Raw genomic sequence first — 57,671 nt, 5'->3', positions numbered from 1 at the left:
GAAGGGGATGAGTGGGAATAATCTGAATGAGATTGATGGCATTTTAGATTTTTATCATGAAAGGGGGATACCAGCCAACTTTGAAATCACTCCTGCTCATTGTTCTGCTGAGCTATTTAAGTTGCTTTCAGAGAGGGGCTATTTTCAACGTGGGTTCCGTACGGCACTTTATGGTTCATTGTCAGATGATTTCACTTTGAGCGAGGCGCAGGACATTTCGATCCGCGAATTCGAGTATGATGAATTTGCCATTTTCGGGCAGATTTATACGAAAGGATTTAACATGCCAGCTTCATTAAGCGAATTTGTGGCGCAAAATAATCAAGTATTACATCAAAATAAGCAATGGACCTTTTATCTAGCAAGTGTGAAAGGGGAGCCTGCCGGTATAGGTGTTTTGTTTGAAAAGGACGGTATAGCGACACTTGCTGCATCTGCAACCATTCCGGAATATAGAAATAAAGGCGTGCACAGTGCATTGATAGCTAAACGTTTACAACATGCCCTACAAAACCACTGTAACATGATTGTCGGGCAAACAGCCTATGGCAGCGGTAGTCTTAGAAATATGGAAAGGGCCGGAATGAAAATTGCCTACACAAAGGCGATTTGGACGAAACTCTGATACATAAAAAGAATGCTTCTTATATGGAGGTTACAATGCAAGGATATAATGTTCTAATGATTTATAGAAACGATATGAAATCTTTATTAATGTGCAAGCGATTACGGGAGCCGTACAAAGGCTTGAGTAATTTTGTTGGTGGGAAAATCGAGGACGGAGAAACTGGTATGGAAGCTGCGTATCGGGAATTGTTTGAAGAAACGAGTATTTCAAAAGCAGATGTGACATTGCATCATGTCATGGATTTTACCTACTATGTTCATGATTGCTATGTGGAAGTTTATGTTGGCAGATTGAAGGAGGAACTCCAGGTTTCAGGGGATGAAAATGAATTATATTGGTCTGATTTGAATCAAGATTTTTTTGATATGAGCAAATATGCAGGTGAAGGCAATATTGGCCATATGGTTGAGCAAGTAAATATGATAAAGGATGAAATTTTATCGGATTGAATGGGGTGCGACATGAAGATTAGACAGGCGAAGCAAACGGATGCGAAAGGCATCGCAAAAGTACAGGTTGATAGTTGGAAAACGACCTATAAGGATATTGTGCCGGATGAGTATTTAAGCAATATGACGTATGAGGCCAGAGAAGAAAAATGGAAAGATATCATTCCCCAAACGACTGTATTCATTGCCGAAACAAATGATGGCGAAGTTGTTGGTTTTGCAGGTGGAGGGAAGGAAAGGACGGGCAAGTACCCTGATTACGAAGGGGAGTTATATGCCATTTATATCCTAGAAGAGTACCAGGGAAAAGGGATAGGGAGACTGCTAGTGGAGGCTGTTGTCGAAGATTTAAAACAGAAAAATATTTTCTCTATGACTGTGCAAGTGTTAGCAGAAAATAATTCCCGACTCTTCTACGAGTCTCTCGGGGCGGAAAAGATTGGCACAGATGAGTTGGAAATTTCCGGGAAACAGCTGGATTCACTCATTTATGGTTGGAAAAATATAAACACAATTTAATCTTTGTATGTTGAAAGTATGGACGATGGAGGGAATTTCAAGTGAATCTCGATATTATAAAGCGCTTAAATGCAATTCAAGATGAAAGTCATTTTTCTGGGGCGGTGCTTGTTCAACAAAACAGTGAAGCTTTGGCGGAGACAAGTTATGGATTCGCAAACCGTTCCGAACAAATTGAAAATCAGCCAAGTACACGTTTTGGCATTGCTTCTGGATGTAAACTTTTTACGGCTATTGCCATTTGTCAGCTCGTTGAAGCTGGCAAACTATCTTTTGATACAAGATTAAAAGAGTGTCTAAGCTTTTCCTTTCCTCATTTTTCTGAAGAGGTCACTGTCCATCATCTTTTAACACACACATCGGGCATCCCAGACTACTTCGATGAGGAAGTGATGGATGATTTTGAAGAGTTATGGATTCAGACTCCAATGTATCAAATAAGGAGTTTACAAGACTTTCTTCCGCTGTTTCAAAATCAGCCTATGAAATTAAAGGTAGGGGAAAGATTTCATTATAACAATGCCGGATATATTTTGTTAGGGTTGATCGTCGAACAGGTCAGTGAGCAAAAATTTGCCGATTATATCGAGCAAAATATTTTTAAGAAAGCTGGTATGGTTGATTCGGGTTATTTTGAATTTGATTCTCTCCCTTCAAGGACAGCACTTGGATATCTAGATTTTTCTGATGGTACGTGGAAAACAAATATTTACTCATTGCCGGTAAAAGGTGGGTCTGATGGGGGAGCATTTGTGACTGTCAGGGATATGGCAAATTTATGGAAGGCACTTTTCAATCATCAACTGTTAAGTGAAGACTATACGTGTAAATTGCTTACTCCCCATATTTACAGTGACGATGAGAATAGCTTTTATGGCTATGGAGTCTGGATAGAGAAAAAGGGAGATTCCATATTGAAATATCATATAATGGGCTATGATCCGGGCGTTAGTTTTCATTCTGCATATTATCCTGAAAACGATATTCAATCGGTTATATGCTCGAACAAGTCGGAGGGAGCTTATGATATGTTTAAAGGGATTGAGGAAGAGGTCTTAAAAATTCCCTATAAGGAGAAAACTGATGAAAGAAAAAAGAACTGAAACCATTTTTAGAATCGATTATGGAGATATTTATCTTCAAGAGTTCCGAATTGAAGATGGAGAAAGTATATACAGAATATCCAATCAGCCTGAAATATCTCAATTCTTGCCAGACTGGAAATCAACAAAAGAACAGAGAGTTGAGTGGATGACCCAATATGAAATACCAGCGAATCAAGCATTTCTTCAGGCGGCAAAAACAGCAAACATAGAAGGGCAATTTTTAAAACTTGGCGTATTTATGAAAGAAACAGATGAATGTATTGGTTGGTGCTGTACGGGGATAAAAGATGAGCTGCCTTCACCGAATCGAGAAATTATGTATGCCGTTTCAAGTCAACATCAAAAGAAAGGATATGCTACGAAAGCGGCAAAAGGATTAATTGATTATTTGTTTACACATACAAATGTAGAAAACCTTAATGCAATTGCATTGATTCACAATCGATCATCCAATAAAGTGATTCAAAAATGTGGTTTTACTTATCTGTCTCAATGGACGATTGATAAGGAACGATACAATCACTACATGCTATGTAAATCAGATTGGAAGAAAAACATGAAAGGAAGCCCTTTACAGAAAAGTAGGCTTTTATCCAGGGCCTAGATTTGCCAATATGAGCAAAGAAATATAGGCTGTGAACCAGAATAGAATGAGAGGAGGAATGTAAAATGGGGATTGATTTTCATAGCGAGAAAAATAGTAGAACTTATACAACCCGAAAAGCTGATCATTCATGGGTTGAAGCAATAAATAACCTTGTACCGATCAAAAATATATCTAGGGCTATAGATATTGGCTGTGGTGGAGGCATTTATTCGAAGGCGTTATCAGATATGGGAGTGACTTCAGTTACTGGAGTTGATTTTTCCAAGACCATTCTTGCAGGGGCAAAAGAAAACTGTAAAGAATATAAGAACATCTCGTTCCAGCTTGGGAGTGCTTTTGATACTGGCTTAGATAGTAGTAGTTTTCATTTATTGCTTGAAAGGGCTTTGATCCATCATTTTGAGGATTTAGAAGCTTGTTTTAAAGAAGCATATAGAGTGTTGGAAGATGGAGGTTTTTATATTGTTCAAGATCGTACCCCCGAGGATTGTTTATTAGCAGGCAACGAAAGCCATATCAGAGGGTATTTCTTTGAACTTTTTCCAAGATTAGTTGAAAAAGAGACAAATCGCAGACATCATAGTCAAATTGTCATTGAAACGCTTAAAGAAACTGGATTTAAAAACATCGAAGAAGTTAAGTTATGGGAAATCAGAAAAGTGTATGATACGAAAAAACAATTACTAAATGATCTAAGGGAACGAACAGGAAGAAGCATTTTGCATGAATTAGATGATAAAGAATTGCAGGAATTAATCAATCATATAGATGCCTCACTGGCAACAACCGATAACATCATAGAAAAAGATCGATGGACGATTTGGAAGGCAGTGAAATAATCAGCTTGAGAAATGGGATGTAGGTTTACAATGGCCATTCATGATGGTTAATAAAGCTGCTGATTACAGAAGAACTAGCCATGACTAAATACTATACAGATCCGATAACTCCTACTATAAAAGGACGGTTTTGAACTTCCTTGTTGGGAAGCCCAAAAACCGTCCTTTTTAATAAACTACAACAGGGTCGTATGTGTTGAGGTTATCATACACTTTTTTCATTATGCTCGGAGGCGTATTGACGCAGCCACCTGAACCATCATTGAGATAGGCTGTTTTAGCCCAGTTATTCCTCCAACTGGCATCGTGAAAACCTTGCCCGCTGTTTGTAAAGGGAGCCCAGTATTTCACATCAATTTCGTAATCGGGCTTACCTACCGCACTGCCTTTTAGTGTGTACGGGGTTCGCTTAAAGAGAATATACCAAACTCCAGGAGATGTATCTTCACCGGTACTATGTTTGCCGGTCACTACATCCGTTGTGACGACTAATTTTCCATTTCTGTAAATCCATATCCGCTGTTCTGCAATGGAAACTTCAGCATATGTGTCGCCAATCCCGTTATTCTTGGTCGTTTCATAGCCAATTCCTTCATTTGTCCAGCCATGTCCGTAAATATTAGCGGCCGAAATGGATTTTTCTCCTTTTTCAAAAGCTTTCTGAACGGTAGCTAACTCTTTTTCAACATCTAATGCCCATCCATAGCCTTCTGCTTTTACGGAAATAACCTTGCCTGAATGCGTCTTAAAATCTATATTTTTATTTAAAGTGGATTGTGCTTGATTAATTTCATCGATCTTGTCCTTAATAGTACTTGCGGTGATTGTCACCTTATCATCATTCGAAATAGTAGCATCTTTAATTAATTCACTTGCTTTTAAGGTATACACTTTATCCTGTACCTTATAATCGACTGTTCGCTCCAGAAAAGCCTGATACTTTCTTTCCAATTCCTTAACTATTGGATTGTCCGATTCGATAGGCTTTAAGAATGCTGGCTTCAGATGGATATCGCTCGTATATTTCTGTTTCTCAAAATCTTGTAAGATAGCTGGAATATCATATTGTTCTCCATCGATACTATTGGAGATGACAATTTTACCGTTTTCCAATTTAACCTCTGCATCTTGGGGAGCCTTCAAGTCCTCATTTATGGATAGGAGTTTCTCTTCTAATTGTTTGCTCATTGTTTTGCTTCGAAACTCATCCGTTTTTTTCGGCATTAACCAATAATTTTGTTCCTTTGAGGAAGGAAAAAACGTCCACTGTTTTTTTAACAATTTCTTTACTGCAGGCATATCTTGATCCGAAAATGCCATTTGCGTATCCTTTTCATCTAAAATAAGTTCGTCACCTACATAGACTTTGTTTGTTAATGTAGATGTTTTTAGTTTATTTATTGCCTTTTCAATTGTCAGCCCACCTACTTTTACATCATTAATGGCAATTTTCGAGTTGAAACGGGTTGCCTGATAATAGCTTAGCCCTGCAAGTATGAGGGCAGCGACAATTATAATAACTCCTATTACAATGAAATAAGGATTTTTGAATCGGTTCCGCCCTGCATTTTCTACAACTGGTTTGTGTAACACACTCATTAACATTCCCTCCGCTACTTGGTTTTCACCGAAGAATTAAGTTTATTTTACTATAGTATTAAAAATATTACTATCATATTACAAAAATATAAATGGAAAGGGTGTCATAATTTGTGGTATTTATAAACTTCTTTTGTTTACAGAAATGGGGAGATTATGTTTCGCAACAAAGGTTCCACTGAATATATGCTTAGGCACATAAGGGCGAGTGCAAGTAAGCATGCACAGGCCGAGAAAACTTGCGTTACGTTCGATAATCATGTCGAGGAGCTTTATAGAATAAATTTTACCCTGATACTAAACTTGCCAATATGAGCAAAGGAATATAGGTTGAAAAACATATTTTCTTAAAGACTAACACGTTTTTTAAAATGTGGGCAGGATAGTTAAATGAATAAGTCGAATGAAGTAAATATGACTGCCTATAGAAAAAAATAAATATTTGAGGGGAAATAACCACAAATGAGTAACCAAATTTATGTGAATTGGGGTGGCCATAATGTTAAACTTACATGGCTCCCAATGAAAAAAATTAACGATTACAATAAAATTACAAGCGTACATGGATATTGTTTTCATAAAGGTCACATTTTGTTAGTAAATGTAATTGATAGAGGCTTTAATATTCCAGGTGGTCATCTGGAAAAAGGGGAAACTCCGGAAGAGGCTTTTCATAGAGAGGCATATGAAGAGGGCTATGTAAAAGGCGAAATTGAATATATAGGAGCAATTGAAGTAAGTCATGAAGATAATCCATTGTTTGTTCCTAATGGAAAGTATCCACTAATTGGTTATCAAGTATTTTACAAAATGAATATAGAAGAATGTCTGCCTTTTCTTCATGAAAATGAAACCACAACTCGAATTTGGATCAAACCTGAAGAGGTACCAAATATAATGAATGACCACGAACTTTCCTTATTAGTGTTAAAAGAGGCGTTAAAAATAAAGTAATCTTTCGCAATTAACAAGTAGTTGAAAAAGAAACGAATCACAGACGCAATGTCAATTTGTAATCGAAATGCTTAAAAAAGCTGGATATAAAGAAATAGAAGATTTATCACTTGTTTGAGAAAACATAGAATATCAGTTGGTGTACATGCATTACGAGTCACCGTCATGATTAAAAGGACTAATTTTGCCATTTGGAAATACCTTTACAAGTTTTGGTCGACAGCTTGTTCCAGTACTATTGAATCGTGTTTATGCTGTTTTTCTGCATTGACGGGTAAGTAATGTACGCACAGAGAAAACATAAGCAATGCGAATAGAAGTAACTTTTTCATCTAATCAACTCCTTTTTCGAATAGTATTTCGAAAAGGAGATGGATCCCATCTTAGTCAATTGCAAAATAGTAGCGTTGATTAATATAAGTTTTCTTTCAGTCAAATAACGGACCATCTCTTTACCTATCTGCTAGATTTTTTAACGTGTCATCGTAATTTTCAAACAGATCTTGTAACCCATCTAAGAAATCTTGATCAATGTCTTTTAAAACGTCTACATTTAAAGGAGCAAATTTCTGTACAGATACTCGACCGTCATCTTCTAATTTAAATTTAAGTTCGTCACCTTGTTTTACCTTTAAATGATGTAATACATCTTGCGGAAGTGTTACTCCAAGACTTTTTCCAATTCTTGTTATTTTTCTTTCCACTTTTTTCACCGCCATTTCTTTATCTTTCGATTTTATCAAAAATGGGCAAAGTTATAATATCAATGAGTTAATTTACTGTTATAGCGATGTGTATATTATAACGTGGGAGTGAAAGAAGTGCGAATTAAAAAAAGGTCTGAATATCTTATTTTTGTCCCTTGTTTCTAGGTTATCGAACCATTCAGTCTTGAATTAAAACCGGTGCAGAAAATTCTAACTGGTTTACATAAATTCAAGATCACCAAATGTTCAGAATACTGACAAAGTGACAAACTATCTTTTACAGTTATTCAGATAAAATATATATAAAGGGGAGGATTTGATGAAGCGCATTGGATTGTCCTTTGTTGTTGTATTATTGATTTTGGCCGGGTGTTCTTTAAAAACGTCTATGGAGACGCTTACGGATGAATATACAACAGCTGATATCGCTACAATTGAAACCATAAGCTAAGAAATGTTCCTATACCACCATAATTACGATAATATGGACAGAGGAAATCACGATTATACTGAAAAGCCACTAGTCATTGAACCTCTAGTTGAAGGATTTAAAATCTCTAGGGGAGATGTAATTTTCTACCATAATGAAAATGGAGAAAAGGATATCTCAAGAATCATTGCCCTTCCGGGTGAAAAGATCAAAATAACGGGAGGTCAAGTGTATATTAATAGTCAAAAGTTGGATGCCTTTTACGGATTCGCTCATCGATTAGGTTTAGATAAGGATCGTTATTTTGAGATGATGGATGAAGCTGGGAATCAATACAATAAAAATGGAATGAGAGAGTATTTTGAAACGAATATGGAGCAAATAAAATTAGCGAGTGATGAGTATTATTTGATTGATGATGATTGGATGCGTGGAAAAATGAGGGTGATAAAAGAACAAGATATTGTTGGATTTGTATTAGGTTATACAGAATAACTCTCTTAGTTGATTACTTGTTTTGCCATAAAATATAATATGGATCGAGGCTACAATAAGAGGCCTCATTTTAAAATACTATTGAACTATATCAATTAACTTATTGGTCATTTCTTCTGATATAGTATATATAGTGTGTGTATCATCAATATTCATTAGGGTGCTTATTTGCTCTTTTTCTCCTAGCCACAAATGATAACCGTGATTAGAGCCATCTGCACAACCGACTTCTAAGTCGAACTCAGGTTCAATCATATTTACTATACCTTCTTCTTTAACAGCATTTGAAATGACATTTTTGAATAAATCGAGGATTCCTTCATCTTCAAATTCCGCATAAAAATCTGTATTCACTTTACCGAAACCACTTGATTTAGAAATACTTACTTTTGCTATTTTTCCATCAGCTATTCCGTTATTACAGCCTAACAGAGTGGCAGTCATAAATGTCAATGATAAAACCAGCATAATAATTATTCTCATTTATTATAACCTCCAAGCGTATTACTTAAATTAGACGAGGTAACCCTTATAAAGTTTCACTTCTGCTTAAAAAAACAAACTTTACACTGCATCTTCAGCTTCTGCATGGGGAATGCCTTTTTTTAGTAGGTATCGAAAAACGATTTAAGTTCCCTATTTATCTCATTATTTTTGGTTCGATCCTCCATTATTCTTCCCTACCTCTAGAAAAGTTTACAACATGAGAATGAAAAATTTACTTTTATAGAGACCATTTCATTTAACAGTAGGATTGCTTTATACATTAATGTATAATAATACGTAATTATAATTTTTTATACAAAGAGGAGGTGAAGCTAATGAATTTAATCTGTGAGTCCGAACGGTTAGATGATTATGTACAGGAAACAGATGAAGTAGATTTTTCTCATGCACTTATTCGCGCAAAGGTGAACGAGCTTTTCCACTCTTCACAAACAGAAATAGAAAAAGCAAAAATCGCATTTGCGTTTGTTCGGGACGAAATCGCTCATTCCTGGGATATTCAGAGTGAAAAAGTGACGTGCAAAGCATCAGAGGTTTTGGCTGAGAAAGAGGGGATTTGCTATGCAAAATCACACTTATTAGCGTCCTTATTACGTTCCCAAGGAATTCCTACTGGCTTTTGTTATCAACGATTGACATTATTGGATACACCTGAAGCTGGATATTGTATTCACGCTTTGAATGCCGTTTACTTTCGGTCACTGAATAAATGGGTGAGATTGGATGCGCGTGGAAATAAAAAGGGGGTTCAGGCTCAGTTTTCAATTGCAGAAGAGAAATTAGCTTTTCCCACACGAAAAGAGTTTGGGGAAAAGGATTATCCAATTATTTATACAAAGCCCCGTCCCAAAACTATTGCTGTATTAAAGAAATATACTGATCCACTCGAAATGTATAAATATCATTTGCCCGAAAGCTTATAGTGATTTTGTTAGAAAGTAAGTCTATAATGACTAGATTAATACTAAGAACATTTGAGGGAGAAATCATCAGTTGAATTTTGAGTTTTGCTAAAGAGGAAGGGAGAATGGCTATTGATGGCAAACAAATTACCGTTGAAAGGTGACCATGTAGGGAGTTTTTTAAGAACGGAATCTATTAAACAAGCAAGGGCAGCTTATGCAAAAGGGGAAATTGATAAAGCCTCCTTAAAAGAAGTAGAAGATCGTGAAATTGAAAAACTTGTACAAAAACAAATCGAGGCAGGCTTAAAAACGATCACTGATGGCGAGTTCAGACGTATTATTTGGCATCATGATTTCTTTTCCGGCTTTGAAGGGATTGAATTGATCAAAAATGAGAGAAAGGCAACATTTGGTGGTGGTCATAAACCAAAACCAATTACGATTGTTATTACGGACAAGATTAAAAATCATCACCATTATATGATCGAACACTTCAAATTCTTGAAGAAAGCTGTAGATAAGTATGGCGATGGAACACAGGTTGCGAAATTCGCCATTCCGGCACCAAGTGTGATTATGTATCGTTCCATTAATGAAAAAGAGAAAGAAATCTATCCAAACGCAATCGATATGTTTCATGACTTAGGTGTGGCGTATAGAGAAGTAGTGAATGCTTTATATGAAGCTGGTTGCCGGTATATACAATTTGATGACACGACTTTTACTGGATTTAATGATCCGACTTTTACCAAACGTATGATGGATTCAACGGGATTAAGTAAGGACAAGATCTTAGATCTAATCATTAAAACAACGAATGATGCTTTACAGGATAAACCAGAAGATTTAATCACAACAGTCCATATGTGCCGTGGAAACTTCCGGTCAAATCACCTGCATACGGATGGCGATTACGCGTATGTCGCACCTATTTTTGACCAATTACATTACGATGCATTCTTTTTAGAATATGATGATGAACGTAGTGGCGGCTTCGGGCCATTAAAATATATCCAACGCCGTGATGTGGAAATTGTCCTTGGGTTAATAACTTCTAAATTTCCGGAATTGGAAGATCCTTTCGTCATAAAAGAAAGGATTAAAGAAGCAAGTCAATTCATTCCTTTGGAAAATTTAGCGATAAGCCCGCAATGTGGATTTGCTAGTTCGGAGGAGGGAAATGTTTTAACAGAAGAGGAACAATGGAAGAAGATCAAACATATGATTCAAATTGCTGATCGTGTATGGAGAAAAGTATCTGTCAATAAATGAAATCAAGATCAGCGTCATTAGAAAATAACGACAATCTCCAAACACGGAGAGGAGGTATAAGACAGTGGATAAATTGTGGAACAACTCTTCAAATTAGATGAAATTTGAGGAGGAAGCATGAATGAATTTACATTTTAAACATGAGAAAAACATCCAGATCGAACAATTAGAAAAATTGTATAATGATGTACAATGGTACGCGTATACACAAGATTTAGACTTGTTGCAAAACGCGGTATTACAGTCATTGGACGTGTTATCGGCTTGGGATGGGGATGAATTAGTTGGGCTCATCCGTGTGGTAGGGGACGGGTTAACCATTCTCTATATTCAGGACATCCTAATATTGAATACTTATCAAAATCAAGGAATCGCAACTCAACTTATGCAACGGATTTTACAAAAGTATCGGCATGTTCGGCAAAAAGTTTTATTAACGGAAGAGGCGGCGGATGTAAGGCATTTTTATGAAAAGAATGGCTTTGAATCGTGTGATCAAGGTTTATTAGTTGCTTTTACTCAGGTAAGGTAAAGAGCATCAAAAAGTTGTATCTGAAATTCAGATGCAACTTTTTGCATGAACCTTAAGAAAACAATTCAAGAACTGTTTGACTTTTATAATTTAGTTCGTTATGATTGACAATAATTTCATAATCAATTTGATGACGAGACAGAGTAGTTATGTTTATCTTATCTACAGAGAGTTGACGAGGTGCTGAAAGTCAACGGTAAGACCATAATGAAAATCCTCTCCGAGAAGCAAAGTTGAAAGCTTACTTAAACTTTGACGGCATTCTACCGATACCCAGGACGCGTATGATGGTACGTAGTGTATGGACAGATGAAAAACCACTACTATGGTTTTTTTATTTTGTTTATGGAGGCTTATATATTTGTATATAAACTCGATCTCTGCGTATAGGGGTCGAGTTTTTTGTTTAATATTTATTGCTTTTTAAATAAAAATGAGGTGAACAAATTGAAAGAGGCCAATGTCGAAATGGAAGAACGCATTCGGAAACAATGGGAACAAGAGAGAACATTCGAGCGTTCCATCGCGAATCGTGAAGGGAAAGAGACGTTTGTTTTTTATGAAGGTCCGCCAACAGCTAATGGCTTACCACACGCAGGGCATGCGCTTGGTCGTACGATCAAGGACTTTGTCGCAAGATACAAAACTATGACTGGTTATCAAGTATTGAGAAAAGCGGGTTGGGATACGCATGGTTTACCTGTGGAATTAGAGGTTGAAAAGCAGTTAAATATTCGTGGGAAGGAGCAAATTGAGCAGTACGGGGTAGAGAATTTCATTCAAAAATGTAAAGAAAGTGTTTTTGCCTATGAAAATGAATGGAAACAATTTACGAAAGCTCTTGGGTATTGGGTCGATATGGAGGATCCGTATATCACGTTAAATAATGATTATATTGAATCTGTCTGGAACATATTGTCCACGATCCATGAAAAAGGCCATTTGTATAAAGGGCATCGAGTTGTGCCGTATTGCCCTCAATGTGAGACGTCTTTGAGTTCCCATGAAGTGGCCCAAGGGTATAAAGATGTCTCGGATTTATCGGTTACCGCTAAATTTCGTTTGAAGGGAACCGAGAATGAATATTTGTTAGGATGGACGACAACACCTTGGACATTGCCAGGGAATGTGGCCTTAGCTGTTAATCCAGAGATGAATTATGTACGAGTGAGACAGGGAAGGGAACAATTTATTCTCGCAGAGTCTCTGGCTCCAGTAGTAATGAAAGAGGATTATGAAATCCTCAATGTGATGAAGGGAAAAGATTTAATCGGTCTTGCTTACGAGCCGCCATTCCACTATGTGACAATCACGAATGGCCATAAAATTATTGGCGCTGATTTTGTGACAGAGACAAGTGGAACAGGCATTGTTCATATCGCTCCAGCCCATGGGGAAGATGATTACAAGGCGACCCAAGAGAATCAATTTGATTACGTGAATGTAGTCGATACGAAAGGTCGTTATAAAGAATACGTAACGCCACTTGCAGGCCGATTTGTAAAAGATTGCGATGTGGACATCATCAAGATGCTATCCAAACAAAATCTCTTGTTTGATAAACAAAAATATGAACATAGTTATCCCCATTGTTGGCGGTGTGACAGCCCTCTTCTCTACTATGCAATGGAAGGCTGGTTTATCAAAACAACAGCATTAAGAGAAAAAATGCAGGCTAATAATCAAGAGGTTGAGTGGTTTCCTGCCCATATGAAGGACGGTAGGTTTGGGAATTTTTTAGAGAATATGGTGGATTGGAATATTGGTAGGAACAGATATTGGGGCACACCATTAAACGTGTGGATTTGCCAAGAATGTGGAAAGGAAAAAGCCCCACATTCTATTAAGGAATTACGGGAGCTTTCTGCAGAAGAAGTACCGGAAAACATCGAATTGCATAAACCTTATGTGGATCAGGTGCAATTTACTTGTTCCTGTGGTGGACGGATGCAGAGAACAAGTGAAGTGATTGATGTTTGGTTTGATAGTGGCTCAATGCCATTTGCCCAATATCATTATCCATTTGAAAATAAGGATTTATTTAAGAAACAATTCCCTGCTGATGTCGTGATTGAAGGGGTGGACCAAACAAGGGGCTGGTTTTACAGCTTATTGGCTGTCTCTACTTTATTTACCGGGCAATCCCCTTATAAACGTGTTCTTTCTTTAGGGCATATTTTAGATGAAAATGGCCAAAAGATGTCCAAGAGTAAGGGGAATGCTTTGAACCCTGTGGAACTGATCCAGGAGTTTGGTGCGGATTCGTTAAGATGGGCATTGTTAGCGGACAGTTCACCATGGCATAATAAACGTTTTTCCAAGAAAACGGTTAGTCATGCCAAATCCAAAGTGATGGATACGCTCCAAAATGTGTATTCCTTTTATTCGCTGTATGCAGAAATCGATCAATTTAATCCAGAAAGCGACCTAGGAGGGACACGTACGACTCTTGATGATTGGATTTTATCTCGCTTGCACACGGTGATGAAGGAAGTGAGACAAAGCTTAGAGGATTACGATATCACGAAAGGGGCAAGAGCGATTTCATTGTTTCTCGATGATCTTAGCAATTGGTATGTAAGGCGCTCTCGACAACGCTTTTGGAGCAGTGGAATGACAAAGGACAAAAAGGCAGCCTTCAGCACGTTATTTGAAGTGTTAACAAAACTGTGCCAGCTAATGGCCCCTTATACACCGTTTGTGACAGAGGACATCTACACAAAGTTAATGAATGACAGTGTGCATCTATCAGATTATCCACAAGCAGATGAACGCTTTATCAACGAACAGTTAGAGCAGGAAATGGATGCTGTTTTACAAATCGTAGAGCTGACAAGGTCGCTTCGCAATGAAGTCGGAATCAAAACAAAACAACCTTTAGCGAAATTAATCGTTATTCCGACAGAAGCCTATCCTTTATCACAGCTGCAACATTATTCATCCATCATCAAAGAGGAAGTAAATATAAAAGAAGTAGAGTTTAGGCCGGATGGTCAAGAATGGCTCCAACTTGATTTTAAATTAAATTTTGCTGTAGCAGGGCCAAAGTTTGGAAAATCAATCGGTGAAATAAAGAATAAAGTAGCGGATTTAAAAGAGGAGGATAAGAGTAAATTCCTTGAAGAAAAAGAAATCCAATTCGTGTTGCCATCTGGCGAATCCGTTACGCTCACGACAGATGATATAAAGATCGAGAAAAAGGGAAGAGATGGGTTTGAGTTATTAGAGGGAAGCAACTTTTTAATCTTATTAGATACAACCCTAACACAAGAATTAAAAGAAGAAGGATTGGTCAGGGAATTTGTTCGGGCTGTACAAACGTATCGAAAGGAATTGAATCTTCCAGTTGATTTACGAGTAGATCTGTTTGTTCAGACCGATCCAAAGTTGCAAAAAGTATTAAAAGATTTTAATGAATTAGTGCAAAAGAATCTAATCTTGAATGAAATCCACTTTGAAAGTAAAACGGAAATGAAAAGTTTCAACGTGGAAGGGAATGAAGTTAAATTATCCATTAAATTGTAATGTCTAAGTTACATTCATTAATTGGCTTATAGTAGAAGAAGGGAGAAAAACCATTCTTCTACTATTTTTTAAACCGATAGCCTACACCCCAAATGGTTTCGATAAGTTGTGGGTTGGAGGGGTCTTCCTCAATTTTTTCGCGAATTTTTCTGACGTGAACGGTGACTGTGGTGAGGTCTCCCACTGCATCATAACCCCAAATCCGTTCCATTAACTGTTCTTTTGTAAAAACGATGTTTGGGTTTGTTGCCAAGAATTGAAGTAAATCAAATTCTTTCGCCGTAAGCATTCGCTCTTCACCATGCAGAAATACTTGTCTTGAGTCACTTTGGATCGTTAAGCCTTTTATTTGGATGTGATGCTGTTTGGCTTCACGATTAATTAACCGATCATAGCGCGAGAGATGGGCTTTCACTCTTGCGACCAACTCACTTGGATTAAATGGCTTAACAATATAGTCATCGGCACCCCGATCAAATCCCCGAATTTTGTCTATGTCTTCTTTTCTAGCTGTGACCATGAGGATCGGGATATCCAATGTTTGCCGCAACATTTTACACAATTCAAAACCATCAATCCCAGGGAGCATTAAATCTAAGAGAATTAGATCGTAAGTGTGGTTTCTAGCAAGTTCTAATCCCTTTTCACCTGTTGTAGCGAAAACCATTCACTTCTAAATAATCACGTTCCAATTCAGCGATATTTCGTTCATCCTCAATGATCAATATCTTCTGCATGTATATCCCCTTTTTTCAATTTGAAATAGATGCTTGTTCCTTTTCCTAATTCACCATCCGCCCAAATTTCCCCACCGTGAGCTTCAATCATTTTCTTTGCAATCGATAATCCCAATCCACTTCCACCAGTGGAGGAGTTCCTCGAAGAATCAGTACGATAAAAACTTTCGAAAATAAAGGGAATGTCTTCCTTGCTGATCCCGATTCCATTATCTTTGATTTCTACATAGACATAGTCAGGATCAGAGGTAAGGTGAACGATGATTTCTTTCTGCTTATCCATGTATTTCAAACTGTTTTGGATTAGATTGGTGACAACACGTTTCAATTTCTCCCGGTCAGCTTCCACGATATAGGAATCGTCTTTGTTTGCCACCAGGATAGCCGTTCCTTGTTCTTTCTCCAATTGAAAGGCCAACTCTTCTATAAAATCAGCAAAAAAAGAATATAAATCCACCTTTTCAAAATGAAAGGGCAATTGTTTTAAGTCCAACTTAGAATATAAAAATAATTCGTCAATGAGCGCATCCATATCATGTGTTGTTTTATAAATGGTGTCCATATAGCGTTCTAATTTTTCTGGAGTATTGGCAACACCATCTTGAATGCCCTTCACATAACCTTTGATGGAAGTTAACGGGGTTTTCAAATCATGAGAGATACTGGCAATCAATTCCTGGCGGTTTTGTTCATATTGCACTTGGGCTTCCTTCGCCTCTTTTAGCTTCAGACGCATAGATTCAAATGTTTGCGTAAGCTCCCCAAGTTCATCCTTTTTATTGGATTTAATCCGAAAATCTAAATCATCTTTACTGATTTTCTTGGCGGCAAGAGATAACTTTTGGATGGGGCTGAGGATGCTTTTGGACACATAATACGTTAATAATCCATTGGTGATGATTAAGACAAGGATCATGGCGATCAAGCGAAATATCAAAAATCGAGATAAATCTGCACCATAGGGCTCTCGATTAAAAATCACAAACAATACATACCCCAAAATAATTTCGACTAAAAAAAAGCCGATGATCGGAATCACAATCATGCCTATATTGGAAAGAACTAAACGTTTCTTTATCGACAAAGCGATCACCTACATTGAAATTGGTCGTCATTGTTTTATTATAATATAATAAACTCCAAAAAACAGGGCTGCCAAGCATGGACAGCCTGTGTCATATCATTCCTTACTGGGACGGCTTTGGCTTTTATGATCGATTAACGGGACGAGGATGGCACATACGAACGAGGTGAAATAGGGTAGAAATTTGATTCCCATCGGTTCATTCCATAAAACCATTCCAAGTATGCCAATAAAACTAGATAAAGCGATGCCCACAATAAAGCCTCCGATTATCCCAACAATCACAGCTAAAAAAAGTCTCATTTTCCATACCTCCCATTCTCAGTTTTTGTCTTAAATAAGGTCCAAGTCTTGATCACAATCGAACACGACAGCACAAATAGTAAAATAGCGATCACAACATGCATAGGACCGATCCATGGGAAGACGGTTCGCATATTGGCAGTAAAGTACATCAGGAATATGGAAACGAATATTCCAAATAGTTGCCAATAGGCCCAACGCGGCATCACACCGACAAACGCGAAGACAAGCATGAAAATGGGTACATTAAATCCAAACAGATGGACAAACATCATGTGCTTTATCCAAACTGCTGAATCCATAAAAATTGCTATCCCTGCTAAATATAATTGTACCAAGATACATATGGTAAAAAGGATAGCTAAAATAAGATAAGTCATTCTTCCAACACGCATTCTCGTATGATTTGTTTTCAAACAAATTCTCTCCTAAGTTCATCTGTTTCCATCATACGAGGCAATTCTAAATCCCTTCTTATGAAATTCTTAAATAAATCTTAAATGATTTGGAAGATCCTATTTTTTCATAAAGACAGGCACAGGAATGCATAAGAGTGGGGAAGCGTCCATGATTCAATCGCACTTCCCCTAAGTATTGGTTTTCTCTTTGATTATCGATTTTCTTCAAGCTGACGATCCAAAAACTGCATCCGCTTATTAAACAGGGTTGGATAGGATAAGTAGCCAAGCATACTGCTAGTGATCACTGCTGTAGTAAGGAGCAAAAAGAGTATCAGTAATTGAAACATAACAGCTTGGATAGGATCGGCCCCTGCGATGATTTGCCCACTCATCATGCCAGGAAGCTGGACAAGGCCAATCGTTTTTTGACTTTCAATAGTAGGAATGGTGCTTGCCTGAATAGAGGTAATCAGCTGTCGATGAATTGCTTGTTTAGGTGTCCCACCCAGTGACAAAATCAGTTCTGTTTCATCCCGGCGAGAGGCCATTTCCGCTGTGAACCTGTTCAGAAAGAGAATTCCCAATACCATGGAGTTCCCGATCACCATTCCGCTAATAGGGATGATATATTGCGCTGTAGCGGGAGTGATTTTCAGTCCCAAGAGAATCCCTTGTGTTAATATTTCAACAAAACAAAAGGTGAGAACCAATTTCCAGGTAATTCCCTGTATCGAAGCCCCTTTTTTTCGGGCATTTAGTGCGGCTGCCCCGATCATAAGTCCAACCATCAATAAAATATAAAGGAAGTTTTCCGAATCAAAGACAAATTGAAGGAGATATCCCACTACAAGTAATTGGATAATCGAACGTACTGTGGCAATGAGTGTATCTTTTTCCAATCCTAATTTTAATGTTTTCGATAAAATAAGCGGAATGATGACAAAAACAAGTGTCATCGTTAATGTAAGGAAGCTCATTCTACTTCCCCCTTTATAAAGCGTTTCACTTTATCATTTTGCGGATGATTGAGTAAGTCGCTTTTTCCCGACTCGATCAGTTCTCCGTTCATCATCACCCACGTATAATTTCCCACCGTTAAAGCTTGCTGGAGATTATGGGTAATCCAAATAATCGTCGTCCTGTATTCCTCATTGATGTGCCTAATCAGCTTTTCAATATCCTGCTGAGAGACTCGGTCGAGGGAAGAAGTGATTTCATCCAACAACAATATATCTGGCCGATTGACAAGGGTGCGTGCAATCGATAGTTTTTGCCGCTGACCACCTGATAAGTCCTTACTGTTCCGATCTAAAAGATCCTTTTCCAGACCAACAACATTCATTAAACGGTTCTCTTCTTCCTTAGGCAAAACTTTGCCTTGAAGTGTTAAAGGAAGATCTAAGTTTTTCCGGACACTTCCATGGATCATCGGGGCATTTTGCAAGGCAATGCCTACATTGCGGCGCAATTCCACCTGGTCATAATCATCAATCGGTTTGCCGTGAATGTATATTTCCCCTGAACTTGGTGATTTCATCGCATTGCATAATCGGAATAAGCTCGTTTTTCCAGCCCCCGAAGGCCCCACTAAGGTGGTGATTTTTCCTTCGTGGAAAAAACCGGTAATATTTTTAAGGATCTGTAAACCATCTACTGCATAATTCACTGATTCAAAGCGAATCGCCGCTTGGTTGTTTGTGTTCAAGTATTTCACTTTCCCTTCATTATAAAAAAGAAATCTAATTGGATACAAGTTACATTATAATATAGTTATTGGAGACTAAAAGCCAATTTTGACTACAAAGGCTTTATAATATGAAAAATATAGCGAATGGAAAATGGAGGGCCCTATTATGAGAAGTGAAGCTGAAATGATGAATATCCTAATGGAGTTCGCAAAGGATGATGATCGCATTCGAATGGTCACACTGGAGGGGTCACGTACAAACCAAAATATTCCCCGTGATTCATTCCAAGATTTTGATATTTCCTACTTCGTAACAAACCTTGATTCTTTCAAAGAAAGTGCCGATTGGTTGGATCTGTTTGGAAAACGTTTGATGATGCAGAAACCAGAAGATATGGAGCTTTTTCCGCCAGAGTTAGGGAATTGGTTTTCCTATATTATTCTATTTGAAGATGGAAATAAGTTAGACTTAACGCTTATTCCTGTAGAGGAAGTGGAAGATTATTTTTCGAAAAGTGATGGGCTAGTAGAGATCTTGCTAGATAAAGATTCATTCGTCAAGAAAGACTTACAGGCGAATGATCAGCAATATTGGATTAAAAAACCAACAGCAAGAGAGTTTGATGATTGTTGTAATGAATTTTGGATGGTTTCAACCTATGTGGTAAAGGGATTGGCCAGAAATGAAATTCTTTTTGCGATCGATCATTTACATGAAATTGCTCGGCCCAATTTATTGAGAATGATGTCCTGGCAAATCGGTATAGAATGCGGATACACCTTTAGTGTGGGGAAGAACTATAAATTTATTCAGCACTATCTTCCCAAAGAGGATTGGAGAATACTTCTATCAACCTATTCACAACAGGACTATCCAAACATGTGGGAATCTTTATTTACTTGTTATCAGTTATTCAGAAAATACGCCAAACTTGTCGCGAATGGACTCGAGTTTCCCTATCCAGAATATGATGCTGCAATTACGCGGTATACGGAAAAGATTTATCGAACATGGAATAAGAGCAAATAAATAAGTGTCTGTCCCATCACAGTGTGCAGGAGACAGACATTGATTTAATACAATTCATTATTCTATGGCATGGTAAAAATGGGGAAAACTAGGGTGGTCTCTAAATGAAGCGTTGCGTGGTTAAATATTTGTCTCGTTCATTGCTATCACATTCTAGGTTACATAACTACACCTAGATTGTATCATATAATATAGTTTAGAGAAGAGACTGGGTGAAATTCATGTCGAAAGTTGAAGAACTGGCTCTTGCTAATGAAATGGTTGACGGGAGGCCACTTTTGAAAATGATATTCACCTTAAAAGAGGAGAGTGTGTCAACTATGACAACTCCTATTGTCCAACTGGAGGATTATAATCCAAATTGGGAAAACCAATTTGCATATGAGAAAAGAAGAATAATCGGGGCGATCGGAAAACAAATTTTAGGACTCGAACATATTGGAAGCACATCGATCAAAGGGATGCAGGCCAAACCGATCATTGATATCATGGTTGGTTTACGAGACTTAAAAGAAGTGCCGCAATTAGTGAATCCGTTAGGGGAAATAGAATTTGAATATGTGCCAAAACCCGAATTAATAGATAGAAAGTTTTTTAGAAAGGGGGAGTGGGGACGAGGGACTTGCCATTTACATATATGTAAGTCCAATAGCAACGAATGGAGAGAAAAAATATGGTTCCGTAATTATTTGAGATTGAATCCTCAAATTGCCAAAGAGTATGTTGCTTTAAAAAAAGACCTAGCATCTAGATATACACATGATCGACCGACCTATACAATGAAAAAAGAACCTTTTATAAAAAGTGTGATTCAATTAGCAAGGCAGGAATGGGGGGGAAAGTGAATAGGAGAGTCGATTGCCGTTCATTCCCCTAACAGCAATCGACATTGGTGATACCTATTCAATTCGCCAATCCACTTCTGTTTGTCCTGTCTTTTTTAAAATTTCATTTGTTTTTGAAAAAGGTTTACTGCCAAAAAAGCCACGGTAGGCAGATAATGGACTAGGATGGGGAGACTTAATAATATAATGTTTCGATGTATCAATGAGCGCTTGTTTGCTTTGCGCTGCGCTTCCCCATAAGATGTAAATGACAGGTGTTGCTTTTTCATTTAACACTTTGATAACCTGGTCGGTGAAAATCTCCCAGCCTTTCCCGCGATGAGAATGGGCTTGTCCTTGGCGTACGGTTAAAACGGAGTTTAATAGGAGCACTCCTTGTTCAGCCCAACTTACTAAATAACCATGATCTGGTGGTGGAACCCCGAGATCATTCTCCAGTTCAATAAAAATATTTTTCAATGATGGTGGCTGTTTAACTGTCGGCTGCACAGAAAAGCTAAGCCCATGGGCTTGATGCGGTCCATGGTAAGGATCCTGCCCCAATATGACAACTTTTACTTGCTCAAAAGAAGTATAGTGGAGAGCATTGAAAATATCATGCATCGGTGGATAAATCGTTTGGGTAGCATATTCCCTTTTGAGAAATTCCCTTAATTTTACATAGTAGGGTTTCGTGAATTCGTCGCCTACCTTTGTAGCCCAGTCATTTTTTAAAATTTGTTTACTCATCCTATCCTTCCTAACCTATAAAACTATTTATTTGGATAAGCAAAGGATATCATATAAAAGAGATGAAAATAAATATGTAACCGTTGAAGAATGAAAAAAGACTGCCGAATGCCGACAGTCTTAAATATTTGCTTTTTACACTCCAAGCGTATTTTTCGCCATTTCTTCATATTCCGCTAAGCCAGATTTCGCTGCAAATTCGGCGATGCCAATGGGGTAGGCTGCCAAAAGCTCGGTAATATGTTCAAACATGGCAGGCCATACATAACCGCCGGCTTTTTTCTAATAGCCATATCAATTACTTCTTTATTTGAAAGAGTCCTTTCTCACGTATTGCTGAAATTTCTCGGCATCTGCCTTTTTGTATTCCACGACGACCATATTCAATTACTGGGTGAACCTCTCCAACTAAATCGAAGATTTTGATGGAGCATCCCTTATCTTAAATACAGTACAAACCAAGCAATTAAAACACCTTCGGTGCCTCTAGCGCCTGAATAAGACTAATGAATGAAGATAAGGTTTGACATGTTCTTTTTATCAACTCAGGAACTTTTGCCTGAAGAGACAACCATGACTTTTCAGACATGGATTTTTCGTAAGCTCGAATAAAATACCGAGCTGCAATGTTATAACTAGCTGATAGGTCAGCATGGTAAACCTTTCCCGTTGAAAATGTTGCAAGGTCCTTTTTATCATTTCTCTCTACTTTGCCAGAACCATCATACGCTAAAGCACTGGTATTGCGTGGGTTTACTCTAGTAATTCGCATCCCAACATAGTGAGCCATTTCTTCTACTTTGTTTTGAATAGCTGTTTTTCGCCAATAACGTAGTTTGAAACGAAGTTTCTTTGCACCCCAAAAACCTTTCGGCACTCTCATTTTATTGAGGTATTCGAACACGATTACATCACAATGGTGTTCTTGCGCAAACTTCACGATCTCATGAGATGTGTGGTTTACAATATGTTTTTGTAGTCCGTTTACTTGTCGCCAATAGTTTGGTGCCGCAACCCAACCAGAAGCACGCTGAACTTTTCGTAGTTTATTTGTTAAGTGATACAATCGGTCTTTTTCTTTGGTCTGATTAATAAACTTACGAGCCAAGACAGTGCCTTTTGCATCCATAACAGAACAAACCGCAGAGTTTGAGATCCCCAGGTCTACAGCACATACTTTTTGATTCTTTATGTCCGTTTTGCTTAATTTCACTTTGTTTGTATAACTAATGTTTAAAAAGTATTTCTTTCCAACCTTAACAAGCTTCGGACTGTGTTCTTTCCATCCCCAAACATTACGCTTATATAGGTCTTGTCCCTTAAACTTAATATCCATCCATACCCAATCTTTGTTATGGAACACCTTGATTTGAGCAGTAGTATCGGATGTTCTTACGAACATATTCCCCTTATATAAAACAGGAAACTCGTTATGTATAAGTTGAAGTTTAGGGGGATTCTTTTTAAACCTTTTACCTTCGGAAAGCGCCATTTCTCTTTCACTTTCCCAATTCCGATAGTTAGAACGGTAACTTTTAACTTTACCAAGGGCAGTAGCAATCGCACTTCGTCTAAAGTAAGATGGGAATTTATGAAAGTCCCGGTTAAATTCCGTGTATTTAGGAGAAGGGTTTGTTTTAGTTGTATGAATTAACTTTTCGACAGGTGCAACGATTGAACTTGAAGAAAAGCATTCTAAGTCATCAAATTCTTTATCAATCACTTCGATCATGTAAGTCAATGCCCGATTATAAACTTGCAATGTCGCATCAAAGATACCTGAATGGTTTATGATTTTGTGTCTCAAAGTTTTAGCTACCTTCATACCAACCCCTCCTTTCTAAAACGTATGTTCTACATTATATTATACTATATGCAGGTTTAGTTGTACATACAGATAGGAGAATTATGAAAGATTACAATAAGAATAGACACGCTTATTATAAATTGACTTATCATTTAGTTACAGTTGCAAAATATAGACATAAATGACATCTCCCCCTTATCATTGGGCTACGCGCTTCACACGATTGACGAGGGAGACTTCTTTCGGAATTAATTTTGACACGATGGGGGATTTTCCTTAAAAAAAGAGTTCAATAGTATAATAAAAAATATGCGGAAACGGACTGTAATTTGCGAAGATAGATATTATTCTACTCTTAAGTGTTTAAATATATCGGAATGGATGTGCTAGCGAATTTAACTATGGAGGATAATAATGAGTGATTTTCTAACAATTGATGAAGTAGAAGAAATTTTTTCAACAACGGTTTTTAATCATGGCAAACAATACTATCAGCAAGGGCGGGTAAGAAATTTATATTATGATCCAAATAACCTCATTTGGCATGCGATCGTGAAAGGAAATAGGGAGTATAAAGTGACGATCGAAGAGTTTGATCATGAATATGAATTTGACTGTGATTGTCCAGCTTTTGACAGTTATTGGGAACCTTGTAAGCATGTTGCTGCTGTATTGTTGAAGGTTTGCGAAACAGTTGGTGGACGTCCTCTAGGAACAAGTAAACAAGATGAAAAAGAGTTAAAGTCCGTACAAGCACAAATTCAAAAGAGGTTAACAGATCAGTTTATTCAAGGAGTTGCACACCTCAAACAGCATGAGCTAGCCGCAATGAATAGGAGTAAAACAACATTACAAGTCTTAAAGGTTGAATGGAGTTTCAGATTCCATCAATCTTATTATAATCGTGATCCGATCCTGTGTTTGCAAATGAAAACAGGTCCTAAACGAGTATATGTCGTGAAGAATATAAGGGAGTTTTTGCAGAATGTTGAAATGCTTGAGACTTATCCATTTACGAAAAACTTTACCTATGATCCTAATGAACATGTTTTTTCAGACAAGGATCAAGAGGTGATTCAGGTTCTCCAGAAGGCGCTACAAATGGAAAGCATGCATCAACGAATATATGGAGTATCCGATTATGAAGGTTCCGAGGAACGTTTCATCCCGATTCCACCTCTGTTGGCTGAGGAATTGTTGTTAAAAATAGCAGGAAGTGACTTGTTGCGATTTGAAGTTCAATCTCAGGTATATAAAGATATTCACATTCATCAACATGAATGGCCGATTTCTCTTCAATTAGAGAAAGGGGAATCAAGTGGATTTCAGCTTCGACCATCTGTGCCGCATCCATTAGAATTTTCAAGTTTATATGGCTTGTTGATCGAGTATAATCATTTTTATTTTCTGTCTCCAGCCCAACAAACATTATTTAAAGAATTAGTGGATGCTATTTTTGGACAGAAGCAAGCTGCTTTGCAAATTGACGAAGAACAAATAGAACCTTTTTTATCTCACGTTGTTCCTTATATGAAAAAGATCGTGAAATTGGAAGTTGCGGAGGAGATATCCAGTCAAATGGTTGATTTCCCGCTTGAAGCTAAAATGTACGTCGACCGAGAGGGAGATCGTTTGCAAGTTTCCCTGGAATATCAATATGGAGATGTTTGTTTTAACCCCTATCAAAATGAAAATATGAAAAATGAAGACAATGGTCCAATCCTTGTACGTGACTCGGAAAAGGAAGAAGCCATCAGTGATTTACTTGAAGCGACTTCTCTGACCGTCCATGGAAAATTACTTTATCTGGATGGAGAAGAGGAGATATGTGACTTTTTATATGAAACGATTCCCTTACTAGAAAATCAAGTGGAGATCTATTTAACAAATGCGGTAAGGACGCTAATTTTACCAGAAAGACCGTCTCCAGTGACGAATTTTGATGTGGATTCAGCTGGTAATTGGTTGGATGTATCTTTTAATGTAGATGGAATTGATCAAAAGGAAATCAAACATATTTTGCAATTTGCAGTCGAGAAGAAAAAATATTATCGCTTACCTTCAGGGGCTTTCCTTCCATTGGATGGGGAAGAATTTCAGACAGTACAGAAAATGATGGATGACCTACAGTTGAAACCATCGCAAATGAAAGATGATTCTTTCCAAGTTCCTTTATATAGAGGATTCCAATTGGATGAAGTGTTGAAAAATAACGAGGAACATAAAGCGCAATATGGAAAAAGCTTTCGACGCTTACTTCATCGCTTAAAAAACCCGGATGAGCTGGACTTTTCAAAACCCTCAAACTTACTGGCTGAGTTAAGAGATTATCAAACCTATGGATTTCAGTGGCTTAAAACATTGAACGTGTATCATCTTGGTGGAATTTTGGCAGATGACATGGGATTAGGGAAAACTCTACAAAGTATTGCTTATCTTTTATCTGAAAAAGAAGAGAAAGACGCGTTAGAACCCGCTCTAGTTGTTGCACCAGCATCGCTCGTATACAATTGGAAAAATGAATTCAAAAAATTTGCTCCATCCTTAAAGGTGGATGTGATGCATGGAACACGATCAGAAAGAGTGGAGAAATTAAATGATGTACGTTCAGCCGATGTCCTCATTACCTCTTATCCCACGTTGAGACAGGATATGGAAGAATATAGTCAGCATACATTTAGCACTTTGTTTTTAGATGAAGTACAAGCGATCAAGAACTATGCAACCAAAACGGCAAAAGCGGTAAGAAGTATCCAAGCTGATACCCGTTTTGCACTTAGCGGTACTCCAATTGAAAATTCAATTGATGAGCTGTAGTCGATTTTCCAAACCATTTTGCCGAATTTCTTCCCGAACCAGGCGGCGTTCCGACAAATAGAGCCGAAAAAGGTCGCGAAAATGATTCGTCCATTCCTTTTAAGAAGAGTGAAAAAAGATGTTCTAAAAGAGTTACCTGAGAAAATTGAGACAACTCATTATTCTGAATTGACGAAAGCACAGAAGGAAGTGTATCTAGCTTATTTAGAGAGAATCAAAAAGGAAACAGAAGAATCCCTTTTGGAAGATGGATTTCAAAAAAGCCGGATCAAAATTCTCGCTGGATTGACGCGTCTTAGACAATTATGTTGTCACCCGGCATTATTTTTAGAAAATTACAAGGGGCAATCAGGGAAACTAGATCAATTATTGGAACTTGTCTCCAATGCGCGTGAAAATGGACAGAGGATTTTGATTTTTTCTCAATTTACCAGCATGCTTGCAATTATCCGTGACCAGTTCATGGAGGCGGGGATGAATCTTTTCTATTTAGATGGTCAGACGGAACCGAAAGAGCGTGTTGCCTTAGTCGATCGCTTCAATCAAGGGGAAGCGGATATCTTTCTGGTTTCCTTGAAAGCAGGAAATACAGGATTAAATTTAACCGGAGCCGATACCGTGATTTTATATGACCTATGGTGGAACCCGGCGGTGGAAGAACAAGCGGCGGGCAGGGCCCATCGCATCGAACAAAAGAAAGTCGTTCAAGTTATTCGATTGATTACTCAAGGGACGATTGAAGAAAAAATCTATGAATTGCAACAAAGTAAAAAGGAATTAATCGAAACCGTGATCGAATCCGATGAACAAGATCTATCGAAAATTACGGAAAAAGATATAAGGGAAATCTTGAACATTTAAGTAGACCCACGAAGATATGTAGCAGGGCCCGACAGGTCTTACTAAAAAGCCATCTGGTTGAAAGGAAGATTGAGAACATGGAAAAAGTCGTCTATTGGTCAGCATTTGAACATGATGATATTCAATTATACCTAGCAGCTTCGAAAAAGGGATTGTGCTATGTCGCATTACCGAATGAGTCGTTTGAAACAATGGAGCAATGGGTTTTCCGTCACTTTTCGGCACCTACCTTAGTGGAAAGTGATTCATTCCTTCGTAGTTATGCTGATCAATTGCACCAGTATTTTCAGAAACAGTTAAAGATTTTTCAGGTGTCTTTAGATTTACGGGGAACCCCTTTTCAGGTTTCAGTTTGGAATGAATTAAGCCGAATTCCGTTCGGGATTACTTGCAGTTACTATGATATCGCCCTCAGGCTAGACAATCCGAAGGCGACACGAGCAGTCGGGACAGCAAATGGAAAAAATCCCATCCCGATTATTATTCCGTGTCACCGGGTCATTGGTAAAAATACCCTAACCGGTTTTCGGGGTGGATTAAGATTCAAGGAAACATTTTTACAATTAGAAGGGATCGAACATTATAATGTCGCGGGACATGCGAGATTCAACTTTTAATTATTCGTGGGATCGGGCCATGGACAGCAAATTATGTCATGATGCGCTGTCTGAGGGATCCATCAGCCTTTCCTATTGGAGATGTGCCTCCAAAATGCCGTTAAAGAAAATCTTGGATTGACTCGGAAGCCAACGGAAAAGGAGTTAAGGGAACTAGCCGTTTTGTGGAGAGGCTGGGAAGCGTATCAAACCTTTTATTTGTGGCAGAGTCATTCGTGATATGCTGGTTTTTCGGAAAAACAGAACAGAACGTCTGGATGAAAAACTCCTTGTCCTACCCTTTTGATGCAAAAATACTTACGAATGTTCACCTTGTATAAGGAATATGCTTATAAGAGCGAGCATATGGAATGGGGGTTATGAACATTGATCAACAAAGTGGACGATGCAATCAACCGTCTTATTGCCCAATTTCATCAAGATCAAACAGCAGACGGATCATGGAATTATCCATTTGAAATGGGGATTGTGACGGATTGTTACACGATTATTTTACTAAGAATGCTTGAGATTGAGAATGAGGAAAAACTAATTAAGGGACTGGTGCGCCGGATTAGGGAAAGACAACAATCAAATGGGGCGTGGAAACTATATAAAGATGAAAAGGATGGAAATTTATCCGTAACGGTGGAAGCTTATTTTGCATTACTATATTCAGGGTATAAACATGAGCATGAACCTAAAATGCAAGCTGCCAAAGAATTTATTATCGGGAAGGGGGGAATTTCACGAACACAATTATCTACAAAAATGATGTTAGTCATTACCGGTCAATACAAATGGCCTGATTTTTCAATCCCAATCGAATTTATGCTATTGCCGGAAACCTTCCCGATCAACTTCTTTGATTTCTCAGTATTTGCGAGATCAAATATCGCTCCTCTTTTAATCCTTGCCAACAAAAAGTTCACCATACAAACGAAACAAACGCCCAATCTATCGGATCTGCTTATTAACGAGGATGATACCTTCTTTACAATGGAGGAAAGACGTGAGTGGCGCTCTATTTTAGATGTGATTGAGCAAGGAATTGAAACTCTTTTCGGGTTGCCTGAGGAGCTCCATCAGCTTGCTTTAACGCGAACAAAGGATTATATGTTGCAGCGGATCGAACCAAATGGGACACTCGAAAGTTATTACAGTGCTACTTTTTTTATGATTTTTGCCTTGTTGGCTGAAGGGCATGGAAAAAGAGATTCCATCATTTTCCATGCAGTCAATGGGATCAAGTCGATGATCTGTAAAATTGGGAACAATCCCCATGTTCAATATACAACGGCGAATGTGTGGAATACGGCGTTAATTAGTTATGCCTTACAAGAGGCAGGAGTCCCCTTTCATTCCCCGGTCGTTGAAAAGGCCAATCAATATATACTGTCGCGGCAACATCATCGATTTGGCGATTGGGCGCTTCATAATCCGAACATCTTACCTGGTGGTTGGGGATTTTCCGATGTGAATACGATCAATCCAGATGTGGATGATTCTACTGCCGCATTAAGAGCAATGGCCTTATCTGTGGGGAAAACTGCCAACTTTCTTCCATCATGGAATCGGGGGGTGCAATGGGTAATGTCGATGCAAAATGACGATGGGGGCTGGCCGGCATTTGAACGAAATATCGATAAACAAATTCTGACCCTGCTTCCGATTGATCGTGTAGAAGATCTAGTATTAGATCCCTCTTCACCCGATTTAACAGGAAGGACATTGGAGTTTTTCGGAAATTATACGAATATAACCAAAGACCATCCGATGATTAAGCGAGGGGTAGATTGGTTGCTTGATCAGCAAAGGGAAGATGGATCATGGGATGCGAGATGGGGGATTTATTATATTTATGGAACATGGGCAGCTGTAACGGGATTACGATCTGTGGGGATTTCACCGCACCATCCCGCGATGCAAAAAGCAATGGGCTGGTTGCGTAAAATCCAACTAGCAGATGGGGGTTGGGGGGAATCTTGTAATAGTGACAAAGAAAATCATTATATTTCGTTGCCAAGCAGTACAAGAACCCATACAGCCTGGGCACTCGATGCCCTGATCGCGACGGCAACAGAAGTCACACCGGAAATAAAGAATGGGGTAGAATTTCTAGTTCAAGAAAAGGAAGCAGCATGGACAAGAAATTACCCAAAAGGAAGGGGAATGGCAGGAGCCTTTTATATTCACTATCATAGCTATGACTCTATCTGGCCCTTAGTCGCGCTTGCCCATTATAAAAAGAAATTTCATTAGAATATGGGGCAAGGCATTGCTTGTTTTAAATGAGAGTGGTCGTACACATCTTTTGTTTATGAACCCATATGACGAAATAGACAACGCCAATCTTGATTGTTTTAGTGGATAATTGGAATGAACTAAATTTATCTGGCATACCTTAGATTGAAAATAACACTAGATAGAGACAGAGCAGAAGGGGGAGTTATGAATTAAGAAGAATTACTACCTATTTATTTTTACGATTTTCTCCATGTTCTTAATAGCTGCCTGCAATAAAGAAGAGCTAAATAAGGAAGAGCCAACAACAGGGGACAACGAGAATGAAGCAGAAACATCATCTTGGGGATACGACGGAGAGCCTGCCACAGTCACGATGCTGATCAATGTCGGCGAAGAGGAGTTCAGCCGCCGTTATCAGGAGCAAATAGCTGAAGTGTACCCCAATATTACATTGAAGCTTATTTCCGGATCACCAAATGACTCCCAGTTTTTACAGGAACAATTCGCTCGTGGCGAAGTACCCGATATTATTCCAACCATCCCGACACTGGAATATATCGAAGATCTCGACTTGCTCATGCCCATTGACGATATGGTTGAGCAAAGCGGCTTTGACCTCGGCGTATTCCGGGAGGGCATCATCGACAACCTGCGCGCCATTGATCCTCTTGGCGAAGGGAATCTATACGGGTTGCCGATCGAATCGACGCTGATGGTTATGTACTATAACAAAGACATTTTTGACCGGCTTGGTGAATCCTACCCGGTTGAAGGAATGACCTGGGAGGAAGCGTTAGAGTTGGCAAAAAAACTGACGCGTGAAGTCGATGGCGTCCAATATAAGGGACTAGCACTCGAACCATCATATGCAATTCCATATACCCAGTTCGCTATCCCCGGCACCGACCCTGAAACAGGTGAGGTTTTATTCACGCAGGACCCGAACACAAAGCGCGTGTTCGATTGGCTTGACAAACTCCGCAACATCCCTGGACTGATGGACATGGACGAGGCTCGCCCGGATGGCTTCGGCGGAAACGGGCAAAACATTGCGATGTGGATTAGCACAGCGCCGTGGTTGCCACTACTTGCTCCGGTCGAGGGATTGGATTTCGATATGACCAGCGTGCCCGTATGGGAGGATATGCCTGGTATCGCGCCAACGACACCAGCGATGCCATTTAACATTACAAAACACAGTGAAAACAAAGAAGCCGCCTGGGCTGTTATCTCGCATCTAGCGACAGAAGAAGGGCAAAAGGTCCTCTCCGCCGCTGGAAGTGCGCCAACGTATGACAGTGAGGAAGTTTTCGCCTTATTTGGTCATATGGACTTAGAAGACGGAGCCACGTATAACGTTCAGGCCCCATTTATCAACCAGATGGGAGAATTGCCGCCGTATTCTAAATATGGACCACAGGTGACCTTCCATGGTGATAATTTTATTACAGCTAAAGCAAGAGAATTCCTTGAGTCTGATGTGGATGTCGTCACATATCTTCGGCAGATGGAAGAAGAGTATACTACGATTGTAGCGGAGATGAAGGCAAAAGAATAGTTTCAGAGGGAGGCACCCTCCGGTCGATGGCCGGAGTTTTTTGTGTACCACAGTTACAAAACCTAAGTGGGTAAACTTTATACAACCAACAATTAGCACTCATTTATGGGTAGAAAGTTGAGGGGGGAGTTTGAATGAACATAGAACAAACAAAGGACTATGAGTTAATCGCCAAATTAAATAAACCTGTTCATGATTTGCATTGTTCTCTATACCCGAAGTATTTTAGGGAGTACAACTTCGAAGATGTGAAAGATTTGTTTAAGCAGCTAATGAAAAATAGAGATTTTATTTTTCTTCTCGTAAAAGAGGACAAAGAAGCTTTAGGGTATGCCTGGATCGAAAGGAGGCACTATCCTGAAAATGTTTTTAACAAAGAATATATGTCTATTTATGTGCATCAAATTAGTATTGTTCAATCGGAAAGAAATAAAGGGTATGGAACATTTTTAATGGAAGAAATTTACCGTTTTGCCACTACACAGGCCATTGACCTCGTCGAACTAGATTACTGGGTTGATAATAAAATCGCCAAAGAATTTTATAAAAAGCAAAACTTTGTCAAGTATCGTGAGTTCGTCTATAAACAATTACCTCCCCCTTCTGATTTGTAATCAAGCGTTTAGAAATGTACTTTCAACTGTGAGAAGATAAGGGGAAAAATGTCGAAAGGAATGATTAGATGGCGATTCCGATTTTTGTTTCTATCCTTTACTTCATTGGTGAAATATAGTAAGATTAAATTGTGAAATACTTCACAAATAATAGAAAAAGGGGATAAATCCAAATGAGTAAACTGGCGGGGAAAATAGCGATTATTACTGGTGGGGCTCGTGGGATGGGGGCTTCTCATGTACGTAGGTTTGTAAAAGAAGGAGCAAAAGTTGTTTTTACTGATATTCTAGTAGAAGAGGGAGAGGCATTAGCGAAAGAATTAGGGGAAAAAGCCAAATTTATTAGGCAGGATGTTACGAAAGCAAAAGATTGGGATCAAGTTGTAGCTGAAACGGAAAAGGCATTCGGTCCGGTAAATATTCTAGTGAATAATGCCGGTATTGCTTTTCATAAAATGATTGAACAGATGACAGAAGAGGAATACAGAAAAGTGATTGACATTAACCAAGTATCTGTATTTCTAGGAATGAAAGCAGTGCTTCCATCTATGCGTAAAACAGAAAATGGTTCAATTGTAAATATCTCCTCTATCAATGGTTTGAAAGGATCGGTTGCTGCGGTTGCGTATAGTGCATCGAAGTTTGCGGTTAGAGGAATGAATAAAGCAGCGGCTTTAGAGTTTGCGCCATACGGCATCCGTGTCAACTCTGTTCACCCGGGAGCCATTGAAACACCGATGATCGTCCAAGAGGACAATAAGGAAATGGTCGAAGAATTCGCCAAATCCATCCCCATGAAACGGATTGCCAAACCTGAAGAAGTAACGAATATGGTTTTATTCTTGGCTTCCGATGACTCTAGTTATTGTACAGGATCAGAATTCGTTGTGGATGGTGGATCAACAACATTATAATAAATATTGAGGCCAGTCCCACCCGCTGCGTTAATGTTTTAGTGTAGAGGGGGGAATGGCCTATTATGTGTTTACATTTCATTTTCGTTTGGAACTTTTCTCAACTAATGTACGCGTTGGTGAAACAAGGCCTAAAACCCAGAACCAGAAAGTTATGTTATTTAACAATCATCGAAAAATCTCTTCCAAATCAACCTGAAACCCTTTTAATACTGTGGATTTTATAATCCCTTTATCTTTCAAAATATCTACCTGCTGATACACTTGTTCATCTGTTAAAGCATATATTTGAATCGCATTTAGCATTGGATTGACTACCCAGTACTCTTTCACACCGTATTTCATATAGGCTTCCATTTTTGTTATAAGATCATGACTTTGGTTGGATGGACTAAGAATTTCAACTATCATTTCCGGCACCCCAACATACTTGTTTTCTTCCAGTCCTTTATCACCACAAATAACCGATAAATCTGGAATGAATATTTTCGAATCATCGAGGTCATCTCTATATAGATGAATATCATAAGGAGCACTAAACACTTGGCATTTTCCGCCGTCAAGAAAGTTAAACAATTTTGCCTGCAGCCTACCAGAAACCTGTTGATGTCGTGTCGAGGGGGATGGTGACATAAAAACAATCCCATCGGCATACTCTAACAAATGATTTGTCTCTTCGCGCATTTTATAAAAGGTTTCAAGACTTACTCTTTTTTCTTCGGGAAGACTCATCGGTAAATCTCCTCCATTTAGATACTTATTATTATATTATACCACAGGGGTGAAGCCTTCTTTGCTTCGATATATCATCTTAACTGTAAATTTGTAATCCTGTTTGAGTACAAAATCTTATTTTAAGAAGTAAGGTTTTCCTCCTTTTACACGAAACATGAACGTTTCCCGTCATCTTGTTCTATTGTCCCACTGAGTGAATTTTTGGCTTATCCAAACAAAAAATCAATAACTTTATAAACTCTTTATAATTGTCTTTTATACTCTCCGTATGGAGGGATGATATTGAAAACGAATGTTTTAGAATGCAAGGATGTTTCGAAGAGAATCAGAGGAAGGTATTTGGTGAAAGATGTTTCTTTTCAGGTTGAGAGAGGAGCGATTTGTGGTTTGCTTGGTCCGAATGGAGCGGGGAAGACGACGCTTATTCGGATGCTGACGGGATTGATTCGGCCAACCGAAGGCGATTTATGGATTCAACAACAGAGTGTTGTGAAAAATCGGGAGCAGGCATTGAAGAATGTTGGAGCGATTGTCGAGTCACCGATTTTCTTTTCGTATATGACAGGTCGTGACAATTTAAAAAATTTGGCAAGGTTACATGGACTGTCCAAACGTGAGATTCATGAAAAGGTACTTGAGGTATTAGCGATTGTCGGACTTGAGGGGCGCGCTGACGAGAAGGTTCGCACCTATTCTTTAGGAATGAAGCAACGACTCGGCATTGCGCAATCGCTACTTGGCGATCCGGAGTTACTTATTTTAGATGAACCGGCCAATGGGCTTGATCCGATGGGAATGCGGGAATTACGAGAATTGATCCTGACCTTGAAAGATCAATACGGTAAGACGATCCTGATCTCTAGTCATCTTCTCGATGAAATTCAAAAAATGTGTGATCAAATCGTCATCATTCGTGAGGGGCAAATGGTGTGGCAAGGGGAATTGGATCATGAACAAGATTTAGAAACGTTTTTCATGGAGCGTATGTCCCAATGAAAACTTTAGTTAAGGTTGAATGGCAAAGATTGTGGAAACGAAAAGTACCGTGGCTGTTATTGGCAATAATCCCTGTCATCGTCTATGTTTCAGCTGTCTTTTGTCAAAAACAAAATCAAGCATTCACACCAGATGTACCTCAATACACAGTGGCGGGGAATTTTCCTGTGCTTGGCCTTTCGGAAATGTTAATGACTGCTTTTAATCTTGTGGCGATGATCATTGCAGTGATGACGGTTACGGAAGAATATCGCTCTGGATCGTTAAGAATGGTGCTCATCCGTACCAAGTCTTTTCAACAACTTATGTTAGCGAAATTTTTTGTGTTGGTAGGTTTCTTGTTTCTCTATTTACTGATTTATTTTCTTGTTTGCTATGGGATCGGGTTTTGGATGTTTTCCACTCCAGATACTTATCCACAATTTTACCATCAGGATCCGGTCACATTACTGGAAGGACTCCTATACAATATACAGTTTTATGGCTTGGCTTTTCTGACATTGATCGCCATTAGTAGTGTGATCTTTTTCGTTTCAGTTATTTCTCATACGATGACAACCGCGCTTGGGATTAGTATGGGATATTTGTTGGTTAGTTTTGCTTATCCCAATGTAATCCAATTATTCCAACCTTTAGTAGGCAATGAAATGACTTTTAAAATATTTTTCACATCGATTCCAATGATTCAATGGGAAGGGATCACAATGGTGCTTGCAGAGACACCACGTTTCTCAGGTTGGATGATGCTTGTTCTGATCAGTTATTTCGTTTTGTTTCAGATTTTGCTTCTGTTGGTGACGAGAAAAAAGGATATTTTTATATAAAGGGTGGTTCGATGAAAAACATCATTATAAGTGAATATGAGCGTACATTTAAGCGAAAAAAGACGATCATTGGTTTAATTATATATGCTTTTGTTTTAGCGTTGGAATGCTTTTTTTTATACGCTATGGGGGGATTAAGTTTTTATGATCCGGAACATTCTGTGCAATTAAATTCGATTAACACAGCTCCTTTTCTCTTGCGGGAATTAGGAATATTCCTTCATTTTATTCTTATACCAATGTTTGCCGTGGATAGTTTTAATGGAGAGTATTCATCGGGGGCTTTAAGGCTTGTATTGATCCGGCCGCAAAAAAGAGTTAGGATTTTGTTGGCGAAATGGATTGTGCAGGTGAGTCTCATTGTGGCGATCATGCTGGTGACTTGGCTAGTCGGCACGATGTTTGGCATCATTAGCATGCCGCATGTAGAAGAAACAAGTTTTTACCAAACCGGTTCGATGAATGCTTTTTATGGCATGCTGTACACATTGTTGTTCTATGGAGTGGCGACCTTGATTATGATCGGCGTAATGGGTTTATCCAGCTTGATTAGTATGATGATGCCAAATCCGATTTTGGCGTTTGCGGGGACGATTGCAGCCTTAATTGGAAGTCTGTATATCCATGATGTATTCGTATACTTCCTCACTTCGGATGCTATTTTCAAAATTCTTGGGGAACCGCAGGGAGAATTTTATATTAGCTTATTTCTAATCTTGGTCATAAGTTGTATGATGAATGTAAAGATATGGCAGAAGAAACAATGGATAGGATGAAAGCGAGATGACGAAGGTTTTAATTGTCGATGATGAAAAAGATATCGTTGGCTTTATGAAGGATTCTCTGACCGATCAAGGGTATGATGTCCTCACAGCTTATGATGGTGAGGAAGCCTTACAAGCTCTTGCTCAGGAACCTGATATCATTATTTTGGATGTAATGATGCCAGGAATGAATGGTTTTGAACTATGTGAACAGATTCGTCATACGATTACTTGTCCGATTATATTTTTAAGCGCGAGAGGCAGTGAGGAGGATCGAATCAATGGTTTGCTAGTAGGGGGCGATGATTATTTAGTCAAGCCATTTAGTATGAAGGAGTTACATGTTCGGATTATGGCTCATCTCCGGCAGGAACAAAGAAAAATAAGCGGACCTGTAAAATATTTACATTTTGGTCATCTTGCAATTGATTTAGAAGGATATACGGTTTTTTATCAAAATGAACCGATTGCTTTTACAACGAGGGAGTTCGAGCTGTTGACATTACTGGCCCTTCATCCCGGGCAGGTCTTCTCGCGTGAACAGATTTATGAAAAAATATGGGGCTATGATGCAGAGGGAGATTCATCCACTGTCACGGAACATATTAAGAAAATCCGGGCAAAACTGGCTAACCATAGCAAAAATGCGACTTTTATCTCGACTGTGTGGGGAGTAGGATATAAATGGGAAAAGCCGTAAAGCCCCTGCGCAGGCAGGTTATTACATCTTTTTATATAATATTAATCTTAAGTATTTTGGCAACGGTTTTAACGTGGGGGATCGTCCTTTTGATGCTGATAAAATACGCTGATAAGATAAATCCAGCTAATTATTATGAGGGGCAAATTCCAGTGATTATGGAATATGTGGAACAAGAGAAGGAGCAATTATTGCGGAAGGAAGCAAAGCAGGAATTGGAAAAGCGAGTTCCTCTTGAAGGAATGGATTATCAAGTATTAGATGTCCATGGAAATCTCGTATATGGTTCAACAACCAAGCAATATATAAAGGATGAACAGGATTTATTGCAGCGTTTGAATACAAATTTGCATGATAAGCATGATATTATTCGCTTTAATCCGCTCCGTAGTCAAAACGGTGATTTTATCGGGGCGATTGGTTTTCGCTATCAGCTAACCTTAGCATCTTCTAATCCGCAGTTAAAAGGATTCATCATGATTATCTCATTACTTTCCCTTCTTTCTCCCTTTTTTTATTTCTATCTATTTTCCGTTCTCATTGGAAAAAAGTTGAGCAAGCAAATGGAGTCACCGTTCCAATTTTTAGTGGAAGGCGCGAGAAAAATCCAACATCATGATTTGGATTTTCAATTAGTCGAGTTTAAAACGGTAAAAGAACTACAGGAATTAGTTGACGCTTTTGAAGAAATGAGGATTGCCTTGAGGGAGTCGCTATTACGACAATGGCAAATCGAAGAAGAGCGGAAGGAAATGGTGGCCGCGATTGCGCATGATCTGCGAACGCCGCTGACAATTATTCATGGTCATGCGGAAGGGTTATTAGATCAGGGGATCAATAATCAAGAAAGAACAAAACGTTATGTCAAAACCATTTTTACAAGTACGGAGCGGGCGGTGCAATTATTGGATCAGCTTCAAACGGTTTCCATTATTGAACACCCGGCATTTTCGATCGAAGTGAAGCCTGTGAATGTAACTGAATTTCTTACCGCGAAAATCAATGAATTTCAAATGCTTTGTCAAGAAAAGCACATTACTTTGACCACGTCGGTCACGATCCCAGCTCAGCAAAAGGCCGATTTGGACCCACAACGAATATCGCAAGTATTGGACAATATTATGATCAATAGTATCCGCTATTGCCCAGAAAACGGAAAAATCGAGTGGAACACCATGATTGATGAGAAAATGTTGATCATGGAAATCAAGGACAATGGCCCAGGTTTTCAAAAGCAAAACATTGAACAAGTCTTTACGAAATTTTACCGAGAAGATCAATCGAGAACTGGGACAAGCGCCCATTCTGGCTTAGGATTATACATTGCCCAAGAAATTGTGAAAAAACATCATGGCTTGATCACGGTACAAAATCGACCTGAGGGAGGGGCTGATACACGGGTCAGTATTCCGCTCATCCAAGAGGGCAGATTATGATATAGTAGAAACAATTTTAAGTTTCAAATGTACAACAAAGAAGGTGTGGTGTCCCACCCATCTTTCAAAAGGAGAAAAAATTATGGGTGGAACCATTTTTAACTGTGTGATGATTTTACTTGGAAGTACAATAGGCAGTTTATTTAAAAAAGGCATAAAGGAAAGGTATCAAGAGGTTATCATGCAAGCCATGGGACTCGCTGCTACGGCTCTAGGGATCCATGCGATCGTCAAGTATATGCCGGCAAGTGAATATCCCGTTCTTTTTATTGTCAGTCTAGCTATCGGTGGATTAGTTGGAGAGAAGTTAGAGTTGGAAGCGAAGTTTAAACGACTTGTCCAGCGATTTTCCAAGACCAATTTGGCTGAAGGACTTTCTACAGCGATTCTCTTATTTTGTATTGGCTCCTTATCTATATTAGGACCTGTAGAGGCCGCGTTACATGGCAATTATACCTATTTATTTACAAACGGAATTTTAGATGGGATTACCTCGATCGTGTTAGCGACTACTTTTGGAATCGGAATCGCTTTTGCAGCGATTGTTCTCTTTTTGTGGCAAGGATTTTTCTATCTGGGTGCTCTTTATATGGAAAGCTATTTAACAACCGCGTTATTAGCGGAAATTTCCATTATCGGCGGTGTTCTCATTTTAGCCTCTGGTTTGAGTATTCTCGGGATCAAAAAATTTAACACGATTAATTTGCTGCCTTCCTTACTCGTTCCTTTTCTCTTTTTTATCGGATTACATATTGTTTCATAGTTAAAATGACGAAAGCTATTGTACAGGATTGGAAATTGGTACGGGAGTAATGACATTTTAATATCGATAGACTGTGCAAGTCCTCCATTTGTTCAAATGGGGGACGTTTCTATTTAAACCCCTTTCATTTGTATTCGTTTCTTCCCATTTCAACCGATATTAATAGAATCTTTATAATCATTTATATTCTTTTAATACGGAATTTACGTTCAAAGTTTATGCTTAAGATGCTAGCAAATCAATAATTTCGGGAGGGGTACATGTTGAAAAAAGGCTTGTCGATGACTTTATTATCAACCATGCTGATTGGGGCGATGCTTGGGACGTCTCCTGTCTCTGCGGAAACACTGGAAAAAGACAAAGAGGTAAAAAACGTCATTTTTTTGATTGGGGATGGAATGGGCCCAGCCTATTCGACGGCTTATCGCTATTTTAAAGATGATCAAAGTACAGTAGAGATGGAGGACACAGGGTTTGATCCTTACCTCGTAGGCATGCAATCGGTCTATTCGGCGGATCCTTATTATGATGGAAAAGAAGAGGATGAAAAAGAAAATATTACGGATTCCGCGGCTTCAGCTACCTCGATGTCATCAGGAGTGAAAACCTATAACGGAGCAATTGCGGTTGACCTGGAACAAAAAGATACAAAGACCGTCCTCGAAGTGGCCAAAGCAAAGGGAAAATCAACCGGTTTAGTGGCGACCTCAGAAATCAATCACGCCACACCGGCTGCCTACGCTTCACATGAGCATTCTCGAAAAAATTATCAGGAAATTGCCGATGATTATTTTGACGACTTAGTGAATGGAGAGCATAAAGTAGATGTATTGCTGGGTGGAGGTACAGATTACTTTGAGAGAAAGGATCGTAACCTTGCCCAAGATTTCGAAAAAGCTGGCTTTCAATATGTCAAAACAACAGATGAATTATTACAGGCTAACGGTGAACAAATTTTAGGATTATTTGCACCCATTGGTCTGGAAAAAGCGATTGATCGTCCGAAAGAACAACCTTCTTTGGAGCAGATGACGACCAAAGCAATTGAAGTGTTGAGCAAAAATAAAGATGGCTTTTTCCTTATGATCGAAGGAAGTCAAATTGACTGGGCCGGACATGATAATGATATTGTAGGCGCTATGAGTGAAATGGAAGATTTTGAGAAAGCTTTTAACAAAGCCATTGAATTTGCCAAAAAGGACCAACATACTTTAGTCGTTGCAACAGCGGATCATTCTACTGGAGGCCTATCGATTGGTGCAAATGACGTGGGAAAATGGGATGCCGATGTCATTAAGGCAGCTAAACATACACCTGATTATATGACCCGTTTGATCGTGGAAAATGGGGAAGATATTCGAACGGTATTAGCTGAAAATATCGATTTTGATGTAACGGAAGAAGAAGTAAAATCTGTACAAGCAGCCAAAGACAATGCCTCGAAGGAAGATCTCTTTACTGAGGTAGATAATGCGATTGAACGCATCTTTGATGAAAGATCTGGCACAGGTTGGACAACAGGTGGTCACACAGGCGTGGATGTACCTGTCTATGCTTATGGGCCGAGCTCTGAAATGTTTGCCGGAAAAATAGACAATACCGACAATGCCAAAAACATCTTTCAAATCCTTGGCGCATCTTCTAGTGAAGGGGCAAAATTAGCGGATACCGCCACAAAGTATCCAGCTGGTATATTTGGTGGTTTTCTCGTTTTAGCAACAGGTGGATGTCTATGGTTTCGTAAAAAAACGATCCAGTAAGAGGGAGTAGTCCCTTTTATTTCAAGGTGTCACCTTGATCTGATGATGTGAAAGTGGTGGTGAAATGAAGAGAGTCGCTTTTATTCTAATTTTAATCGGGCTAGGGTTAATCGGATGGAATGGTTTTCAATTTTGGCAGCAGTCAACGACCAGCATCAAGAATCCATCCTTTGCCAAATCCATTGACAAAAACTGGGATCAAACAATCAAAAAGCCAACACTGCCTTTTACAGAAACTGAGCTAGTCAAAGCAGCTAGGGAATTAACTCCTAACTATGAGGAGGGGCAGAAAGTGGGAGAGTTTATCATCCCGAAATTAGGAACAGTGTATCCTCTATTTTGGGGTACGAGTGCCAATACTTTAAAGCAAGGGATTGGCATGTACGATACAACTTTTACAAGTGCCCCTGTTGAAAATCGCCATACTGCGATTGCAGGTCATCGGGATACGACATTTCGAAATCTTGATCAGCTTTCTGAAGGAGACCGGCTATATGTAACAATGGATCAAATCAAGTATGCTTACCAGATCAGAAAAACTTGGGTCACAGATGCTAAGGATCGTTCGGTGCTTGTAGAAAAAGAAAAGCCAACTCTTACGCTTACCACTTGCTATCCCTTTGATTATATTGGCCAAGCCCCAGACCGCTATATTGTTCAAGCGGAATTAATCGAAAAAGAAAAGATAAACAAACCTCCCTTTAAACTTTAAACTGGGAGGTTCTTTTTTAATCCCACTTACCATTCTTGTTCCCCAAAAATCTTACATTAGGAAGCTTGCTGCGTATTGAACCGTATAAAGCCAGGTCACTCGCCACTGTTAAAGCTCGGGTTCATTTACTCCCATCGACATATTGCACATAGAAGCATGTTTTCCTCTATTAGGTAAAAAAAACTAAAAGTAGAATTTATCTGGATTTGATGGAACTATTAAGACGAATTTGTCGTATAATGATTATACCAATTATTATGACCGTTTCAAGGAGGTTATCATGGGGGGCAAAAAGGTCTATATTCTATTAACAGATACAGGGACTATACTTAATAGATTAATAAAATTATATACAAAGCAGCCTTATAATCATGCATCAATAGGTTTTGATCTAAATTTATCAGAAGTTTATAGCTTTGGCAGAAAAACAGCGAGCAATCCCTTTGTGGCGGGATTTGCAAAAGAAGACGTAAAGGAGAGTTTGTTTAGGCAAGCAGATTGTGTCATATATTCACTTGTAGTCACCGAAGATCAATGGAAAAGATTGAACCATTTTATACAAGCCATTGAATCTCGGAAGGGGGATTACCGTTATAATTTGTTTGGATTATTGGGGTTTATGCTTCGTAAGCCAATCAAAAGGAGAAACGCCTTCTTCTGTTCCCAGTTTGTCGCATATGTTCTTAAGGAGTGTAACATCCTTGAGTTTGACAGGTCTATATCACTAATCGCACCGAATGACTTTCAGGAAATACCGACACTCGAACTAGTGTATCAAGGAAAACTAGGGGATTATTCTACTAGGTTCATGAATGAAAGTTTGGTTGAATCTGTTCCGTTTATATCGATTGAAATGTAACGAGGAAGTCTTATGGAACGGACCACGAATGAAAAAACCTCCTTTTCACTCCATTATTCTATTAACAGTAGCCCAAAAATAAGCAAGAAACGAGATTTAAAAAGGGATATTAAAAGAACGGACTCTGATCGAAATGGATCAAGAGTCCGTTCTTCATTATCCTTCTTTTTGTGGTTCCAATGATGTTTCTTCTGGTTTTGCACGATATACGACTAATGCCAAAATAACGGCTACGATCGACATGGCAAACGCGATGAAATAGACAAGCTCTACCCCAGTCACCATCGCCTGTTTGATCGTTGCAGGATCTTTGGGATTTTGTGCATTTTGCAAAAAGTGAAGTTGTTTCGCATTCATAATGCTAATAAAAACCGAAACACCAATGGCGCCACCAACAGGTTGTAGGGTGGACATGACAGCTGTTCCATGTGGATATAGCCGTTTGGGTAGCTGATTCAGTCCATTTGTCTCTGCTGGCATCATGATGGCAGAAACGGATAACATCAGCAAAATATAGCCAAGAATGACGACCCACAAAGGGGTGTCAGTCGACAATCGGCTCATCATAAACATCGTCCCACTTAGGACAACCGTAGCCGGAATCATCAACAGCCGGGGACCAAATTTATCAAAAAGAGCGCCCATAAACGGAGACATCACTCCATTTAAAATACTTCCAGGTAATAGAATCAAACCGGCTGTGGCGGCTGTTAAAGCTAAGGGACCTTGCATATAGATCGGCAAAATAATCTCAGAAGCAAACATCGACATGATAATGATTAAGAACATGACAACGGCATGGGTATACATAGGATATTTAAAAACTCGTAAATCCATAACAGGTTCTTCTAATTTTAATTGTCGCCATGAAAAAAGAATGATGCCGACGATTCCCACGATAATGCAGGTATAGACAATAGGAGTGAAAAATCCTGCTTCACTTTCTCCTGCTGCACTGAAACCATAAATAATCGCCCCAAAGCCAATCGTTGAAAAAATAATGGAGGGGAAATCTATTTTAGGTTTGGTTACCTCTGAGACATTGATCAAGAATTTATAAGCAAAGGCAATCGAAAAAAGCGCAAATGGCAGAACCGTGATAAATAAGTAACGCCAGCCTAAGTATTCAACAATTACGCCTGATAAAGTTGGCCCAATTGCAGGTGCAAACATCATCACAAGACCGATCAGACCCATGATTTTTCCGCGCTTATGTGGTGGGTAGATCAATAAAAACACATTAAAAATAATTGGCATTAATAAGCCTGTTCCAACGGCTTGTGTTAATCGTCCGACTAATAAAATCGAGAAGTTTGGAGCGATGGCACTGATTGCTGTCCCAATCGTGAAAACGATCATAGTACCTAGAAACAATTGCCTTGTTGTAAACCATTGTAACAATAAAGCAGAGACAGGGATAACAACCCCCATCACTAGCATGAACCCTGTTGCCATCCACTGAACGGTTGGTAATGTGATCCCAAATTCCTTCATCAACGTCGTCAGCGCAATATTTAATAATGTTTCATTCAAAATTGCAAAAAACGCACCAATGATTAAGGAAAGCATGATAGGCAATGTTTTCACACTGGGATCATCGGCTAGGAATTCATACTTTTTTGATTGATTATTTTTTTCCATTAAAAAACTCCTTCAGTCGTATTTTTTAAGAACAAACGCTTGTGTTCAGAAGTAGACGGAAGGAGTGTATATGCATGAAATTTCATAATCGTTTGGCAAGAAATAAACGAAAAGTTTCCCCTTTATTCATTTTTTAGTAGACAAACTCATTCCGAATCCTCTACACAAGTAGAGTTCCTTTCTATTCAATTAGGCTAAGGAAAATCGGAATAATAAGAATGTCATTTAAGAAACCTCCGTAAAAAATAGTAGGCTAATCATAGCAGATCCCTTTAGAAATAGCAAGAATTTTTTTGCGTGAAGAAACGATCATATGTTTAAAAGGTAGGATACAGGATAAAAACACCCTGGTAGTTTTTTGAAACAAAATAGCTTATTGCTTCGTATATAAAAGATACAGAAAAGTTGTTAATAAGTTTATCCCCGATCATAATCCCAGATACTTATTGCTAAAAACCATTTCACCGACATCTATTAAATTTAATCCTCTCTCTTATACGAATCATAGGCTTAAAAATAGAACTAGGCTTAGACCTTGTATAACGAATTTCCGAATGAATCAATCTTTTAAAAAGAAGTGGGGGTAATTTTATCAATAAATTAAATGAAGAGATAGAAATATTAAGAAGAAAGATGTATAAAAAATATGAAAGTGACCCGCGTGATCCAGAGATTTTATTGATTTCTCAAACGCTGGACAAGCTTTTAAATGTATTACAATCAAGACGAAATAAGAACGATCAATCCCTCTAAATGGCCGTGATGACCAACCGATGAATCAGAAAATTTTATTTGAAAAATGAAATATTTGGTAAAATAAATCGATGATTTATAGTAGAATATTAAGAAAGGAGGTAGATTTTTTTATGAGGCGAAAGGTTTCGATTGTGTTAGTGGGGGCAAGTGGATATGGTCACATTTATTTACAGGAGCTTCTGCAAGAAGAAAATGAGCAAATGGTTTTAGCTGGAGTTGTTGATATTTCACCGGAAAGGTCGAAATACTATCAAGAATTGTTGGATAGGAAAATACCGATCTATGGGTCTTTAGAGAAGTTTTACGAAGAGAATAAAGCAGATCTGGCGATTATTTCCACACCGATTCATTTACATAAAGAACATTCTTGTTTGGCTATGAATCATGGAAGCGATGTCTTATGTGAGAAACCACTAACAACAAACCTGGAAGATATTAAAAAGATGAAGGAAACATCAGAAGCAACCGGGCGTTTTTTAGCTGTGGGGTTTAATTGGTCTTTCACGGATTCTGTCCAACAATTAAAAAAGCGGATCTTGGCAGGGGAATTTGGTCAAGCAAAAAGATTTAAAAGTCTTACATTATGGCCACGGAATCTAGATTATTATAATCGTTCCGCTTGGGCGGGAAAAAGGGCAAGCCCTAGCGGTGAGATCATTCTTGATAGTATTGCTAGTAATGCTACTGCTCATCATTTACATCATATGCTTTATTTAGCTGGAAAAGCGATTGATCAAAGTGCTTCCCTAGCTGAGTTAACGGCGGAGCTTTATAGAGCTAATGAAATTGAAACGTTCGATACATGTGCTGTAAAGATAAAAACGCAGGAAAATATCGATATATTTTATTACGCATCTCATGCAGTGGAGGAATCAAAGGGGCCACGATATGTTTTAGAATTTGAAAAGGCTACCATTCGCTTTGATCAGAATGAGGACCCAAGTGATATTGTCGTGCAATGGGATGACGGGAAAAAGGAGCGTTATCCGGATCCTTCGCACACATTAGAGAAACTAAAGGTATGTGTACAAGCGATTTTAAGGGAAGACCATGACATTTTATGTGGGATTCAGGCATCTACTCCACATGCTAAAGCGATTCAAGCGATGCATCAATCTGTTCCGGAGATTCCCGAATTTCCTCCAGCCTTAGTGCAATACAATGAAAAAGAGAAACGTGTATCAGTTGAAGGGCTAGCCGAAACTTTAATAGAGTGTTACGAAAAATGGAGCTTACCAGCTGATTTGAATGTAAAATGGAGTCAACCAGGCAAGAATGTGCAAGTAGAATAGTAGAGAAAGGCACAATACCGTTTTTTAATATAGAATTTCGCTAATGCCAGATCTAGCCCAACGCCTTGCAAACTTTCGGTGGTTCGCCGTTACGTTAAGGGTGGAGAGGGAGAAAAAGCGAAAGGGCGCATTCTATCACCGTCACGTTAATAGGGGAGAAGAAGAAAAAGCGCAGGTGCGCTTTTTCTCCTAGTTTTCTTCATAGAAGGCAGGATCTTGCCCGTTCAATCTCCCATCCGCTTGAGTTAATGTAGCGATTTGTTTCATTTCGTCTTCTTCAAGAGCAAAATCAAAAATAGAGATGTTTTCTAATTGTCTGCTTGGAGAAGCGGATTTGGGTATGGGAATCGTTCCGAGTTGATAATGCCACCGTAAAATTACCTGCGAAATCGTTTTATGATGATGATCTGCAATTTTTTGTAAGAGTGGATTGTCCATAATGTCTCTTACACGTGCCAAAGGACTCCATGATTCTGTTTGAATGCCTTCTTCTTGATGCCAAACTCTCTGTTGTTCCTGATTGAAAAATGGATGTAATTCAATTTGGTTGATAGAAGGCTTTACACCTGTTTCCTTTTTTAAACGTTCGATATGATCGGGTAAGAAATTAGAGACCCCAATTGAACGGATAAGCCCCCATTTTTGCGCGTCAATCAAGGCCTGCCACGCTTCTACGTACTGATTCTTTTGTGGATTCGGCCAGTGAATTAAGTACAAATCATAATAATCCAATTGAGCACGATATAAGGATTCTTGAATAGCTTTCACGGCAGTATCATAGGTATGATAGCGACCCGGCAGCTTGGAGGTAATACGCAAATCTTCTCTTAAAATCGAGCTACGCCGAACAGCTTCTCCCACAGTTCCTTCATTTTCATAATTGTACGCGCTATCAATCAGGCGATAGCCAATCTCGATCGCACTCTGGATCGCACGAACCCCCTCGCTACCTTTAAGGCCATATGTACCAAAACCAATAACTGGCAATGTTAGCCCATCATGAAGAGTTAACTCTGGAATAGGTTGATTCATAGTAAACACTCCTTTCAAGATATTTTAAGAGTAACATAGATTGGAATTCATTTCACAAAATCAAACTCGGAATAGATAAAGGTTCAGAGGGGGCTTACATCCCCCACTAATATCCTATTAATCTAATCCAATAAGCCTTTAATTGAACATCCTCTTTTAAATTAGTTTAAACCCACTAAATAAAATCATCAGCGCCATAATTGCTCTTAAAGGTTTTACGGGCAATTTGGACGATAAGGTGCTTCCTAGAATAACACCAGGAATCGAGCCAAATAAAAGATTGAATGTTAAAAGGTAATCGACATTTCCAATTCCGGCGTGCATGATGCCAGCTGCGGTGACTAATACGAATGCATGGGCAATATCGGTTCCGACCAATTCCGAAGTCTTTAACTTATATAAATAAAGCATCACTAAGGCGAACAATGAACCTGCCCCTATGGATGTCAATCCGACCATAAAACCTAATATGGCGCCAATGATAATGGTTAAGGTCTTTTTTTCATGTAAAGGCTTCATTTGTAGACGATTCAATTCAAATTTTCCTTTTCCGAAAGTTTTAAATAACGTCGTCAAGGCGACTAAAATTAACACATACCCTAATGCATGTTTCACCACTTCCTCTTGATTGTTAAAAAAAGAATCAAATAAGTGGAGGGTTCCTACTGCACAAATCGCACTTGGGATACTTCCGATCGCAAGGTATTTCACTAATGTAAAATTGATCGTCTTTTGTCTCCAATGCTGAAAAGAACCAAAAAGTTTAGTGATGGAATTGTATACCAAATCCGTACCTACAGCAATAGATGGACTGATCCCTAATAATACTAGAATGGGTGTTAACAATGCGGCACCCCCGACACCCGTTAATCCGACCATAAAACCAATCAAGAGCCCCATTATAATGATTCCAACACTCACTGGGCACACACTCCAAACTTGCTAAATTTTTAGGCCTGCAGGACACAGACCACAAAGGCGTGGCGGCTGTTATCGCGAATTTAGCCTTTGTTCCTAAAATTTTATGTTATGATGATTAGCCTTGTTACTTAATATAAAAAAGGGACAGACCCCTAAAAAGGTGTCTATCCCTTGAGAATTTCTTTCTTCTTCATTGTTCTTCTTCTTGATTGATATTTATTTTTTTACATCCAACATATAAGCAAGAGAAAATGTCTAGGTCAGATTTTGACTTGGCTAACCCTTTTAAATAAGGGGTGACCAGGTCTTTAAAGTCCTCTCCCACCCCTTCTTCCTCCAAAATTCCATAGACATAAAGCTTTTTTTCATCGAATAACAGCGCTACATTCCCAACTGCTTTATTTGAAGAATCCACTACGTTTAACACTTGAAATTCGGGTGTGATGGCTTCAGGCGAGAAATAAATCTCCAACTCTTTCCACTCCTTTAGGTAAACTGTAATTTATCAAATAGCGTGTCATGATCATCTGTTGGTTCTTTTTTAGGAACATGGATAAGAACAAGACAGAGTAAACTCACAAACAGAGTTAAACCGGCTGTTGTTAGGAACATTCCTGTTCGGGACCATTCCATTAAAGCGCTAAAAATAGGCGGTCCGATCGCAACACCTAGAAATCGGACAGATCCATATAAGGATGTAACAAATCCTCTCCGGGCAGAAGGGACTGAGCCTGTAATAAAACTATTGATACAGGGAAGGGCAAGTCCAGTACCAATACTGCTGACACTAAGGACCGCAAAAAAGGGTACGAGATTTCTAAAGAAAACGAGTGATGCAAAAGAAATGGTCATGAACAATAGCCCGAGAATAATCAATGTTTTCATCAGTCTCATCCTTTTTCCTATTTTACTTCCGGTGATATAAGAGGTAATCGTCATAATCAAAAGAGGAATGGCTAATATGCTTCCTTTCAGAACACCGTCAATGTCGTAATCTTTTTCAAGGATGTCTGAAATATAAAAGAGAATGCCAAATAAAGTAAATAAACAAACAGCACCTGTTAAATAAGTTGCAAATAACCAACGTCCCTCTGTTTTAAAAACGGAAACGAGCCCCTTCATGTATTGGCCGATGGGCGGAGGTTCCTGATTGGCCTTTTTTTCCTTTACAAAAAATACCGTTAACAAAATGGAAATAAGGCAAAAAATAGGAAAGGCAAAAAAAGCTGCATACCAGAAGAGAATGGCTAGAAGGGAACCGAGAATCGGGCTAATGACCTTTCCGAAACCATTTGAGGCTTCCACTAAACCTAAAACCCGGCTCTGTTCGCCCCCTTTAAACAGATCCCCTGCTAATGCCATCGCAATTGGTGCCGTCCCAGCTGCTCCAATTCCTTGTAAAACCCTTCCAGCCATAATCCAAGTATAAGCATTGGAAAACCAACCTGCTGCAACACCGGCTAAAAGTCCCCCACTCCCGTATAAAATAAGCGCAGGGATGATAATGGCTTTTCGGGAAAAACGATCTGATAAATATCCCAGAATCGGAATGGATATCGCGGCTGCAATGGAAAAGACGGAGATGACTAAACTGATCTTAAATTGGGAAACATCCAGCTCTGTTTTCATTTTCGGAAGAATCGGAATCAGCATGGAATTACCTAGAACAAGAATCAGCGGGATTGAACCGATTGCGAAGATGGTTAATCCTTTATTTTTTTGTTTTTGCAATGATCAAACACCCCTAACAATGGAATAAGGTCTTTTTATCCCGGATCAACTGACAGTAAGACCCCAATTTCAAGAATAAGTTTCCTTTATTGTTTGTAGTGAAGTTCAGTTTATACTAGGCAATTGCCTAATTTCCCGGGAAGGGTAGATTATTTACACATTCGCCTAATGTTTGAATAATCTATCCATGTACCTATCATTGGTTTAAATCTGTTCAAAGGGGCTTATGATTCGCTCGAAATAAAACGAAAAAATAGAGGAGGCGTCCCGATGAATTTTTTAACATTACCTGAAAGGACATCAGGTAGAAGAACATATGGTTTAACTTCGGTCATTGACCTGGGAACACCGATAAGAGAATTAGAAAATATTCTATCCGATTACAGCCATATCATTGATATCGCCAAATTGGGAGTTGGCTCAGCTTACGTAACACCGAACATTAAAAAAAAGATAGAAGTGTATAAGGAATATGGTGTAAAGCCATATTTAGGAGGAACTTTATTTGAAAAATGCTATTACCAAAATAAAATCCCGGAATATCGTACCTATTTACAGGACTTAGGGATTGAATGGGTGGAAGTTTCAAATGGGACCTTAGATATTCCCCTGGATGAACGTCTGACGGCTATTTCTCAACTTAAAAGGGACTTCCACGTCATTGCTGAAGTCGGTTCAAAGGATAGCGATAAGGAAATGCCGATTTCCGAATGGAAGGAAGAAATCAAGGTCCTCCTTGAAGCAGGATGTGAGTATGTCATTACAGAAGGAAGAGATTCAGGTTCCGTTGGGATCTATGAAAAAAACGGTAATATAAAATCAGATCTGGTGCATGAAGTCATGAAAGATGTGGATGAACAGAAAATCATTTTTGAAGCACCTACTCCCAAACAGCAAATGTACTTTATTAAAGAAATGGGCCCGAACGTTAATTTAGGAAATGTCAAGCTAAACGATGTATTAGTTTTAGAAGCACAGCGCTGCGGTCTTAGAAGCGAAACGTTTTATTTAGGAGAACGCGAATGCAGGCTACTTTTATAAGACATTTGCCAACGGAATGGAATAAAAAAACATGGCTGCAAGGCAGAAGAGATATCGGCATCCCCCCAATAACAGAACATCTTCAACAGAAAATCGCCCATAGCAGGCGGTATCTGAAAGAACTTTTCCCATTTGATACCGTGTTAGCCAGTACATTAACAAGAAGCCAGCAAACAGCACAGATATACGGTTTTAAGTGGGAAACGGAAGCATTACTAGACGAGTTAGATTTTGGGCCTTTTGAAGGGCTACCGAAGGAGAAACTTCAGGAAACATTTGGGAAACAATGGATCGATCGACCTAGAGAATTAATTTTAGGGGAAAGCATGGATCATTTTGAACAAAGAATCATTTTGTTTTTAGAAAAATATAAAGAGTTCAACAATATTTTAGTCTTTGGCCATGGCGCTTGGATTCGCGCAGCAATATCCTATTGCAAGTTTGGGGATATCAATCAAATGAATAAAATCATTTTTCAAAACAATGACTATATCACTTTACCGATTCAAACGGAAGAAAGATCGAAGCGGGGAGGCTGAAGCATTGACTACTATGCTAACGTATGAAAATTGGGATGAGAAGAAGATTGCTGATTTTATGGAGCAACAGCCGGATTTTTTAGATGTATTAAAATGGGCTTTTGCTGAATACGGAGATGAGATTGTTTACGCGTGTAGTTTTGGAGCGGAGGGAATCGTATTAATTGATTTAATTTATAAGGTGAACAAAAAGGCACATATTATCTTCTTGGATACCGGGCTTCATTTTTCAGAGACCTACGAATTAATTGAAAAAGTAAAAAAACGTTATCCTTCATTGAACATCAACATGATTAAACCAAAGGTATCTCTAGAAGAGCAAGCAAAATGGCAAGGGGAGGAGTTGTGGCGCCATAATCCGAATCTTTGCTGTCATATCAGAAAAGTATTACCCCTTCAGGAGGAATTAGAGAAGGCAAAAGCGTGGATATCAGGACTAAGAAGGGATCAATCTCCTCTGCGTAGCCATACCCAATTTATTAATAGAGACGAAAAATTTCATAACATAAAAATTTGCCCGCTTATTCATTGGACATGGGAGGATGTCTTAACGTATATCCATGTAAATAAATTACCCTATAATCCCTTGCATGACAAAGGCTATCCAAGTATCGGCTGTGCCCACTGCACGGTACCGGTTTCAGATACAGGCGATTCTCGTGAAGGGAGATGGGCGGGACACTCTAAAACAGAATGCGGGCTTCATCAGAATTGAGGCCAACAGGAAGTTGGTCAGAACGGCGTTGCGTCAGGACGGCGTGAATTTAGCCGTTCATCCTTCAACTTTAAGTTTGTGTCGCTAAACGGGCGCTTGCGCTTTTCTTTAAACAATTTTGCAATGATGTGGAGGAAAAAAATAGTGATGAAAAGTGTACCACATGGCGGAAAATTAGTGAATCGAATCAACCTTGCTTTATCACATGATTTATCCCTAAATGATGTTGAATTGGATGATTTAGAATTAAGCGATTTAGAATTAATAGCAAATGGGGGCTATAGTCCTCTTGAAGGTTTTATGGGAAAAGCGGATTATGACTCCGTCGTTCAAACTATGCGACTGTCATCTGGACTTCCTTGGTCAATCCCGATTACATTGCAGGTCGACGAACAGAAAGCGCTGGAGCTTAAAAGAGGTGAAACAGTCAATCTAGTTTATAATGGCACGGTCTATGGACTCATGGAAATCGAGGATATCTATTGTCCCGACAAAATGCTTGAAGCCGAATTGGTCTATCAAACAACGGACATGGCCCATCCAGGTGTCAATAAGCTATTCCAACGTCCTGAATTTTATCTAGGAGGACCGATAACTCTTATAAAAAGGCCGGAAAAAAGTAAGTTTGCGACTTTTTATTTAGAGCCGATTGAAACAAGAGCGAAATTTGAAGAATTAGGTTGGGAAACAGTGGTCGGGTTTCAAACTCGCAATCCTGTTCATCGCGCACATGAATATATTCAAAAAACAGCATTAGAAAATGTCGATGGTCTATTTTTAAATCCGCTTGTAGGCGAAACGAAAGCAGATGATGTTCCAAGCGATATCCGCATGAAAAGTTATCAAGTGTTACTGGAACATTATTATCCGAATGATCGGGTATTCTTATCCGTTTTCCCGGCAGCCATGCGTTATGCAGGCCCGAGAGAAGCTATTTTTCATGCTATTGTACGCAAAAATTTTGGCTGTACTCATTTTATCGTCGGAAGGGATCATGCTGGAGTAGGCCATTATTATGGCACATATGATGCTCAAAAAATATTCAGTTCTTTTGAAAAGGAGGAACTGGGGATTACGCCTTTATTTTTTGAACATAGCTTTTACTGCAGAAAGTGTGAAAACATGGCATCTGAAAAAACATGCCCACACGGTTTGGAAGATCGGGTTATTCTATCAGGTACAAAAGTAAGAAGGCTACTAAAAAATGGGGAACAGCCGCCAAAAGAATTCAGTCGTCCTGAAGTAGTCGCCATTTTAATCCAAGGGATGCAAGAAGTCTATACAAAAAGTTAAAGGGTGTAAGTGAATGAAAACAATCAATCACATTACGTGGCATTATCCAGCGGTTACAAAGAAACATCGTCATGCCTTAAATGGCCATAAAAGTTGTGTACTTTGGTTTACGGGATTATCAGGGTCAGGGAAATCAACTTTGGCCAATGCCGTTGACTATAAATTGTTTCAACATGGTGTCAAAAGCTATGTATTGGATGGAGATAATATACGACATGGTTTAAACCAAGATTTAGGCTTTCGGGTTGAGGATCGAAAAGAAAACATTCGTAGAATTGGGGAGGTGGCAAAACTATTTGTGGATAGCGGTCAAATGATTTCAACCGCCTTTATATCTCCCTTCCGTGAAGACCGGGAGATTGTCAGAAATATGCTTGAACCCGAAGAGTTTATTGAAATCTATTTAAAATGCCCGATCCAAATATGTGAAAGTCGTGACCCAAAAGGCTTATATAAAAAAGCAAGAAATGGGAAAATTGCTGATTTTACCGGGATCTCCTCACCGTATGAAATTCCTGTTGATCCAGAAATCACAATTGATACGGAGAAATTATCAATCGAACAATCGGTTGATAAGATCTTTTCTTACTTTAAAGAAAAAAAGATCCTGTAAGAGGGGGTTAAAAGAGAATTGGCGAAACAGTCAATTCTCTTTTATCATAGAAAAGTAAACCTTTTATAGTTGGTAAAAACAAGGAGGATGTCCTATTTTTTTCTCCAACTTGGGGTTAATAGATTGATTTTTGGAAGCCTAAATTCCTGAACAAAATCAATGATATTGGTCGAGAAAAATTGGCAAATGATCGCGTAAACGACAATTTTATAATCGATGACAAGAGAGTTGAATAAAAAAATGAAAAGGTTGATTCCCATCATGACCTTTCCAGGGCTCCAATTCTTATAGCTAGCAATCATAAGGGCGGGAATGACCATTCCACCACTTGAAGCACCAAACCGAATCAGTAATCCGACGCCAATACCAAAAAAAATACTTCCTCCCAAAAGATCCAAATATATATTTACATGGGGAATCACAACTTGAGAAGTTAGAAACGACACGGTCATAGAGGTGGTAGCAACCGAAATGATGGTTCGAAACGTCCAAGTATAGCCGAAATATTTTAAAGCAAATAATAAAAATGCGGCATTTGCAAGCCATAAGGAAAAACCTAACGAAAAATCAAACCAATGATTCATCAAAATAGCCAAACCTGCTGCCCCGCCGGATGGGATCGAATGTGGAAACAAAAATAAGGACATCGCAAACCCTTGTAAAAAAGCTCCAAAAAGTAAAACCAAATAAGTCACGAGTGTTTTCTTCATTGTTAACGAAAAGGCTCCATCAAATCAATATTCTTCATCTCCACGCCCTGTTTCCCCCTCTAAAAATGTCCTTCCCTCCTCATTCTATGAGAAATGAGAGAAAAATATAATAAGAACTTGTCTTTAAAATTTCCCCTAACCGCTGAGGAATTGCAAAAACGTAGATCCAAAAGTGGTTTGGATGTACAAAATTGCGTAGGAAGTGGCCAAACGTAGATCCAAAGTGTGTTTGGGTGTACGAAATCACGAGGAAGTGCCAAAATGTAGATCCAAGGTGAGTTTGGATGTACAAAATCACGGAGGATCTGCAAAAGCGTAGATCCAAGGAGAGTTTGGGTGTACGAAATCGCGGAGAAAGTGCAAAAACGTAGATCCAAAGTGAGTTTGGGTGTACGAAATCGCGGAGAAAGTGCAAAAACGTAGATCCAAACTGAGTTTGGATGTACGAAATCGCGGAGGATCTGCTAAAACATAGATCCAAAAGTGGTTTGGATGTACAAGATTGCGTAGGAAGTGGCAAAATGTAGATCCAAAGTGTGTTTGGATCTACGAAATCACGGAGGATCTGCCAAAATGTAGATCCAAAGTGTACTTGGATGTGCAAAGACGCATAAGATCTAAAATCCGGGCTTATTCATCATCCCTTTGATCAGAATTTACATAGTACGCGTAATTCCCGTGCCCTTTTATGGTGAAATGTTTTCCAAGAATTCTCCTTATGGTATTTCTTGACTTAATCACCCTGCACCATTCCTGTATGGTGTTAGTGGTGATCTTCCTGTCTGGAAAAAGCAGCATAAATTCTTTGATACTTCTTAATATAGCATTATCTACTTTCTCTTCCTTCCCGCACCCATTACATATAACCCGACTACCAATTAAAGAAGTTGAGAGGGAATGACAGGATGCACATACAATCCCTTTTTTCACTTGCTCATAAGAATATTCAGGTAAATGTGTGTAAGGGGATTCATCTTTATGATCAGATAATAGTTTCTGTGCAAGCCGCATGTGCTGATCATTCGTTTTGGATGGTATCCCATGAAGTTGTTTCATAAAGCGGTTGATTTGATTCGGGAGTATAATAGGTAGCTCAGGATCCGCATGGTATAAAGTGAATTCGGGATGATTAAAGAGGACGTATCCTTCTACAGGAAGGTTCACGCCGTATTTTTGAAGGAGGCGTCGAAATAAAGAGACGCAGCGGTTTAATTGAAGAACGGGATTATGAATCTCTTTTTTGGATAGCGTATACCAATTGCCTGAATTAACATAATAATCACCTTCATAATACTTGACATCCACAAGATAAATCATATTTTCAAAAATGAGAAGAGTATCAATTTGAAAGAGAGTGTTGTTACATTTGAGGAGTAAGCCGTGTAAAATGAAACAATCGTTGGTTAGATTTTCAAGAAGTTCGGAAAATTTTTGTTCACCCTGATGGCCTTTTTCGAGGTTGATATACTGTTGCCTTTCATCGTAGGGTAGTTCAAAGCGTTGGTTTAAACATCGAAGCAATTCTAATAATGGTGGCTCTTGATATGGCTTGATAACCATTTCCCACAACCTTTCTAAGAAATTATTATGAATCTCTTTTATTCTATGAAATATCCTGGGGATTTTCAAGTATTTGTATGGACGCTAAAAAGTAAGGCAATTCCTTTAAAGAAATAGAGGTCTGTCAAAATGGGATCATTTAATAAAATTGAGAAAAACAGCCACATAGTTATACCAATGAGGAATTCACTTCTGTACTATAATAATAGATGGAGGAACTTAATTGACTAATTATATTAGCAGGTTTGAGGAGATTATTGTATGAAACAACGCATTACAGTGATTACAATAGGCGTTGATGACTTGGAAAAGTCTGTGCGCTTTATCGCGATGGATTGGGATTACCGACCGAAGGAATTGTAGGTCAAGAATTTGAACATGGGGCTGTCGCCTTCTTCGATTTACAACCTTGTTTAAAGTTGGCGACGTGAAGATCTTGCATTTGAAACAAAGGTCGCTCAAACAACTAAATCCGCGACTGAATTTACGCTTGGTCATATTGTAGATTGTAAGGAAGAAGTGGATAACGTATTGGAGCAGGCAAAAAAGCTGGGGCTCATATCACCGATCCCGCTCATGATACTTTTTGGGGTGGTACTCAGGACATTTCCAAGATCCCGATGGTCATTTATAGGAAGTTGCTTGGAATCCAGCTTGGGATCCGCAGAATAACTTTTATGAGGAGCATTCCTGTAATGAAGAAATTTGAGGATTGAACAAAAAAGAGCCCTCTTGGTATAGTACAGGGTGTCATGATCATGACCCCGAAATTAAATAAATACCAAGGAGGACTCACTAATGAATTATAATCAAAATCACAAAATATCGCAAATCACACCGTCTACACGTTTGAGTCAAGTATTTGTGGGCAGAAATTTTCGCCCTTTAATTTTGTAAGCACTCTCATACTTTCAGGGTTCTCCAAAGTCGACTATTTTTCCATTTTTAAAAACCGGACAGCTCTTTTAAAGCAC

Annotated in this window: 55 protein-coding genes and 5 pseudogenes (1 of these 60 running past the window's edge); 40 read left to right on the top strand and 20 right to left on the bottom strand. The window is 38.8% G+C overall.

The genetic code is table 11. The features are described 5' to 3' along the window. The 6 genes from KI363_RS14130 to KI363_RS14105 all read left to right on the top strand — a co-directional run. Positions 1-625, top strand: the 3' portion of a protein-coding gene (locus KI363_RS14130; RefSeq protein WP_212966717.1) for a GNAT family N-acetyltransferase. The gene continues 185 nt to the left of window position 1, outside the view; 625 of the gene's 810 nt are visible here — the last part of the coding sequence; its start codon lies off the left edge, out of view; its stop codon occupies positions 623-625. 35 nt (positions 626-660) lie between these two features. Continuing rightward, on the top strand, positions 661-1,077 hold the full coding sequence (locus KI363_RS14125) for an NUDIX hydrolase (RefSeq protein ID WP_212966716.1): 417 nt from the start codon (positions 661-663) through the stop codon (positions 1,075-1,077). A gap of 12 nt (positions 1,078-1,089) precedes the next feature. Continuing rightward, positions 1,090-1,596 carry a GNAT family N-acetyltransferase gene (locus KI363_RS14120; RefSeq protein WP_212966715.1) on the top strand — a complete coding sequence of 169 codons (507 nt, stop codon included), beginning with the start codon at positions 1,090-1,092 and terminating at the stop codon, positions 1,594-1,596. A 41-nt stretch (positions 1,597-1,637) separates the two neighbouring features. Continuing rightward, positions 1,638-2,699 (top strand): serine hydrolase domain-containing protein, encoded by a 1,062-nt coding sequence (locus tag KI363_RS14115; RefSeq protein WP_212966714.1) that lies wholly within the window; start codon positions 1,638-1,640, stop codon positions 2,697-2,699. Further along, the gene (locus KI363_RS14110; RefSeq protein ID WP_212966713.1) at positions 2,680-3,306 is read left to right on the top strand and encodes a GNAT family N-acetyltransferase; all 627 of its coding nucleotides are present in this window, start codon (positions 2,680-2,682) and stop codon (positions 3,304-3,306) included. Before KI363_RS14115 ends, KI363_RS14110 begins: the two co-directional genes overlap by 20 nt. A 65-nt stretch (positions 3,307-3,371) precedes the next feature. Further along, positions 3,372-4,148, top strand: coding sequence for a class I SAM-dependent methyltransferase (locus KI363_RS14105; RefSeq protein ID WP_212966712.1), 777 nt, complete (start codon positions 3,372-3,374; stop codon positions 4,146-4,148). Between the two features lie 168 nt (positions 4,149-4,316). Here the strand turns inward: KI363_RS14105 and KI363_RS14100 are convergent, their stop codons facing one another. Beyond that, positions 4,317-5,747: a L,D-transpeptidase family protein gene (locus tag KI363_RS14100; RefSeq protein WP_212966711.1), complete on the bottom strand. Its 1,431-nt coding sequence runs from the start codon at positions 5,745-5,747 to the stop codon at positions 4,317-4,319. 462 nt (positions 5,748-6,209) lie between these two features. Here KI363_RS14100 and KI363_RS14095 point away from each other — a divergent pair, with 462 nt between their 5' ends. Then, a complete protein-coding gene (locus tag KI363_RS14095; RefSeq protein ID WP_212966710.1) occupies positions 6,210-6,701 on the top strand; it encodes an NUDIX hydrolase in 492 nt (163 codons plus the stop codon). 452 nt (positions 6,702-7,153) lie between these two features. Here the strand turns inward: KI363_RS14095 and KI363_RS14090 are convergent, their stop codons facing one another. Continuing rightward, positions 7,154-7,420: an AbrB/MazE/SpoVT family DNA-binding domain-containing protein gene (locus KI363_RS14090; protein ID WP_212966709.1), complete on the bottom strand. Its 267-nt coding sequence runs from the start codon at positions 7,418-7,420 to the stop codon at positions 7,154-7,156. Positions 7,421-7,727: 307 nt separating this feature from the next. Here KI363_RS14090 and KI363_RS22280 point away from each other — a divergent pair, with 307 nt between their 5' ends. Continuing rightward, a complete protein-coding gene (locus KI363_RS22280; RefSeq protein ID WP_281414133.1) occupies positions 7,728-7,859 on the top strand; it encodes a hypothetical protein in 132 nt (43 codons plus the stop codon). Between the two features lie 33 nt (positions 7,860-7,892). Then, positions 7,893-8,333 carry a S26 family signal peptidase gene (locus KI363_RS14085; protein WP_212966708.1) on the top strand — a complete coding sequence of 147 codons (441 nt, stop codon included), beginning with the start codon at positions 7,893-7,895 and terminating at the stop codon, positions 8,331-8,333. A gap of 78 nt (positions 8,334-8,411) precedes the next feature. On the opposite strand, the gene KI363_RS14080 is transcribed toward KI363_RS14085, so the two are convergent. Continuing rightward, complete coding sequence (locus KI363_RS14080; RefSeq protein WP_212966707.1) at positions 8,412-8,816, bottom strand: YhfM domain-containing protein; 405 nt, start codon at positions 8,814-8,816, stop codon at positions 8,412-8,414. A 338-nt stretch (positions 8,817-9,154) separates the two neighbouring features. On the opposite strand from KI363_RS14080, the gene KI363_RS14075 reads away from it, so the two are divergent. The 4 genes from KI363_RS14075 (at position 9,155) to ileS (ending at position 15,074) form a co-directional block, all read left to right on the top strand. Continuing rightward, positions 9,155-9,763, top strand: a complete 609-nt coding sequence (locus KI363_RS14075) for a transglutaminase-like domain-containing protein (protein WP_212966706.1) — start codon at positions 9,155-9,157, stop codon at positions 9,761-9,763. Positions 9,764-9,877: 114 nt separating this feature from the next. Continuing rightward, positions 9,878-11,017, top strand: coding sequence for a 5-methyltetrahydropteroyltriglutamate--homocysteine S-methyltransferase (locus tag KI363_RS14070; RefSeq protein ID WP_212966705.1), 1,140 nt, complete (start codon positions 9,878-9,880; stop codon positions 11,015-11,017). A gap of 121 nt (positions 11,018-11,138) precedes the next feature. Then, the gene (locus KI363_RS14065) at positions 11,139-11,549 is read left to right on the top strand and encodes a GNAT family N-acetyltransferase (protein ID WP_212966704.1); all 411 of its coding nucleotides are present in this window, start codon (positions 11,139-11,141) and stop codon (positions 11,547-11,549) included. Between the two features lie 447 nt (positions 11,550-11,996). Beyond that, positions 11,997-15,074: an isoleucine--tRNA ligase gene (ileS, locus tag KI363_RS14060; protein WP_444543504.1), complete on the top strand. Its 3,078-nt coding sequence runs from the start codon at positions 11,997-11,999 to the stop codon at positions 15,072-15,074. A 61-nt stretch (positions 15,075-15,135) separates the two neighbouring features. On the opposite strand, the pseudogene KI363_RS14055 reads toward ileS, so the two are convergent. The 6 genes and pseudogenes from KI363_RS14055 to KI363_RS14030 all read right to left on the bottom strand — a co-directional run bounded on the left by KI363_RS14055 (position 15,136) and on the right by KI363_RS14030 (position 19,304). Beyond that, a pseudogene (locus KI363_RS14055) lies at positions 15,136-15,811 on the bottom strand (response regulator transcription factor). After that, a complete protein-coding gene (locus KI363_RS14050) occupies positions 15,789-16,895 on the bottom strand; it encodes a sensor histidine kinase (RefSeq protein WP_212966703.1) in 1,107 nt (368 codons plus the stop codon). Before KI363_RS14050 ends, KI363_RS14055 begins: the two are co-directional and overlap by 23 nt. 96 nt (positions 16,896-16,991) lie before the next feature. Next, complete coding sequence (locus KI363_RS14045) at positions 16,992-17,198, bottom strand: DUF5957 family protein (RefSeq protein ID WP_158323881.1); 207 nt, start codon at positions 17,196-17,198, stop codon at positions 16,992-16,994. Then, a complete protein-coding gene (locus KI363_RS14040; protein WP_212966702.1) occupies positions 17,195-17,614 on the bottom strand; it encodes a DUF6220 domain-containing protein in 420 nt (139 codons plus the stop codon). The genes KI363_RS14045 and KI363_RS14040 overlap by 4 nt, the downstream gene beginning before the upstream one ends. Before the next feature lie 194 nt (positions 17,615-17,808). Then, positions 17,809-18,576 (bottom strand): ABC transporter permease, encoded by a 768-nt coding sequence (locus KI363_RS14035; RefSeq protein ID WP_212966701.1) that lies wholly within the window; start codon positions 18,574-18,576, stop codon positions 17,809-17,811. After that, positions 18,573-19,304 carry an ABC transporter ATP-binding protein gene (locus tag KI363_RS14030; protein WP_212966700.1) on the bottom strand — a complete coding sequence of 244 codons (732 nt, stop codon included), beginning with the start codon at positions 19,302-19,304 and terminating at the stop codon, positions 18,573-18,575. Before KI363_RS14030 ends, KI363_RS14035 begins: the two co-directional genes overlap by 4 nt. A gap of 148 nt (positions 19,305-19,452) precedes the next feature. Here KI363_RS14030 and ant(6) point away from each other — a divergent pair, with 148 nt between their 5' ends. Both ant(6) and KI363_RS14020 read left to right on the top strand, forming a co-directional pair. Then, positions 19,453-20,316, top strand: a complete 864-nt coding sequence (gene ant(6), locus KI363_RS14025; RefSeq protein ID WP_212966699.1) for an aminoglycoside 6-adenylyltransferase — start codon at positions 19,453-19,455, stop codon at positions 20,314-20,316. A 221-nt stretch (positions 20,317-20,537) separates the two neighbouring features. Beyond that, positions 20,538-21,161 (top strand): GrpB family protein, encoded by a 624-nt coding sequence (locus KI363_RS14020; RefSeq protein ID WP_246516877.1) that lies wholly within the window; start codon positions 20,538-20,540, stop codon positions 21,159-21,161. Between the two features lie 54 nt (positions 21,162-21,215). Here the strand turns inward: KI363_RS14020 and KI363_RS14015 are convergent, their stop codons facing one another. The 3 genes and pseudogenes from KI363_RS14015 to KI363_RS14005 all read right to left on the bottom strand — a co-directional run bounded on the left by KI363_RS14015 (position 21,216) and on the right by KI363_RS14005 (position 23,715). Next, positions 21,216-21,890 (bottom strand): uracil-DNA glycosylase, encoded by a 675-nt coding sequence (locus tag KI363_RS14015; RefSeq protein WP_212966698.1) that lies wholly within the window; start codon positions 21,888-21,890, stop codon positions 21,216-21,218. A gap of 135 nt (positions 21,891-22,025) precedes the next feature. Continuing rightward, positions 22,026-22,172 (bottom strand): annotated as a pseudogene (locus KI363_RS14010) (macrolide 2'-phosphotransferase); the annotation flags it as partial. Between the two features lie 184 nt (positions 22,173-22,356). Beyond that, a complete protein-coding gene (locus tag KI363_RS14005; protein WP_212966697.1) occupies positions 22,357-23,715 on the bottom strand; it encodes an RNA-guided endonuclease TnpB family protein in 1,359 nt (452 codons plus the stop codon). Positions 23,716-24,111: 396 nt separating this feature from the next. Here KI363_RS14005 and KI363_RS14000 point away from each other — a divergent pair. The 8 genes and pseudogenes from KI363_RS14000 to KI363_RS13975 all read left to right on the top strand — a co-directional run. After that, positions 24,112-26,823 (top strand): annotated as a pseudogene (locus KI363_RS14000) (SNF2 helicase associated domain-containing protein); the annotation flags it as partial. Beyond that, positions 26,800-27,375 (top strand): DEAD/DEAH box helicase, encoded by a 576-nt coding sequence (locus KI363_RS22060; protein ID WP_281414136.1) that lies wholly within the window; start codon positions 26,800-26,802, stop codon positions 27,373-27,375. The pseudogene KI363_RS14000 and the gene KI363_RS22060, both read left to right, overlap by 24 nt. Positions 27,376-27,452: 77 nt before the next feature. Next, positions 27,453-27,992: a methylated-DNA--[protein]-cysteine S-methyltransferase gene (locus tag KI363_RS13995; RefSeq protein WP_212966696.1), complete on the top strand. Its 540-nt coding sequence runs from the start codon at positions 27,453-27,455 to the stop codon at positions 27,990-27,992. Continuing rightward, a pseudogene (locus KI363_RS22055) lies at positions 27,977-28,211 on the top strand (DNA-3-methyladenine glycosylase family protein); the annotation flags it as partial. The gene KI363_RS13995 and the pseudogene KI363_RS22055, both read left to right, overlap by 16 nt. Before the next feature lie 147 nt (positions 28,212-28,358). After that, positions 28,359-30,233 carry a squalene--hopene cyclase gene (shc, locus tag KI363_RS13990; protein ID WP_158323862.1) on the top strand — a complete coding sequence of 625 codons (1,875 nt, stop codon included), beginning with the start codon at positions 28,359-28,361 and terminating at the stop codon, positions 30,231-30,233. 235 nt (positions 30,234-30,468) lie between these two features. Next, complete coding sequence (locus tag KI363_RS13985) at positions 30,469-31,776, top strand: ABC transporter substrate-binding protein (protein ID WP_212966695.1); 1,308 nt, start codon at positions 30,469-30,471, stop codon at positions 31,774-31,776. A gap of 134 nt (positions 31,777-31,910) precedes the next feature. After that, positions 31,911-32,390, top strand: coding sequence for a GNAT family N-acetyltransferase (locus tag KI363_RS13980; RefSeq protein WP_158323860.1), 480 nt, complete (start codon positions 31,911-31,913; stop codon positions 32,388-32,390). 173 nt (positions 32,391-32,563) lie between these two features. Then, positions 32,564-33,304, top strand: coding sequence for an SDR family NAD(P)-dependent oxidoreductase (locus KI363_RS13975; RefSeq protein ID WP_158323859.1), 741 nt, complete (start codon positions 32,564-32,566; stop codon positions 33,302-33,304). Positions 33,305-33,472: 168 nt separating this feature from the next. Here the strand turns inward: KI363_RS13975 and KI363_RS13970 are convergent, their stop codons facing one another. Next, on the bottom strand, positions 33,473-34,036 hold the full coding sequence (locus KI363_RS13970; protein ID WP_158323858.1) for a Uma2 family endonuclease: 564 nt from the start codon (positions 34,034-34,036) through the stop codon (positions 33,473-33,475). 285 nt (positions 34,037-34,321) lie between these two features. On the opposite strand from KI363_RS13970, the gene KI363_RS13965 reads away from it, so the two are divergent. The 9 genes from KI363_RS13965 to KI363_RS13930 all read left to right on the top strand — a co-directional run bounded on the left by KI363_RS13965 (position 34,322) and on the right by KI363_RS13930 (position 42,853). After that, entirely contained in the window at positions 34,322-35,035 is a 714-nt protein-coding gene (locus KI363_RS13965) for an ABC transporter ATP-binding protein (protein ID WP_158323666.1), read from the top strand. Beyond that, entirely contained in the window at positions 35,032-35,859 is an 828-nt protein-coding gene (locus KI363_RS22050; protein WP_158323667.1) for an ABC transporter permease, read from the top strand. The genes KI363_RS13965 and KI363_RS22050 overlap by 4 nt, the downstream gene beginning before the upstream one ends. Before the next feature lie 11 nt (positions 35,860-35,870). Further along, on the top strand, positions 35,871-36,635 hold the full coding sequence (locus KI363_RS13960) for an ABC transporter permease (RefSeq protein ID WP_373306792.1): 765 nt from the start codon (positions 35,871-35,873) through the stop codon (positions 36,633-36,635). Positions 36,636-36,642: 7 nt separating this feature from the next. Then, the gene (locus tag KI363_RS13955; RefSeq protein ID WP_158323669.1) at positions 36,643-37,323 is read left to right on the top strand and encodes a response regulator transcription factor; all 681 of its coding nucleotides are present in this window, start codon (positions 36,643-36,645) and stop codon (positions 37,321-37,323) included. Beyond that, positions 37,308-38,759: a sensor histidine kinase gene (locus tag KI363_RS13950; protein WP_158323670.1), complete on the top strand. Its 1,452-nt coding sequence runs from the start codon at positions 37,308-37,310 to the stop codon at positions 38,757-38,759. Before KI363_RS13955 ends, KI363_RS13950 begins: the two co-directional genes overlap by 16 nt. A gap of 82 nt (positions 38,760-38,841) precedes the next feature. Then, a complete protein-coding gene (locus KI363_RS13945) occupies positions 38,842-39,522 on the top strand; it encodes a DUF554 domain-containing protein (protein ID WP_158323671.1) in 681 nt (226 codons plus the stop codon). 260 nt (positions 39,523-39,782) lie between these two features. After that, positions 39,783-41,282: an alkaline phosphatase gene (locus KI363_RS13940; RefSeq protein WP_158323672.1), complete on the top strand. Its 1,500-nt coding sequence runs from the start codon at positions 39,783-39,785 to the stop codon at positions 41,280-41,282. A 64-nt stretch (positions 41,283-41,346) separates the two neighbouring features. Beyond that, positions 41,347-41,994: a class D sortase, LPxTATN-specific gene (srtD, locus tag KI363_RS13935; protein WP_158323673.1), complete on the top strand. Its 648-nt coding sequence runs from the start codon at positions 41,347-41,349 to the stop codon at positions 41,992-41,994. Between the two features lie 280 nt (positions 41,995-42,274). Beyond that, a complete protein-coding gene (locus KI363_RS13930; RefSeq protein WP_191967552.1) occupies positions 42,275-42,853 on the top strand; it encodes a hypothetical protein in 579 nt (192 codons plus the stop codon). A gap of 156 nt (positions 42,854-43,009) precedes the next feature. On the opposite strand, the gene KI363_RS13925 is transcribed toward KI363_RS13930, so the two are convergent. Next, positions 43,010-44,494, bottom strand: a complete 1,485-nt coding sequence (locus KI363_RS13925; RefSeq protein WP_158323674.1) for an MDR family MFS transporter — start codon at positions 44,492-44,494, stop codon at positions 43,010-43,012. Between the two features lie 558 nt (positions 44,495-45,052). Here KI363_RS13925 and KI363_RS13920 point away from each other — a divergent pair. Together KI363_RS13920 and KI363_RS13915 are read left to right on the top strand one after the other, a co-directional pair. After that, positions 45,053-45,247 (top strand): aspartyl-phosphate phosphatase Spo0E family protein, encoded by a 195-nt coding sequence (locus tag KI363_RS13920; RefSeq protein WP_306345178.1) that lies wholly within the window; start codon positions 45,053-45,055, stop codon positions 45,245-45,247. Between the two features lie 113 nt (positions 45,248-45,360). Continuing rightward, positions 45,361-46,542, top strand: a complete 1,182-nt coding sequence (locus KI363_RS13915) for a Gfo/Idh/MocA family protein (RefSeq protein WP_158323675.1) — start codon at positions 45,361-45,363, stop codon at positions 46,540-46,542. Positions 46,543-46,731: 189 nt separating this feature from the next. On the opposite strand, the gene KI363_RS13910 is transcribed toward KI363_RS13915, so the two are convergent. From KI363_RS13910 to KI363_RS13895, 4 genes are all read right to left on the bottom strand, one after another. Continuing rightward, complete coding sequence (locus tag KI363_RS13910; RefSeq protein ID WP_158323676.1) at positions 46,732-47,574, bottom strand: aldo/keto reductase; 843 nt, start codon at positions 47,572-47,574, stop codon at positions 46,732-46,734. Between the two features lie 156 nt (positions 47,575-47,730). Further along, positions 47,731-48,495, bottom strand: coding sequence for a sulfite exporter TauE/SafE family protein (locus KI363_RS13905; RefSeq protein WP_158323677.1), 765 nt, complete (start codon positions 48,493-48,495; stop codon positions 47,731-47,733). A gap of 190 nt (positions 48,496-48,685) precedes the next feature. Next, positions 48,686-48,967 carry a hypothetical protein gene (locus tag KI363_RS13900; protein WP_158323678.1) on the bottom strand — a complete coding sequence of 94 codons (282 nt, stop codon included), beginning with the start codon at positions 48,965-48,967 and terminating at the stop codon, positions 48,686-48,688. Between the two features lie 14 nt (positions 48,968-48,981). Beyond that, on the bottom strand, positions 48,982-50,226 hold the full coding sequence (locus tag KI363_RS13895) for an MFS transporter (RefSeq protein WP_158323679.1): 1,245 nt from the start codon (positions 50,224-50,226) through the stop codon (positions 48,982-48,984). Between the two features lie 270 nt (positions 50,227-50,496). On the opposite strand from KI363_RS13895, the gene KI363_RS13890 reads away from it, so the two are divergent. The 5 genes from KI363_RS13890 (at position 50,497) to cysC (ending at position 54,427) form a co-directional block, all read left to right on the top strand. Beyond that, a complete protein-coding gene (locus KI363_RS13890) occupies positions 50,497-51,267 on the top strand; it encodes a phosphosulfolactate synthase (protein ID WP_158323680.1) in 771 nt (256 codons plus the stop codon). Next, positions 51,249-51,806, top strand: a complete 558-nt coding sequence (locus tag KI363_RS13885; RefSeq protein WP_212966694.1) for a histidine phosphatase family protein — start codon at positions 51,249-51,251, stop codon at positions 51,804-51,806. Before KI363_RS13890 ends, KI363_RS13885 begins: the two co-directional genes overlap by 19 nt. A 4-nt stretch (positions 51,807-51,810) precedes the next feature. Then, complete coding sequence (locus tag KI363_RS13880; RefSeq protein WP_373306791.1) at positions 51,811-52,521, top strand: phosphoadenylyl-sulfate reductase; 711 nt, start codon at positions 51,811-51,813, stop codon at positions 52,519-52,521. 144 nt (positions 52,522-52,665) lie between these two features. Beyond that, positions 52,666-53,814, top strand: a complete 1,149-nt coding sequence (gene sat / locus KI363_RS13875; RefSeq protein WP_212966693.1) for a sulfate adenylyltransferase — start codon at positions 52,666-52,668, stop codon at positions 53,812-53,814. A 13-nt stretch (positions 53,815-53,827) separates the two neighbouring features. Further along, positions 53,828-54,427 carry an adenylyl-sulfate kinase gene (cysC, locus tag KI363_RS13870; protein ID WP_212966692.1) on the top strand — a complete coding sequence of 200 codons (600 nt, stop codon included), beginning with the start codon at positions 53,828-53,830 and terminating at the stop codon, positions 54,425-54,427. 92 nt (positions 54,428-54,519) lie between these two features. Here cysC and KI363_RS13865 read toward each other — a convergent pair whose 3' ends face one another. Both KI363_RS13865 and KI363_RS13860 read right to left on the bottom strand, forming a co-directional pair. After that, positions 54,520-55,137: a YitT family protein gene (locus tag KI363_RS13865; RefSeq protein ID WP_158323683.1), complete on the bottom strand. Its 618-nt coding sequence runs from the start codon at positions 55,135-55,137 to the stop codon at positions 54,520-54,522. Positions 55,138-55,767: 630 nt separating this feature from the next. Beyond that, positions 55,768-56,697 carry a nuclease-related domain-containing protein gene (locus KI363_RS13860; RefSeq protein ID WP_212966691.1) on the bottom strand — a complete coding sequence of 310 codons (930 nt, stop codon included), beginning with the start codon at positions 56,695-56,697 and terminating at the stop codon, positions 55,768-55,770. Between the two features lie 261 nt (positions 56,698-56,958). Between KI363_RS13860 and KI363_RS13855 the strand changes: the two are divergent. Further along, positions 56,959-57,331, top strand: a pseudogene (locus tag KI363_RS13855) (VOC family protein). The last annotated feature ends 340 nt before the right edge of the window (positions 57,332-57,671 follow it).

It is taken from the genome of Lederbergia ruris (assembly GCF_018332955.1).
Taxonomy (GTDB): domain Bacteria; phylum Bacillota; class Bacilli; order Bacillales; family Bacillaceae_C; genus Lederbergia; species Lederbergia ruris.
This window is presented reverse-complemented; position numbering and strand designations above follow the sequence as displayed.

Excerpts from the sequence above, each read along its gene's own strand:
- KI363_RS14125 (WP_212966716.1), top strand. The coding sequence starts at position 661 with ATGCAAGGATATAATGTTCTAATGATTTATAGAAACGATATGAAATCT.
- KI363_RS14120 (WP_212966715.1), top strand. The coding sequence starts at position 1,090 with ATGAAGATTAGACAGGCGAAGCAAACGGATGCGAAAGGCATCGCAAAA.
- KI363_RS14110 (WP_212966713.1), top strand. The coding sequence starts at position 2,680 with ATGAAAGAAAAAAGAACTGAAACCATTTTTAGAATCGATTATGGAGAT.
- KI363_RS14105 (WP_212966712.1), top strand. The coding sequence starts at position 3,372 with ATGGGGATTGATTTTCATAGCGAGAAAAATAGTAGAACTTATACAACC.
- KI363_RS14100 (WP_212966711.1), bottom strand. The coding sequence starts at position 5,747 with ATGAGTGTGTTACACAAACCAGTTGTAGAAAATGCAGGGCGGAACCGA.
- KI363_RS14095 (WP_212966710.1), top strand. The coding sequence starts at position 6,210 with ATGAGTAACCAAATTTATGTGAATTGGGGTGGCCATAATGTTAAACTT.
- KI363_RS14090 (WP_212966709.1), bottom strand. The coding sequence starts at position 7,420 with ATGGCGGTGAAAAAAGTGGAAAGAAAAATAACAAGAATTGGAAAAAGT.
- KI363_RS22280 (WP_281414133.1), top strand. The coding sequence starts at position 7,728 with ATGAAGCGCATTGGATTGTCCTTTGTTGTTGTATTATTGATTTTGGCC.
- KI363_RS14085 (WP_212966708.1), top strand. The coding sequence starts at position 7,893 with ATGGACAGAGGAAATCACGATTATACTGAAAAGCCACTAGTCATTGAA.
- KI363_RS14080 (WP_212966707.1), bottom strand. The coding sequence starts at position 8,816 with ATGAGAATAATTATTATGCTGGTTTTATCATTGACATTTATGACTGCC.
- KI363_RS14075 (WP_212966706.1), top strand. The coding sequence starts at position 9,155 with ATGAATTTAATCTGTGAGTCCGAACGGTTAGATGATTATGTACAGGAA.
- KI363_RS14070 (WP_212966705.1), top strand. The coding sequence starts at position 9,878 with ATGGCAAACAAATTACCGTTGAAAGGTGACCATGTAGGGAGTTTTTTA.
- KI363_RS14065 (WP_212966704.1), top strand. The coding sequence starts at position 11,139 with ATGAATTTACATTTTAAACATGAGAAAAACATCCAGATCGAACAATTA.
- KI363_RS14045 (WP_158323881.1), bottom strand. The coding sequence starts at position 17,198 with ATGAGACTTTTTTTAGCTGTGATTGTTGGGATAATCGGAGGCTTTATT.
- KI363_RS14035 (WP_212966701.1), bottom strand. The coding sequence starts at position 18,576 with ATGAGCTTCCTTACATTAACGATGACACTTGTTTTTGTCATCATTCCG.
- KI363_RS14020 (WP_246516877.1), top strand. The coding sequence starts at position 20,538 with ATGTCGAAAGTTGAAGAACTGGCTCTTGCTAATGAAATGGTTGACGGG.
- KI363_RS14015 (WP_212966698.1), bottom strand. The coding sequence starts at position 21,890 with ATGAGTAAACAAATTTTAAAAAATGACTGGGCTACAAAGGTAGGCGAC.
- KI363_RS14005 (WP_212966697.1), bottom strand. The coding sequence starts at position 23,715 with ATGAAGGTAGCTAAAACTTTGAGACACAAAATCATAAACCATTCAGGT.
- KI363_RS13995 (WP_212966696.1), top strand. The coding sequence starts at position 27,453 with ATGGAAAAAGTCGTCTATTGGTCAGCATTTGAACATGATGATATTCAA.
- KI363_RS13985 (WP_212966695.1), top strand. The coding sequence starts at position 30,469 with ATGTTCTTAATAGCTGCCTGCAATAAAGAAGAGCTAAATAAGGAAGAG.
- KI363_RS13980 (WP_158323860.1), top strand. The coding sequence starts at position 31,911 with ATGAACATAGAACAAACAAAGGACTATGAGTTAATCGCCAAATTAAAT.
- KI363_RS13975 (WP_158323859.1), top strand. The coding sequence starts at position 32,564 with ATGAGTAAACTGGCGGGGAAAATAGCGATTATTACTGGTGGGGCTCGT.
- KI363_RS13970 (WP_158323858.1), bottom strand. The coding sequence starts at position 34,036 with ATGAGTCTTCCCGAAGAAAAAAGAGTAAGTCTTGAAACCTTTTATAAA.
- KI363_RS22050 (WP_158323667.1), top strand. The coding sequence starts at position 35,032 with ATGAAAACTTTAGTTAAGGTTGAATGGCAAAGATTGTGGAAACGAAAA.
- KI363_RS13960 (WP_373306792.1), top strand. The coding sequence starts at position 35,871 with ATGAAAAACATCATTATAAGTGAATATGAGCGTACATTTAAGCGAAAA.
- KI363_RS13955 (WP_158323669.1), top strand. The coding sequence starts at position 36,643 with ATGACGAAGGTTTTAATTGTCGATGATGAAAAAGATATCGTTGGCTTT.
- KI363_RS13950 (WP_158323670.1), top strand. The coding sequence starts at position 37,308 with ATGGGAAAAGCCGTAAAGCCCCTGCGCAGGCAGGTTATTACATCTTTT.
- KI363_RS13945 (WP_158323671.1), top strand. The coding sequence starts at position 38,842 with ATGGGTGGAACCATTTTTAACTGTGTGATGATTTTACTTGGAAGTACA.
- KI363_RS13940 (WP_158323672.1), top strand. The coding sequence starts at position 39,783 with ATGTTGAAAAAAGGCTTGTCGATGACTTTATTATCAACCATGCTGATT.
- srtD (WP_158323673.1), top strand. The coding sequence starts at position 41,347 with ATGAAGAGAGTCGCTTTTATTCTAATTTTAATCGGGCTAGGGTTAATC.
- KI363_RS13930 (WP_191967552.1), top strand. The coding sequence starts at position 42,275 with ATGGGGGGCAAAAAGGTCTATATTCTATTAACAGATACAGGGACTATA.
- KI363_RS13925 (WP_158323674.1), bottom strand. The coding sequence starts at position 44,494 with ATGGAAAAAAATAATCAATCAAAAAAGTATGAATTCCTAGCCGATGAT.
- KI363_RS13915 (WP_158323675.1), top strand. The coding sequence starts at position 45,361 with ATGAGGCGAAAGGTTTCGATTGTGTTAGTGGGGGCAAGTGGATATGGT.
- KI363_RS13910 (WP_158323676.1), bottom strand. The coding sequence starts at position 47,574 with ATGAATCAACCTATTCCAGAGTTAACTCTTCATGATGGGCTAACATTG.
- KI363_RS13890 (WP_158323680.1), top strand. The coding sequence starts at position 50,497 with ATGAATTTTTTAACATTACCTGAAAGGACATCAGGTAGAAGAACATAT.
- KI363_RS13885 (WP_212966694.1), top strand. The coding sequence starts at position 51,249 with ATGCAGGCTACTTTTATAAGACATTTGCCAACGGAATGGAATAAAAAA.
- cysC (WP_212966692.1), top strand. The coding sequence starts at position 53,828 with ATGAAAACAATCAATCACATTACGTGGCATTATCCAGCGGTTACAAAG.
- KI363_RS13865 (WP_158323683.1), bottom strand. The coding sequence starts at position 55,137 with ATGAAGAAAACACTCGTGACTTATTTGGTTTTACTTTTTGGAGCTTTT.
- KI363_RS13860 (WP_212966691.1), bottom strand. The coding sequence starts at position 56,697 with ATGGTTATCAAGCCATATCAAGAGCCACCATTATTAGAATTGCTTCGA.